Origin of the sequence: Brevundimonas sp. NPDC046655, from assembly GCF_044901625.1 — a bacterium.
GTDB lineage: Bacteria > Pseudomonadota > Alphaproteobacteria > Caulobacterales > Caulobacteraceae > Brevundimonas.
Map to the genome: position 1 here is coordinate 1 of NZ_JBJDPV010000009.1, position 55613 is coordinate 55613.

Annotated in this window: 51 protein-coding genes (1 of these 51 running past the window's edge); 27 read left to right on the forward strand and 24 right to left on the reverse strand. The window is 67.0% G+C overall.

From position 1 onward, the window contains the following. Window positions 1-34: 34 nt before the first annotated feature. Genes ACI2KI_RS16785 through ACI2KI_RS16795 form a run of 3 tightly spaced genes read right to left on the reverse strand, consistent with a single transcriptional unit; the run spans window position 35 to window position 3150 of the window. On the reverse strand, window positions 35-1099 hold the full coding sequence (locus ACI2KI_RS16785; protein WP_313105529.1) for a phosphotransferase family protein: 1065 nt from the start codon (window positions 1097-1099) through the stop codon (window positions 35-37). Beyond that, on the reverse strand, window positions 1096-2394 hold the full coding sequence (locus ACI2KI_RS16790) for an acyl-CoA dehydrogenase family protein (RefSeq protein ID WP_313105526.1): 1299 nt from the start codon (window positions 2392-2394) through the stop codon (window positions 1096-1098). Before ACI2KI_RS16790 ends, ACI2KI_RS16785 begins: the two co-directional genes overlap by 4 nt. Before the next feature lie 24 nt (window positions 2395-2418). Continuing rightward, the gene (locus ACI2KI_RS16795; protein WP_313105523.1) at window positions 2419-3150 is read right to left on the reverse strand and encodes an SDR family NAD(P)-dependent oxidoreductase; all 732 of its coding nucleotides are present in this window, start codon (window positions 3148-3150) and stop codon (window positions 2419-2421) included. On the opposite strand from ACI2KI_RS16795, the gene ACI2KI_RS16800 reads away from it, so the two are divergent. The 7 genes from ACI2KI_RS16800 to ACI2KI_RS16830 all read left to right on the forward strand — a co-directional run bounded on the left by ACI2KI_RS16800 (window position 3134) and on the right by ACI2KI_RS16830 (window position 11211). Beyond that, window positions 3134-3856 (forward strand): TetR family transcriptional regulator, encoded by a 723-nt coding sequence (locus ACI2KI_RS16800; RefSeq protein ID WP_313412979.1) that lies wholly within the window; start codon window positions 3134-3136, stop codon window positions 3854-3856. The two genes, ACI2KI_RS16795 and ACI2KI_RS16800, sit on opposite strands and share 17 nt — an antisense overlap. Window positions 3857-4047: 191 nt before the next feature. Further along, the gene (locus ACI2KI_RS16805) at window positions 4048-6489 is read left to right on the forward strand and encodes a TonB-dependent receptor domain-containing protein (protein ID WP_313412978.1); all 2442 of its coding nucleotides are present in this window, start codon (window positions 4048-4050) and stop codon (window positions 6487-6489) included. A gap of 27 nt (window positions 6490-6516) precedes the next feature. Beyond that, window positions 6517-7500, forward strand: coding sequence for a fumarylacetoacetate hydrolase family protein (locus ACI2KI_RS16810; protein WP_404621928.1), 984 nt, complete (start codon window positions 6517-6519; stop codon window positions 7498-7500). A gap of 299 nt (window positions 7501-7799) precedes the next feature. Beyond that, on the forward strand, window positions 7800-8690 hold the full coding sequence (locus ACI2KI_RS16815; RefSeq protein ID WP_312785069.1) for a 3-hydroxyacyl-CoA dehydrogenase: 891 nt from the start codon (window positions 7800-7802) through the stop codon (window positions 8688-8690). Further along, window positions 8687-9874 carry a thiolase family protein gene (locus ACI2KI_RS16820; protein ID WP_313104069.1) on the forward strand — a complete coding sequence of 396 codons (1188 nt, stop codon included), beginning with the start codon at window positions 8687-8689 and terminating at the stop codon, window positions 9872-9874. The genes ACI2KI_RS16815 and ACI2KI_RS16820 overlap by 4 nt, the downstream gene beginning before the upstream one ends. Before the next feature lie 17 nt (window positions 9875-9891). Next, the gene (locus ACI2KI_RS16825) at window positions 9892-10527 is read left to right on the forward strand and encodes a glutathione S-transferase N-terminal domain-containing protein (RefSeq protein WP_313104067.1); all 636 of its coding nucleotides are present in this window, start codon (window positions 9892-9894) and stop codon (window positions 10525-10527) included. Window positions 10528-10542: 15 nt separating this feature from the next. Next, window positions 10543-11211: an SDR family NAD(P)-dependent oxidoreductase gene (locus ACI2KI_RS16830; RefSeq protein ID WP_313104066.1), complete on the forward strand. Its 669-nt coding sequence runs from the start codon at window positions 10543-10545 to the stop codon at window positions 11209-11211. Between the two features lie 61 nt (window positions 11212-11272). On the opposite strand, the gene ACI2KI_RS16835 is transcribed toward ACI2KI_RS16830, so the two are convergent. Genes ACI2KI_RS16835 through ACI2KI_RS16865 form a run of 7 tightly spaced genes read right to left on the reverse strand, consistent with a single transcriptional unit; the run spans window position 11273 to window position 17487 of the window. Then, window positions 11273-12202: a DMT family transporter gene (locus ACI2KI_RS16835; RefSeq protein WP_313104064.1), complete on the reverse strand. Its 930-nt coding sequence runs from the start codon at window positions 12200-12202 to the stop codon at window positions 11273-11275. Then, window positions 12199-12720, reverse strand: a complete 522-nt coding sequence (locus ACI2KI_RS16840) for a carboxymuconolactone decarboxylase family protein (RefSeq protein ID WP_312785060.1) — start codon at window positions 12718-12720, stop codon at window positions 12199-12201. Before ACI2KI_RS16840 ends, ACI2KI_RS16835 begins: the two co-directional genes overlap by 4 nt. A gap of 3 nt (window positions 12721-12723) precedes the next feature. Further along, window positions 12724-13692 carry a lactoylglutathione lyase gene (locus tag ACI2KI_RS16845; RefSeq protein ID WP_312785059.1) on the reverse strand — a complete coding sequence of 323 codons (969 nt, stop codon included), beginning with the start codon at window positions 13690-13692 and terminating at the stop codon, window positions 12724-12726. A gap of 49 nt (window positions 13693-13741) precedes the next feature. Continuing rightward, window positions 13742-14935: a thiolase family protein gene (locus ACI2KI_RS16850; protein ID WP_312785058.1), complete on the reverse strand. Its 1194-nt coding sequence runs from the start codon at window positions 14933-14935 to the stop codon at window positions 13742-13744. After that, the gene (locus ACI2KI_RS16855) at window positions 14932-15330 is read right to left on the reverse strand and encodes an OB-fold domain-containing protein (protein ID WP_312785056.1); all 399 of its coding nucleotides are present in this window, start codon (window positions 15328-15330) and stop codon (window positions 14932-14934) included. Before ACI2KI_RS16855 ends, ACI2KI_RS16850 begins: the two co-directional genes overlap by 4 nt. Window positions 15331-15365: 35 nt before the next feature. Then, window positions 15366-16169, reverse strand: a complete 804-nt coding sequence (locus ACI2KI_RS16860) for an enoyl-CoA hydratase-related protein (RefSeq protein ID WP_313105973.1) — start codon at window positions 16167-16169, stop codon at window positions 15366-15368. 37 nt (window positions 16170-16206) lie between these two features. After that, the gene (locus tag ACI2KI_RS16865; RefSeq protein ID WP_312785052.1) at window positions 16207-17487 is read right to left on the reverse strand and encodes an MFS transporter; all 1281 of its coding nucleotides are present in this window, start codon (window positions 17485-17487) and stop codon (window positions 16207-16209) included. Between the two features lie 241 nt (window positions 17488-17728). Here ACI2KI_RS16865 and ACI2KI_RS16870 point away from each other — a divergent pair, with 241 nt between their 5' ends. The 3 genes from ACI2KI_RS16870 (at window position 17729) to ACI2KI_RS16880 (ending at window position 21574) form a co-directional block, all read left to right on the forward strand. Beyond that, window positions 17729-18748, forward strand: coding sequence for an NADPH:quinone oxidoreductase family protein (locus ACI2KI_RS16870; protein WP_312785050.1), 1020 nt, complete (start codon window positions 17729-17731; stop codon window positions 18746-18748). A gap of 176 nt (window positions 18749-18924) precedes the next feature. Then, window positions 18925-20556, forward strand: a complete 1632-nt coding sequence (locus ACI2KI_RS16875) for an AMP-binding protein (protein ID WP_312785048.1) — start codon at window positions 18925-18927, stop codon at window positions 20554-20556. Between the two features lie 121 nt (window positions 20557-20677). Then, on the forward strand, window positions 20678-21574 hold the full coding sequence (locus ACI2KI_RS16880) for a fumarylacetoacetate hydrolase family protein (RefSeq protein WP_312785046.1): 897 nt from the start codon (window positions 20678-20680) through the stop codon (window positions 21572-21574). Here ACI2KI_RS16880 and ACI2KI_RS16885 read toward each other — a convergent pair. After that, the gene (locus tag ACI2KI_RS16885) at window positions 21571-22344 is read right to left on the reverse strand and encodes an SDR family oxidoreductase (RefSeq protein ID WP_312785044.1); all 774 of its coding nucleotides are present in this window, start codon (window positions 22342-22344) and stop codon (window positions 21571-21573) included. The two genes, ACI2KI_RS16880 and ACI2KI_RS16885, sit on opposite strands and share 4 nt — an antisense overlap. A 249-nt stretch (window positions 22345-22593) precedes the next feature. Here ACI2KI_RS16885 and ACI2KI_RS16890 point away from each other — a divergent pair, with 249 nt between their 5' ends. Next, window positions 22594-25053: a TonB-dependent receptor domain-containing protein gene (locus tag ACI2KI_RS16890; RefSeq protein WP_312785042.1), complete on the forward strand. Its 2460-nt coding sequence runs from the start codon at window positions 22594-22596 to the stop codon at window positions 25051-25053. A 253-nt stretch (window positions 25054-25306) separates the two neighbouring features. On the opposite strand, the gene ACI2KI_RS16895 is transcribed toward ACI2KI_RS16890, so the two are convergent. Together ACI2KI_RS16895 and ACI2KI_RS16900 are read right to left on the reverse strand one after the other, a co-directional pair. Further along, window positions 25307-26584 (reverse strand): cytochrome P450, encoded by a 1278-nt coding sequence (locus tag ACI2KI_RS16895; RefSeq protein WP_312785040.1) that lies wholly within the window; start codon window positions 26582-26584, stop codon window positions 25307-25309. 88 nt (window positions 26585-26672) lie between these two features. Then, window positions 26673-27104: a limonene-1,2-epoxide hydrolase family protein gene (locus ACI2KI_RS16900; protein ID WP_312785038.1), complete on the reverse strand. Its 432-nt coding sequence runs from the start codon at window positions 27102-27104 to the stop codon at window positions 26673-26675. A 119-nt stretch (window positions 27105-27223) separates the two neighbouring features. On the opposite strand from ACI2KI_RS16900, the gene ACI2KI_RS16905 reads away from it, so the two are divergent. Beyond that, on the forward strand, window positions 27224-27772 hold the full coding sequence (locus ACI2KI_RS16905) for a glutathione peroxidase (RefSeq protein WP_312785036.1): 549 nt from the start codon (window positions 27224-27226) through the stop codon (window positions 27770-27772). Between the two features lie 53 nt (window positions 27773-27825). Here the strand turns inward: ACI2KI_RS16905 and ACI2KI_RS16910 are convergent, their stop codons facing one another. From ACI2KI_RS16910 to ACI2KI_RS16920, 3 genes are all read right to left on the reverse strand, one after another. Next, a complete protein-coding gene (locus ACI2KI_RS16910) occupies window positions 27826-28752 on the reverse strand; it encodes a zinc-binding alcohol dehydrogenase family protein (RefSeq protein ID WP_312785034.1) in 927 nt (308 codons plus the stop codon). Window positions 28753-28832: 80 nt separating this feature from the next. Beyond that, window positions 28833-29414, reverse strand: a complete 582-nt coding sequence (locus ACI2KI_RS16915) for a 3-phenylpropionate/cinnamic acid dioxygenase subunit beta (protein WP_312785032.1) — start codon at window positions 29412-29414, stop codon at window positions 28833-28835. Between the two features lie 37 nt (window positions 29415-29451). Then, window positions 29452-30828 carry an aromatic ring-hydroxylating dioxygenase subunit alpha gene (locus ACI2KI_RS16920; RefSeq protein ID WP_404621933.1) on the reverse strand — a complete coding sequence of 459 codons (1377 nt, stop codon included), beginning with the start codon at window positions 30826-30828 and terminating at the stop codon, window positions 29452-29454. 148 nt (window positions 30829-30976) lie between these two features. Here ACI2KI_RS16920 and ACI2KI_RS16925 point away from each other — a divergent pair, with 148 nt between their 5' ends. Genes ACI2KI_RS16925 through ACI2KI_RS16955 form a run of 7 tightly spaced genes read left to right on the forward strand, consistent with a single transcriptional unit; the run spans window position 30977 to window position 36654 of the window. Continuing rightward, window positions 30977-31195, forward strand: coding sequence for a ferredoxin (locus tag ACI2KI_RS16925; RefSeq protein WP_312785028.1), 219 nt, complete (start codon window positions 30977-30979; stop codon window positions 31193-31195). Further along, complete coding sequence (locus ACI2KI_RS16930; protein WP_312785026.1) at window positions 31192-32586, forward strand: MFS transporter; 1395 nt, start codon at window positions 31192-31194, stop codon at window positions 32584-32586. Before ACI2KI_RS16925 ends, ACI2KI_RS16930 begins: the two co-directional genes overlap by 4 nt. Next, window positions 32583-33341, forward strand: a complete 759-nt coding sequence (locus ACI2KI_RS16935) for an SDR family NAD(P)-dependent oxidoreductase (protein WP_312785024.1) — start codon at window positions 32583-32585, stop codon at window positions 33339-33341. The genes ACI2KI_RS16930 and ACI2KI_RS16935 overlap by 4 nt, the downstream gene beginning before the upstream one ends. Before the next feature lie 27 nt (window positions 33342-33368). Continuing rightward, the gene (locus ACI2KI_RS16940) at window positions 33369-34283 is read left to right on the forward strand and encodes a VOC family protein (RefSeq protein ID WP_312785022.1); all 915 of its coding nucleotides are present in this window, start codon (window positions 33369-33371) and stop codon (window positions 34281-34283) included. Continuing rightward, window positions 34283-35095, forward strand: coding sequence for an SDR family oxidoreductase (locus ACI2KI_RS16945; RefSeq protein ID WP_312785020.1), 813 nt, complete (start codon window positions 34283-34285; stop codon window positions 35093-35095). The genes ACI2KI_RS16940 and ACI2KI_RS16945 overlap by 1 nt, the downstream gene beginning before the upstream one ends. 27 nt (window positions 35096-35122) lie before the next feature. Continuing rightward, entirely contained in the window at window positions 35123-35950 is an 828-nt protein-coding gene (locus ACI2KI_RS16950; RefSeq protein ID WP_312785018.1) for an SDR family NAD(P)-dependent oxidoreductase, read from the forward strand. Then, window positions 35941-36654 (forward strand): SDR family oxidoreductase, encoded by a 714-nt coding sequence (locus tag ACI2KI_RS16955; protein ID WP_312785017.1) that lies wholly within the window; start codon window positions 35941-35943, stop codon window positions 36652-36654. The genes ACI2KI_RS16950 and ACI2KI_RS16955 overlap by 10 nt, the downstream gene beginning before the upstream one ends. A 1-nt stretch (window position 36655) precedes the next feature. Here ACI2KI_RS16955 and ACI2KI_RS16960 read toward each other — a convergent pair whose 3' ends face one another. Then, on the reverse strand, window positions 36656-37510 hold the full coding sequence (locus tag ACI2KI_RS16960; RefSeq protein WP_312785016.1) for an SDR family oxidoreductase: 855 nt from the start codon (window positions 37508-37510) through the stop codon (window positions 36656-36658). 162 nt (window positions 37511-37672) lie between these two features. On the opposite strand from ACI2KI_RS16960, the gene ACI2KI_RS16965 reads away from it, so the two are divergent. Further along, entirely contained in the window at window positions 37673-38344 is a 672-nt protein-coding gene (locus ACI2KI_RS16965) for a TetR/AcrR family transcriptional regulator (RefSeq protein WP_312785015.1), read from the forward strand. A 37-nt stretch (window positions 38345-38381) separates the two neighbouring features. Here the strand turns inward: ACI2KI_RS16965 and ACI2KI_RS16970 are convergent, their stop codons facing one another. The 4 genes from ACI2KI_RS16970 to ACI2KI_RS16985 all read right to left on the reverse strand — a co-directional run bounded on the left by ACI2KI_RS16970 (window position 38382) and on the right by ACI2KI_RS16985 (window position 42036). Beyond that, complete coding sequence (locus tag ACI2KI_RS16970; protein WP_313103671.1) at window positions 38382-39230, reverse strand: fumarylacetoacetate hydrolase family protein; 849 nt, start codon at window positions 39228-39230, stop codon at window positions 38382-38384. Continuing rightward, the gene (locus ACI2KI_RS16975; RefSeq protein ID WP_312785013.1) at window positions 39227-39658 is read right to left on the reverse strand and encodes a hypothetical protein; all 432 of its coding nucleotides are present in this window, start codon (window positions 39656-39658) and stop codon (window positions 39227-39229) included. The genes ACI2KI_RS16970 and ACI2KI_RS16975 overlap by 4 nt, the downstream gene beginning before the upstream one ends. An 84-nt stretch (window positions 39659-39742) precedes the next feature. Further along, window positions 39743-40819, reverse strand: a complete 1077-nt coding sequence (locus ACI2KI_RS16980; RefSeq protein ID WP_312785012.1) for an amidohydrolase family protein — start codon at window positions 40817-40819, stop codon at window positions 39743-39745. A gap of 188 nt (window positions 40820-41007) precedes the next feature. Next, complete coding sequence (locus tag ACI2KI_RS16985; protein ID WP_312785011.1) at window positions 41008-42036, reverse strand: amidohydrolase family protein; 1029 nt, start codon at window positions 42034-42036, stop codon at window positions 41008-41010. Window positions 42037-42143: 107 nt separating this feature from the next. On the opposite strand from ACI2KI_RS16985, the gene ACI2KI_RS16990 reads away from it, so the two are divergent. The 3 genes from ACI2KI_RS16990 (at window position 42144) to ACI2KI_RS17000 (ending at window position 44536) form a co-directional block, all read left to right on the forward strand. Then, a complete protein-coding gene (locus ACI2KI_RS16990; RefSeq protein ID WP_312785010.1) occupies window positions 42144-43349 on the forward strand; it encodes an MFS transporter in 1206 nt (401 codons plus the stop codon). Between the two features lie 13 nt (window positions 43350-43362). Beyond that, window positions 43363-44163 carry an SDR family NAD(P)-dependent oxidoreductase gene (locus ACI2KI_RS16995; protein ID WP_312785008.1) on the forward strand — a complete coding sequence of 267 codons (801 nt, stop codon included), beginning with the start codon at window positions 43363-43365 and terminating at the stop codon, window positions 44161-44163. A 184-nt stretch (window positions 44164-44347) separates the two neighbouring features. Next, entirely contained in the window at window positions 44348-44536 is a 189-nt protein-coding gene (locus ACI2KI_RS17000) for a hypothetical protein (protein ID WP_312785006.1), read from the forward strand. 64 nt (window positions 44537-44600) lie between these two features. Here ACI2KI_RS17000 and ACI2KI_RS17005 read toward each other — a convergent pair whose 3' ends face one another. Both ACI2KI_RS17005 and ACI2KI_RS17010 read right to left on the reverse strand, forming a co-directional pair. After that, window positions 44601-46256, reverse strand: coding sequence for a tannase/feruloyl esterase family alpha/beta hydrolase (locus tag ACI2KI_RS17005; protein ID WP_312785004.1), 1656 nt, complete (start codon window positions 46254-46256; stop codon window positions 44601-44603). Window positions 46257-46343: 87 nt separating this feature from the next. Then, window positions 46344-48437, reverse strand: coding sequence for a hypothetical protein (locus tag ACI2KI_RS17010; RefSeq protein ID WP_313412977.1), 2094 nt, complete (start codon window positions 48435-48437; stop codon window positions 46344-46346). Window positions 48438-48803: 366 nt separating this feature from the next. On the opposite strand from ACI2KI_RS17010, the gene ACI2KI_RS17015 reads away from it, so the two are divergent. From ACI2KI_RS17015 to ACI2KI_RS17025, 3 genes are all read left to right on the forward strand, one after another. After that, window positions 48804-51041 carry a TonB-dependent receptor gene (locus ACI2KI_RS17015; protein WP_404621936.1) on the forward strand — a complete coding sequence of 746 codons (2238 nt, stop codon included), beginning with the start codon at window positions 48804-48806 and terminating at the stop codon, window positions 51039-51041. Between the two features lie 183 nt (window positions 51042-51224). Next, window positions 51225-52559, forward strand: coding sequence for a GntR family transcriptional regulator (locus tag ACI2KI_RS17020; RefSeq protein WP_404621938.1), 1335 nt, complete (start codon window positions 51225-51227; stop codon window positions 52557-52559). After that, complete coding sequence (locus ACI2KI_RS17025; protein ID WP_404621940.1) at window positions 52556-54214, forward strand: MFS transporter; 1659 nt, start codon at window positions 52556-52558, stop codon at window positions 54212-54214. Before ACI2KI_RS17020 ends, ACI2KI_RS17025 begins: the two co-directional genes overlap by 4 nt. A gap of 69 nt (window positions 54215-54283) precedes the next feature. Here the strand turns inward: ACI2KI_RS17025 and ACI2KI_RS17030 are convergent, their stop codons facing one another. Then, window positions 54284-54754, reverse strand: a complete 471-nt coding sequence (locus tag ACI2KI_RS17030; RefSeq protein ID WP_312784994.1) for an Lrp/AsnC family transcriptional regulator — start codon at window positions 54752-54754, stop codon at window positions 54284-54286. Window positions 54755-54874: 120 nt separating this feature from the next. Between ACI2KI_RS17030 and ACI2KI_RS17035 the strand changes: the two genes are divergently transcribed. After that, window positions 54875-55613: the 5' portion of a thiamine pyrophosphate-dependent enzyme gene (locus ACI2KI_RS17035; RefSeq protein ID WP_312784992.1), read on the forward strand. It continues 527 nt past the right edge of the window; 739 of the gene's 1266 nt are visible here — the first part of the coding sequence; it begins with the start codon at window positions 54875-54877; its stop codon lies off the right edge, out of view.

A 55613-nucleotide genomic window follows, 5' to 3' on the forward strand; every position in this document is an offset into this window, starting at 1 on the left:
GAAACGCCCGCCGGAACCCTCCGGCGGGCGTTTTTCATGACCGGGCCTCATCGAGCCAGCGTCCGGCGCGGCCCAGCAGCCGCACCGCATTGGCGTGCAGGCGCTCGCCGATCTCCATCGGCGCCTTGCCGGCGCAAGCCCGCGCGTAACTGCCTTCGAGAATGAGGGCGAGCTTGTAGCAGGCGAAGACCTTGTACCATTGCAGGTTCGACAGGTCGGCGCCGGTCAGCCGAGCGTAGACCTCGACCAATTCCTCCGCCTCGGGGAAACCCGCCCAGGGCTCGACGACGATCGTGGTCTGGCTCATGTCCCCACCCGGGCCGGGCCAGGTCGCCAGCAGCCAGCCGAGGTCGACCAGGGGATCGCCTATGGTCGACAGCTCCCAGTCGATCACGGCCTCAAGCACCGGGGCGTCCTGGCGGAACAGGACGTTCTTGAGATGAAAGTCGCCGTGCATCAGCCCGGGGCGGAAGGTCTCCGGCCGACGCTCGTCCAGCCAGGCGCCGATGGCGTGAACGTCAGGCAGGCCGTCGGGGCCGGGCCAGCCCGCAAATTCGTCGTAGCTTTCCAGCTGCTTCATCCAGCGGCGCGACTGGCGTTCGAGAAAGCCTTCCGGCTTGCCGAAGTCGCCGAGCCCGACCGATTCGTAATCGACGAGAGCGATGCGCGAGAGGCCCTCGATCACGGACAGGCCCATGGCGCGACGGGCCGTGGGAGATTGCGCATGGAGGGCCGGCATGCCGACGGCGGCGTTGAACCCGTCCAGCGGCTCCATCAGATAGAAGGCGGCGCCGAGCACCGAGGCGTCAGGGCAGTCGGCGATCAGGCCTGCGTGGGGCACGTCTGATCCCTTCAGGGCCCGCAGGAGCCGCGCCTCGCGCCGCATGGTGTCGCTGCCGTCGCGCCGCGGATTGAGCGGCGGGCGCCTCAGCACATATTCGCGTCCGTCGCGCCGGAAGCGCAGCAGGACGTTCTGGGAGCCGCCCGTCAGCTGGACGACCTCCGTGATCGGGCCCGCGCCGAGGCCCTGATCGGCCATCCATCGGGCCAGGGCCTCAAGGTCGACGAGCTCCAGTCCGTGCGGACGGTCTATGGTCATGCGATCGCCGCCTTCAGGCCCGCCTCGTCGCCGGACAGGCCGTATCGGGCCAGGGCGTCGGCGCGTCGCGTCGGCACGTGATAGTCGGGGAAGAGGCCCTGGGAATGCTTGCGGCCGCGCAGCAACTGCTTGGCCAGGGTCACCTTGTGGACGTCGGTCGGACCGTCTGCGAGACCGACCTGGAAGGAGTCGAGCACCATGGCCGCAAGAGGGGTCTCGTTGGACAGGCCCAGGCAGCCGTGGATGTAGACGGCCCGCGCGGCGATGTCATGCAGCACCTTGGGCATGGCGGCCTTCACGGCCGAGATGTCGCCCCGGACGCGGTTGTAGTCCTTCTCGCGGTCGATCTTCCAGGCGGTGCGCAGGACCAGGAGGCGGAACTGCTCCAGTTCTATCCAGCTGTCTGCGATCTTCTCCTGCACCATCTGCTTGCTGGCGAGCGGTTCACCCCGGCTGATACGCGCCAGGGCGCGGTCGCAGAGCATGTCGAAAGCCTGTCGCGCCTTGCCGATCGTGCGCATGGCGTGATGGATGCGTCCGCCGCCGAGTCGAACCTGGGCCACGACGAAGCCGTCGCCCTGGCCGCCCAGCATGTGATCCAGAGGAACGGCGACCTCGGTGAACCGCAGATAGGCGTGGGCCGGATCGCGATCGCCGTAGCCGACGTTGCGGACGATCTCGAGCCCGGGCGCGTCCTTGGGTATGATGAAGACGGAAAGGCGGCGATGCGGCGGGGCCTCGGGATCAGTGACCGCCATGACCAGGAAGAAGCTGGCGTACCGCGCATTGGTGGCGAACCATTTCTCGCCGCTGAGGACCCAGTGGTCGTCACGACGCTCGGCGCGGGCGGTGAAGGTCGTGGGGTCGGCGCCGCCCTGGGGTTCCGTCATCGAGAAGCAGGACACGATGTCGTTGGCGAGCAGGGGCTGCAGATAGCGATCCTTCTGCGCCTGCGTCCCGTAGACCGCCAGAATCTCGGCGTTGCCCGAGTCCGGCGCCTGGCAGCCGAAGACGGTCGGGGCGAAGACGGAGCGGCCGAGAATCTCGTTCATCAGGGCGAGCTTGACCTGTCCGTAGCCCGGGCCTCCGAGCTCCGGACCCAGGTGGCAGGCCCACAGGCCTCGCGCCTTGACCTGCGCCTGGAGCGGACGGACGAAACGGCGGTTGAGCGGATGGTCGACGTCGAAGGGGCTCTGCAGGATGAGGTCGAGCGGTTCGACCTCATCGCGGACAAAGGCGTCGATCCAGGCGAGCTGTTCGGCGAAGTCGGGGTCGGTCTCGAATTCCCAGGCCATGGGCGGTCTCCAGTCTGTTCGGTGTCAGGACAGGGTTCTGCCGCCGTCGACGACGATGGTCTCCCCGATGATGTAGGTCGCGAGCGGGGAGGCCAGGAAAAGCGCCGCGCCGGCGATCTCCTCGGGTCGTCCCAGCCGCTGCAGCGGAATGCCCCTGAGCCGCTCTTCGAGCCGCTTCGGATCCGCTGTCGTCACTTCGGTCATCTTGGTCGCGATCAGGCCCGGCGCGATCCCGTTCACGCGAATGCCGCGTCCCGCCCAGGCGTCGCCGAGCGCGCGCGTCAGATGGATGGCCCCGGCCTTGGACGCCGAATAGGCGGGATTGCCCCGGGCGGCGCGCAGGCCGCCCACGGAACTGATCAGGATCAGGCTGCCGCGTCGCGCCTCCAGCGCCGGAGCCAGTTTCTCGGCGCAGGCCATAAGGCTGTTGAGGTTCACCTCCACGACCCGACGGAAGGTCTCGGCCTCGAATTCACGGCGCCGGTACTCCACTGCGCCCTGCGACAGGATCACCACGTCGAGGGCCTCGAAGGGCGGTGTCCACGCCTCGACCGCCCCGGCCTTGGCGACGTCCAGCGTCGAGAAGGCGAAGGGGGCGAAGGCTTCGGCGGCGTCGCCGTAGTCCGCCCTGTCGGCGCGGGTGCCTGTGACGGCGACACGGGCGCCCCTGGCGGAGAAGGCCTGGGCGCAGGCCAGGCCGATGCCGCTTGTTCCGCCGATGATCAGGACGGTCTTGTCGGTGAAGTCGAGATCCACGGCGGTCCTAAAGCGAAAGAATGAAACAGTTGTTTTATTTCACATGAGTGCGCTAGGTCGTCAATCCATGAAAGCTGAGAAGGCAGACATCGCCCGCGAGACGATCAAGCGGGCCGCGCAGAGCCTGTTTGCCGCGCGCGGGGTAGACGCTGTGTCCGTTCGCGACATCCTGGCGGCGGCGGGGCAGCGCAACGGCGCGTCGCTGCACTATTATTTCGGCTCGAAGGACGACCTAGTCGCCCAACTGGTGATCGACGGCGCGCGGCTGATCGATGAGCGGCGCAACGCCCGACTGGACGCCTTAGAGGCCGTCGGGGGACCGCGTTCGCTCGACGAGGTGATGGAGGTCCTCATCCTGCCGTCGACCGAGCTCGGCAGGGAAGGCGGAGAGGGGGACTATCTTCGCTTCATCAGCACTTTCAGCCTGCAGAACCGCGCGGACTTCGAACGCATCGTGGGCGACGGCTGGAATCGCGGCTATCAGCGCTGTCTTGACCATATCCGGCGTCTTTCGCAGGCTCCTGTCGAGGTCCTCGAGCGACGGCTGGTCTTCCTCAGCCTCGGATTGCGGGCGGTCATGACCGCCCGGGAAGCCGCCCTGGCCTCAAACGCCGCCCATCCCTTCTGGCAACCCGACGAGACGCTCGCCGATCTCGTGCGGACCCTCGTGGGCATGGTGTCGCCGGCCGGCGCGGAAATCCCCTAGGGTCCCGCGTCCGGGGCTTGCCTGATGTAGTTCGCTATGTAGAACTATATTCCGGTGTCAGATTATGGATTGCGACCGGGGATATCTCTGACTAGCATCGCCCCGCGGTCGCGCCATGACGCGGACCGGGAGTCGGCCTGAGGGCGCCTGCGCGAAGACGCGGGGACCGCAGGCGAGGGAGAGGGAAGACGATGGACGTGAAGACAGGCATTTCATGCGGCGCGCTCGCATGGGCGTTGATTTCCTTTGCGGACCCGGCCGCAGCACAGACAGGACCCGAAACCGAGGTCGTCACCGGCGTTGACGAGGTCGTGGTCACCGCGCGTCGTCGCGACGAGGCCCCGATCTCCGTGCCGGTCTCGGTCACGGTGCTGGGAAGCGAACAGCTTCGCACCCTGGCGGTGGACAGCCTGCAGGATCTTCGCGCCGTCACGCCGGGAATCTCTGTCGGCGAGGTGTCGGGCGGCGTAGGCGGCACCGTATCCCTGCGCGGGGTCGGAACGACAGCCGGCTCCAATCCCACCTTCGAGCAGACTGTCGCCGTCAACATCGACGGCGTTCAGTTGTCTCGCGGCGGCGCGGTGCGCGTCGGCCAGATCGACATGGAGAAGATCGAGGTCCTGCGGGGGCCTCAGGCCCTCTTCTTCGGCAAGAACAGTCCGGCGGGCGTGATCTCTATCACCACGGCGGATCCCGGCCGATCGTTCGAGGTCGAGACTCGCGCCGGCTATGAATTCAGCGCCAAGGAGCGCCAGCTTGAAGCTGTGGTGTCAGGGCCGATCACTGAAACCCTCGGTGGCCGACTGGTCGTCTACGGCGCCGACATGGACGGCTGGCGCGACAATATCGCGGGGCAGGCGGCGGAAGCGGCGAATGCAATCCGTCCCGGATCGGTGATGGGCGCGACCTCAGGCGGCCCCCAGCAAACCTTCTTCTTCACCCGCGGGACGCTGAAGTGGGAGCCGACCGATCGGTTCGACGCCCGCCTGAAGCTGAGCTACGCCAAGAATGAGGGCATCGGATACAATCAGGCCGGCGGCTTCCAGAGAATTTACTGCCCGAACGGCGCGCCCCAGCTGGCGCCGCAGGCGACCGTCCTGAACGGCGGCACGCCCAACGCCGACCTGGCCAAGGCCCTGTCCGTGGACAACTGCCGTCCTGACGCCACCTACGCCAACGGCAATATCAACCCCGCCTTCCTGGTGGGCTCGCCCGAAGGCTTCACCGATCCGTCCGGGGCCGGTGACTATAGTCAGCAGCTTCATTCGCTCGAGCTGAACTATCGTCCGTCCGAGTGGCTGAAACTGACGTCAGTGACCGGCTGGGCGAAGAACGAGGACTTCCGGGTCGACACCTATGCCGTCGCGCCGTCGGACGCCGCGGCTGCCAACGACTTCAGCGGCAATACGGGCTACACCCAGTTCACGCAGGAAGTTCGCGTGTCGTCGGACCTGCCGGGCGCCTTCAACTTCCTGGGCGGCGCCTTCTACGAATCCTCCGAGCTGGAGACCTATACGCGCGCCATTGCGGCCGGCTCGCCGCTGTTCCTGCACAATATCGACGGCGAGACCCAGTCGGTGTTCGGTCAGGTTCTGTGGGATGTCGCCAGCACTGTCGAGCTGGCGGGCGGCCTGCGCTGGAGCAAGGAATCCAAGGACTTCGCCGTCTCGCGTGAGGGCGTGCCCCAGCCGGTTTCGCCAGCCTCGGCTGATTTCGAGAACACCTCGCCCGAAGTGACCCTGACCTGGAGGCCGACGGATCGTCTGACCCTCTACGGCGCCTACAAGGAAGGCTTCAAGTCGGGCGGGTTCGCGGCGGCGACCAATACGGGTCCGGCCTTCGCCAGGCCCCTGAACGCCATGTACCTGCCGGAATCAGCCCAGGGCTTCGAAGGCGGGGTCAAGGCCCTGCTGTTCGACGGGGCGCTCCGCCTCAACCTGGCGGCCTACGACTACGACTACACCAATCTGCAGGTGAATTCCCTCGACAACTCGAGCGGGGTGCCGGTGATCCGGGTCAACAACGCCGGTGCGGCGACGGTCAAGGGGCTGGAGGCCGATTTCACGCTCCGCCTGCCCCAGGTTCAGGGTCTCACGATCCGGGGCGCTGCCAACTACAACGACGCGAAATACACTGACTTCCTCGCCACCTGTTATATCGGGCAGACTATCGCCGACGGCTGCAATCTTCTGCTCAATCCGTCGACCGGCCGATACACCGGTCAGCAGCTGGCCGGCGAGCGGCTGGTCAATGCGCCGGAATGGACGGGATCCCTGGGCGCCGCCTACAGCGGGCCGACGGCGATCGATGGCGTCGACTGGGGCATGAACATTGATACCCTCTACAAGTCCGAGTACAATCCCCACCCGGAACTGCATCCGGGCGCCTTGCAGAACGACGTGGCCTTCCTCAATGCGGGGGTGCGCGTCTTCAGCGCGGACCGGACCTGGGAAGTGGCCCTCATCGGCCGCAATCTCACGGAAGAATTCCGTGTCGATGTCGCCTCCAACGTGCCGCAGACCGGTCTGGCCGCTCGCACAGGGACGGCGCTGACCGGGGGGCTGGCCGACCTCAGCGGCAATGTGAACCGGGGGCGTGAGATCATGCTTCAGGTGACCTTCAGGCCGTTCTGACGGCGCGCGGCGAACGGGAGGCCAGAGATGAGGCTTGTGACATTCGAGGCGGCCGGCCGAAAGCGGGCCGGGGCCTTCGTCGAGGGCGACACGCTCATCGTCGACCTCGCCGCGGCGCACATGCAGAGGGTCGGGGAGCATGCTCCCGAACTGGCCGATATGCTGGCGTTGATCGAGGGGGGCGACAATGCGCTCGACAAGGCGGCCGAGGCGGTGAGAGGCGCTACGGCCGATGCCGTCTTCGCGCGGTCCGCCGTCACTCTGAAAGCGCCGATCCATCCGCCGCCGCAGATGCGCGACTGCAGCTCGTTCGAACTGCACCTGCGCCAATGCTATTCGGCGGCGCGGGCCATGAGGGCCCGCGCCAAGGGGGGCGAGGTGATCGAGGACACGGGGCCGACCGATGCGGAGCAGAGAATCCTCGATCTCTTCGCCCGCCAGCCCATCTACTACAAGGCCAACCGCTTCTCGGTGATCGGGAGCGAGGAGACGGTGATCTGGCCGTCCTATTCCCGGACCATGGACTTTGAGCTTGAATACGGCTGCTACCTCAAGAAGGCGGCCAAGGACGTGCCGGTCGACAAGGCTCGCGACTACATCTTCGGCTACACCATCTATAATGATTTCAGCGCCCGCGACGCCCAGGCGACCGAGATGATCGGCCAACTGGGTCCGGCCAAGGGCAAGGACTTCGACACCGGCAACGCCATGGGGCCCTGCATCGTCACCGCCGACGAGATGCCCGATCCCTATGCGCTGACCATGATCGCGCGTGTCAACGGCGAGGAATGGGGCCGGGGTCATTCAAGCGCCATGCACTGGAAGTTCGAAGACCTGATCGCCTTCATCTCGCGTTCCGAAACCCTCTATCCCGGCGAGTTTCTGGGGTCGGGAACCGTCGGCAACGGCTGCGGTCTGGAGGCGCAGCGCTTCCTGAAGTCCGGCGATGAAGTCGAACTCGAGGTCGAGGGCATCGGCGTGCTGCGCAACCGCATCCTCAAGCCGCTCTAGAACCGACACGACAGGGCGTCCCCCTGCGATCGCGAGGCCGCGCATCAGGGGGAGACGCTCGACGCCGTTCGACAGGACGAATGGCGACGACGATGGGCCTTTGTGTTCTGAAATTTCCAGAATGGCGTTCTCAACAGAGAATTTCATTTGCTGGGGCCGATCCTTTCCCGCTAGAAGAGAAGCATTGAGGCGACGGCTTGTCCGTTGCGCACGGGGCGGCCCAGCCTTGCGGGCCCCGTCCAGGCCAGCTCCCCGGGCGTCTGGACGACGAGCCCGTTCAGAACAGAAGGTAGAGATTGATGGCCAAGGTTGCAGTGGTGGGGGCCGGCCTCATGGGCGTCGGCATCGCCCATGCGTTTGCTTCGGCGGGACACGACGTCCGGCTGGTCGATGTATCGTCCGAACAATTGGCCAAGGCTGAAAAGACCGTCGCCGGCATCCTCGCCGACGGGGTCCGGCTCGGGAAGACGGACGAGGCGACGGCGGCGGCGGCTCTGGCCCGGTTTTCGACGTCGGAGAGCCTGACCGACAGCGCCATGGGGGCCGACCTGTTGGTCGAGACCGTGTCGGAAAACCTGACGATCAAGACGGAGGTGGTTCGCAAGGCCGAGGCCGTCATGGCGCCGACCGGCCTGATCGCCACCAATACCTCCGCCCTGAGCGTGACGGAGATCGCCGCCGCCTGCCAGGACCCGTCGCGGGTCATCGGCATGCACTTCTTCAATCCGGTCCAGAAGATGAAGCTGGTCGAGCTGGTGCGCGGCCTGGCCACCACGGATGAGGCCGTCGCCCGGTGCCGTGACTATGTGACCCAACTCGGCAAGACGGCCATCGTCGTCAATGAGACGCCGGGCCTGACCACGAGTCGCATGTCGGCCATGGCCGGCAATGAGGCCATGTGGATGCTCCAGGAAGGCGCGGCCACCGCAGAAGACATCGATACGGCGCTGCGCCTGGGCTTCAACCACCCGATGGGGCCCCTCGAACTGGGCGACCTTACCGGCTGGGACACGCGCCTGTCGGTCCTGCACTATCTGCACGCCACCCTGGGCGACAAGTTCCGCCCGTGTCCGCTGATCATCAAGATGGTCAAGGCAGGACGCTATGGCCGCAAGGTCGGCTGGGGCGTGTACCGGTATGAAAACGGCCTTCGCGTGCCTGGATCCGGCCTGCGCGGGAGCCAACTGTGAACCCCGTCTATGTGGTCGCAGCGGTCCGCACGCCCATTGGACGGTTTCGCGGCGCGCTGGCGGGCGTGAGGGCGGATCAGCTCGGCGCCCACGCGTTGAACGAACTGGTCGCCCGCGCCGGCGTCGGCCCCGAGGCGATCGACGACGTCATCTTCGGCTGCGTGACCCAGATCGGCGAGCAGTCGGCCAATATCGCCCGCACCTCCCTGTTGGGCGCCGGCTGGCCCGAGACGATCCCGGCCATGACGGTGGATCGTAAATGCGGGTCGTCGGAAGCCGCGATTCATATCGGGGCGGCCCAGATCGCAGCGGGAATGAGCGACCTCGTGGTGGCGGGCGGGGCGGAAGCCATGTCGCGCGTGCCCATGGGCTCCAACCGGGCCATCCACGGCGAAGCCTTCGGCTGGCAGGTCTCGGACCGCTATGAGCTGACGTCCCAGGGCGAGGCGGCCGAGCGCATCGCCGACAAATACGGCTTCGACCGCGACGCCCTCGACGACTTCGCCGCAGAGAGCCACCGACGCGCCGCCGCGGCCAGCGACGCGGGCTATTTCCGCGCCGAGACCGTCGCCGTCCCGGTCGCCGATCTTTGCGAGAAGGACTGGGACGGGCTGCGCGACAGTCTTGAGGCCGACCAGACCATTCGTCGCGACACCAGTCGTGAAAAGCTCTCGACGCTGAAGACCAGCTTTCGCGAGAACGGCCGCATCACCGCCGGAAACGCCTCCCAGATTTCAGACGGAGCGGCTGTGGTCCTGCTCGCGTCCGAAGCGGCGGTGCGGCGCTTCGGCCTGACCCCGTTGGCGCGTATCCGCGCGGCCGCCGTGGTGGGGGCTGATCCGACCCTGATGCTCGAAGGGCCGATCGCCGCCAGCCGCAAGGCGGCCGCCATGGCGGGGCTGTCGTTCGACGATATCGCCCTGTTCGAGGTCAATGAAGCCTTCGCCAGCGTGCCGATGATGTGGATGCAGGCGACCGGGGTGGGGGCCGACCGGCTTAACGTCAACGGCGGCGCCATCGCCCTGGGCCATCCGCTCGGGGCCACGGGCGCCCGTCTCGCGACGAGCCTGATCCATGAACTGGGACGTCGCGGCGAGACCTACGGCCTTCAAGCGATCTGCTGCGCCGGCGGACTGGCGACGGCGACCCTCTACGAAAACCTCATGCCCCGGCCGGCGGCCTGAAACTGGAGGACTCGTCCATGTCCCGGCTCACCTTCTACTATGCCCCCACGAGCTGCTCGCTGGCCTCTCATATCGCGCTCGAGGAGTCCGGTCTGGCTTTCGAGGCGAGCCGCATCCGGCTGCATGACGCGGACTCCGTCGTCGCCTGGCGCCAGACGAACCCTTCGGGTTCCGTGCCGGCCCTGATGTCCGACGGGCGACTGCTGACCGAAAATGTCGCCATCCTGGACTATGTGGCGCGTTCTGCGCCGGCCGCAGGCCTGTCGCCGGACGACGCCTTTGATCAGGCGAGGATGCTGTCCCTGACCGCCTGGTTCGCCAGCACCGTGCACATCACCGGGCGTATGGCGCGCGCCCCCTTCCGGTTCACGCCGGACGAGACGACCTATCAGGCCCTGAAAACCGAAGGCCGGATCCGGTTCGAGGCCAATCTCCACAAGATCGACGCCCTCCTGGCCGATCGTGACTGGCTGATCGGTGACCGGATGTCGGTCGCCGACGCCTACGCCCTGGTCTTCTATGCCTGGGGCGTCGCTGGAGAGCATCCGGTCGCCGGGCTCAAGCACTATTCCGCCCTGGCGCGCCGCATGGCCGCGCGACCGGGCGTTCAGCGCGCCATGGCGCGCGAGAAGACCCCGCCTTTTCCCGCCTGACCCCGGAGACCCGCCATGCGTCGCACCGCCATCGTCACCGGAGCGTCCGGCGCCCTGGGGCGCGCCCTCGTGGCGCGGCTCAAGGCCGCCGACGTCGCTGTCGCCGCCGCGGACGCATCGCCGTCCTTCGAGATCGAGGCGGATCTGGTGCTGCCAGGCGTCGATCTCGCTGATGCGGCCTCGGTGGAGGCGGCCATCGAGGCGGTGGTCGCCGCCTTCGGAGCGGTCGACGGGCTGGCCAATATCGCCGGGGGATTCGTCTGGCAGACCGTGGTCGGCAGCGAGGCGGAGACCTGGGACCGGATGTACCGCACCAACCTGCTCACGGCCGCGCTCGTCAGCCGGGCGACGGTCCCGCATCTGTTGAAGCAGGGCGGCGCGATCGTGAACGTCGGCGCGGCGGCGGCGGCCGATCCGGCGACGGGCATGGCGCCCTATGCGGCCTCCAAGGCAGGCGTGATGGCGTTGACCCGCAGTCTCGCGAATGAACTGCGCGGGCAAGGGGTGCGCGTCAACGCGGTCCTTCCGACCATCCTGGATACGCCGGCGAACCGTCGGGACATGCCCGACGTCGATCCCGCCGGCTGGGTCCGGCCGGAGCACGCCGCCGAGACCATCGCCTTCCTGTTGTCGGACGCCGCCATGGCGGTCAACGGCGCAGGCCTCACGCTCGCAGCCTCCTGAGGCGATTCAGCGCCTCGCCGTCCGGTCGCCTGTCCGCGCCTTCCGCTTTCACCTGCGACGGCTAGGCGGCTTCTGGCGGAGACGCTTCGACGGCGCGCATCCTGGCGCGCCTGATCTGGATCTCCCGGTTCGTGATGTAGAGGGTCGAGGCCACGATCACGCCCGCCCCCAGATAGGTGTAGGCGTCCGGCAGTTCGCCGAACACGACCAATCCCGCGATGATCGACAAGACCAGCCTGGCATAGTCGATGGGGGCCAGGACGGCCGCCTCGCCGACGGCCATGCCCTTGATGAACAAGACCTGGTTGGCGGCGCTGAGCAGGCCTATCAGGAAGAGGGGAATCAGGTCGCCGACACTGGGCCAGCGCCAGTCGGCCAGGGCGAACGGCAGGCATAGGATCTCCCCTATGATGCTCGAGCAGACCAGGATGGAGCTCGCCGACAGATCCTTGGTGAGGGACTTCACGCCTGTGATCGTGCCGGCCAGGCAAAGGGCCGAGACCAGGGCCGCGACGTGCGGCCAGCCGAGCGAGACGCCGGCGCCCCAGGGACGCATGATGATCAGGACGCCGACAAAGCCGATCGCCACCGCCGCGATGCGGCTGGGGCCGATGCTTTCACGAAGGAAGACCGCAGCCAGCAGCACGACCCAGAGCGGGCGCGTGAAGGACAGGGCGTTCGCCTCGGCCATGGGCACGGCCTCGTAGGTGTAGAGCAACAGGATCATGCCGACGGTCGCGAGCAAGGCGCGTACGAACAAGGGCGGCATCGTCGCCAGCGGCACCAGCAGCACCTGCCGCGGGCTGCGCAGCATGAAGGGGATCGCGACGATCAAGGAGCCGGTCTGGCGATAGAAGTTCTGGACGTGGGAGGGATAGTCGCCGGCAAGGTGCTTCACCAGAACGGTCATGGTGACGAAGGTTGCGCCGGACAGCAGCACCCAGATCGCGCCCTGGGCGTTGGGCGGCAGCCGTGAGAACAGGGTCTTCAAGCCGAAGCGTCCTCATAGCCCTTGAGGACATAGGTCATGCGGCCGCCAGCCAGCATCAGGCCGCTGAACAGGTGAAGCTCGACGATCTGTTCTTCGGTGAAATGCGTCCGCAGGTGCTCGTAGACCTCGTCTCCGAGCGAGAAGTAATCCCCGGCGAACAGTTCCGCAAAGCGCAGGGCGGCCTGTTCGGGCGGGCTGAACCGGGGATCCGACCAGTCGCTGCAGGCGACGATGTCAGCCTCGCTGACGTCGTCTGACTTGCGGGCGATCTGACACACGGGGCAGGTGGTGATTGAGGCGATCTTGAGCCGCACCAGTTCGCGCAACCGCTCGGGCAGCACCCCCCGTTCGTGGATTTCAGCCATCACGCCCAACCAGGCGGCGGCCGCCGCCGGTCGTCTCGCCCAGATCTGGACCGGCAGGGTGTTGGACAGCATCCGCGTCGCCGTCCCCTGGGCGATCGCAGCGCGCAAGGGATCGGGCAGGCTGTCGAGCGGCAGAGGGGCGACGCGGGCCATCGGTCAGCCCCGGTCTTCGCAGAACTCGAAGATCGCGCCGTCGAACTCGGCGGGGTCGACGCGAAGCAGGGCGCCGTCGACCGCCTCGCTGTGCTCGATCCTTTCGAACTTCACGCCCAGGGCGCGCAGGCGCTCCGCCTTGGCGTCCAGACCGTTGACCGAGATGCGGATGTAGTGCGGGCCCGGCCCCCAGTTGTGCAGATAGCGTCCTGAAGGGCTGTCCCACTGGGTCGGCTGGATGACGTCCAGCGTCGCGCTGGTCCCCAGGTTGAAGCCGATGCGGGCGACCTTGTAGCCTTCGCCCTTCAGTTGTTCGACGGCGCCGGCGGGCCGGAGGTCCAGGTTGTGGTCGAGACGGCGAAGGACGTCGTCCAGGTCGCGGACGAGGAAGCCGCGGCCGACCACCCGGACCATGTCGCCAGGCTGGGGGTCGCGCGGGCGGGGCGGGGGCGTGGTGAAGGCTTCGGCCGGCATCTGGATCGCGGCCAGGGGAATGACCTCGATGCACAGCCCGCCGTCGACCGAGGGCTCATAGACCGGATTTTCGGGGGTGCAGCCGACCCACAACCGGTCAAACGGCATCTCGGGGGTTAATTGGGCCAGACGGAAGGGCTGACCCTTGCTGAGCAAATGCTCGACGACGCCGCCGATGTTGTCCGACACCAGGACGGTGGCGTGGGTCTTGATGGGGCGGAACGGACCCTGGAAGTCCTCGAGGCTCTTGAGGAAACCCGGGAACATGGGGTCGCCATGGTTGGGGAAGTCCAGGTGGCCCTGGGGCTCGACGCGGGTCGGCGAGACCGCGAGGGATTTGTGCACCCTCAGGAAGTGGGCGACATAGGGGTGGCCCGGAAAGGCCTGGCGCCAGTTGGCGTGGCCGTGGATGTCCAGCTTGCTGACAATCTGTTCGGCGGTGTGGTCAGCGTCGTGGACCATCAGGTCGCCGCTCAGCAGCAGGTCGTACAGGCTCATGTCTTTCTCCTTGCGTCGGCGGCGCGCGGGCGCTCGCGGGTCGTGATCTTCAGTCTTTGACGAGAAGCAGGCTGCCGGCGAGAGGGCCGCCGCCGGAGGCGCAGACCGCGACGCGAGGGTCGCGAATCTGGCGGTCGCCGCCGCGTCCCCACAACTGGCTGCAGGCCTCGTGAACATAGCCCATGCCATGGGTGCGTCCGCCGGACAGCTGGCCGCCGTTGGTGTTGAGCGGCAGTTCGCCGTCCAAGGCGATCCGGCGGCCGCCCTCGACGAAGGCGCCGCTCTCTCCTCTGGGGCAGAGGCCCAGGCCCTCGAGCCACATCATCGTCAGGATGCTGAAGCCGTCGTACAACTGGGCGGTGTCCACATCGGACGGCGTGAAGTCGGTGCGCGCCCACATGGCGTTTCCGGCGTCCGCGGTGGCGTTGGCGGTCAGGTCGATCTGGTCCCACAGATAGGGCTGGTTCATCGCCGCGCCGATGGCTTCGATACGGACCGGCGGATTGCGCAGGTCCCTGGCCCGGTCACGGCGTGTCAGCACGATGGCGGTGGAGGCGTCGCAATGGACGTCGCAGTCGAACATGCGCAGCGGCGTCGAGATCATCTTCGAGTTGAAATAGTCGTCCATCGTCATGGGCTTGCGCATGACGGCCTTGGGATTGAGCAGGGCGTTGCGACGCGCATTGAGCGCGATCTGCGCCAGCTGCTCCGGCGTCGTGCCGTACCTGTCCATGTGGGCCGCGGCGTACATGGCGGTGATGTTGACCACCGACAGGACATTAAACGGGGTGCACCACTGCCACATGAAATTCCCGTCGCGCGGACCGGACTTGGCGGCGAGGCTCTGATCCTTGCTGCCGCTCGTGCGGTTGCTGGATTCCGTGATCGTGCGGAAGACCAGGACATTGTTCGCCATACCCGAGGCGATGGCCATGGCCCCGTTCATCACGCCCGCCAGCGGCCCGGCCGCCTCATAGCCTCCGCTGAACCAGTTGCAGTCGAGGCCGAACATGCTCAGCACCGCCAGGGGACCGACGGGAGAGAAGCTGCTTCCGTTGGAATTGTCCCCCGGCCAGGAGCAGACGCCGTCGATATCCTTGGGCTGAAGGCCGGCGTCGGCGATGGCTTCCAGCGCCGCGTCCACGGTGAGCTGCATCGCCGAGCGGGAGGAGGGGCGGCCGACCTCGGACTGGCCGATGCCGACGATGGCGACGTTCTTTTCGAGGAACCGCGCTCCGGTCATGACGTCGCCCTTTCGAACAGAGGGATCCAGACGTCCTCGACCCTTTCGAAGACCACGCTCACGGGCATGCCGATCGCCACGGCCTCGGCCGGGCAGTTCACGATGTTGGTCAGGAAGCGCAGGCCTTCCTGCTCCTCCAGTTCGACGATCGCGACGACATAGGGATCCGCGAGTTCGGGCGTCCAGGCCTGGCGGTTGATGGTGAAGGTCAGTACGCGGCCGCGTCCGGAAACGGGGACTGGGCCGACTTTCAGGCTGGTGCAGTCGCGGCAGACCGGGGCGGGCGGATGGAAGTAGCGGCGGCAATCGTCGCACCGATGCATGCGAAGCTCGCCGACCTCTCCGCCGGTCCAGAACGGTCGCGTCTCCGCGTTGAGCAGGGGGAGCTTTCTCACAGACAGGCCTCCGCAGCGGGGTGTTGAGAATCCATCTAGCGCCCCGTGAAGGCGGGCGGACGCTTTTCCCGGAAGGCGGCGGCGGCCTCCCGGCGATCCTCGGTCGACATCAGCAGGACGAAAAGGTCCTTTTCGAGCTTGAGGCCTGCGCGCAGATCCATCTCCAACCCGTCACGCGCGGCCTCCTTGACATAGGCGCTGGCCGCGGCCGGCCTGGCGGCGATGCGTTCCGCCAGGGCCTGGGCCTCATCGATCAGGCTGTCGCCCGAAGCGGACATTCGCGACACCAGGCCGATGCGGAAGGCTTCGGCCGCATCGATCCGGTCGCCGGACAGCAGAAGATCCAGCGCCGGGCCCAGGCCGACGATCCGCGGCAGGCGCTGCGTGCCGCCGCCGCCCGGAATGAGCCCCAGTCCGGTCTCGGGCAGGCCGAAGACGGCGTCGGGCGCAGCCATCCGGATATCGCAGGCCATGGCGACCTCGAGGCCGCCGCCGAGGCAATAGCCGTGGATGGCGGCGATCACCGGCTTGCGGACCTGGTCCAGGACCTCGATCCAGCCCGGCGTCAAGTCTGCGCGAAGCGCGGGAAGGGAGGCGGCGTCGTTCTGGGACTTGATGTCGGCGCCGGCGCAGAAGCCGCGCTCGCCAGCCCCGCGGATGACGATGGCGCCGACATCGGGATTCTTGTCCAGGCGCACGAGCGCTTCGGCCGCCTCGCGACGGAGCGCCGGGTTGATCGCGTTGATCTGACCCGGCCGATTGAGGATGATCCAGCCCACACGATTGACGTGTTCGATCTGGACGGCGGGGGCGTAGGCCTCGTCTGCCATGGTCGTCATGCTCCGACGAAAATGTGGGGCGCGCGGGAGCGGCCGATCATGCCGCCGCCTCGCCCGCGAAACGTTGCGAGCGCCGCGCGGCGAACCAGGCGGCGAGGAAGTGAAGGCCGGACCACAGGCTGAAGATCATCACAGCGGCGATGCCGAACTTGAGGGAATGGGGCCCGCCGACCCGGTCGCTGACCACGCCGACGACCAGGGGGCCGACGCCGTAGCCGATGAGATTGGTCACAGCCTGGACCGAGGAGACGACCACGCCGCGCATGCGGGGTTCTACGCCCGTGACAAGAATGGCGTAAGCTGGAGCGGTGAAGGCGCGCGAGACGATTTCGAACACGATGAAGGCCAGAGCCACGACCAGCAGCGAGCCGCTCAGGGCGAAGACCAGGCCGGAGGCGCAAGCGAGGACGCAGGCCGTCATCGGCACCGCCGGCAGGGTCTGGACCCCCCAGCGCCTGACGACGCGGTCGCCGATCGGTCCGCCCAGGAGCGATCCCAGTGCGCCGAACAGGCCGACGCCGAGGCCGGCCATCAGACCCGCCTGCGGCAGGGTGAAGCCCTGGGTCCGCACCAGGAAGGACGCCGCCCAGACCGGGACGCCCGACATGGCCAGTGAGGCCAGGCCGACGCCGATGAAGGCGTGAAACACAGTGGGATTGGCGCAGACGAAGCGCAGCGTCTGCAAGGGGGAGGGGGCGGGCTCATCGGCCCGTCCGCCGAGGTCTCGCTCGCGGGCCGGCTCGCGCACGGTCAAGAAGATCAGCACCGCCAGGATCAGGCCCGGCACGCCGGCGACGAAGAAGGCGGCCCTCCAGCCGTAGTTGGCGGCGATGACGCCGCCGAGCAGGAGACTGGTGGCCGTGCCAAAGGCCGTGCTGGTCCAGAAGATCCCCATGGCGGTCGATCGACGCTCCTTGGGAAACAGGTCGGCGATCATCGACATGGCCGTCGGCGCGGCCGCAGACTCCGAGGCTCCGACCGCCAGGCGCGCCATGACGAGCGCCGGGTAGCTCTGGGCGAAACCGCAGATCGAGGTGCAGACGCTCCAGATCGTCACGACGGCGGCCAGCAGCTTCGTCCGATTGACCCTGTCGATCAGCCAACCCATGGGCAGGCCGGCCAGGGCGTAGGTCAGGCCGAAAGCCAGTCCTGTCAGCACGCCGAGCTGGCTGTCGGAGAGCTGGAACTCGGCCTTGACCGGTTCGATCAGGATCGACATCACCGTGCGGTCGATGGAGTTCGACACATAGACCAGCGTCAGGATGATCAGCGTATACCAGGCGCCCTTGGCGAGCGGCGCGGGCTTGGCGTTCGACATGGTCAGGTCCCGACCTGGCGGGCGGAATGCGATGTCGCCCAAAGGCTGAAGATGACGGACACCAGATATCCTCCGCGCGCCTGAAACGGCGTCTCTTTCGGCGAAGCTAGATCAGCGTTTGTAATTCGGCAAGCGGAACAGATTTCTCGTATCAGAATTTATTCATTGTCAGCCACGTGGGGGTTGCTTAGGGGGGAATGGCGGGCCGGCCGGCGCCCGCGGATTTTTCCCGGAGCGTGTCGTGCGAACCCTTCAGAGCCTCAAGCCGGGCGGTCCGGACACGCTGGAGATTTGCGACGTCGACGCCCCGGTTCCGGGGCCGGGCCAGGTCGCGGTCGCCGTCCACACCTGCGGCGTCAACTTCCCCGACAGCCTGGTGATCGAGGACCGCTACCAGCTGCGGCCGACGCGGCCCTTTTCGCCCGGCAGCGAACTGGCGGGCGTGGTGAGCGCGACGGGGGAGGGGGTGACCTCTCCGGCGATCGGCCAGAGGGTCTCGGCCTCCCTGCCGTTCGGCGCCATGGCCGAGACAGTGGTGGTGTCGGCGGATCGTTGCATCGTCATTCCCGATTCCATGCCGTTTGACGAGGCGGCCGCGCTCCAGGTCACCTACGGCACCGTCTATTACGCCCTGCGCGGTCGCGCGGCCCTGCGTCCCGGGGAGACCCTGCTCGTTCTCGGCGCGGGCGGCGGCATTGGCCTTGCGGCGGTCGAACTGGGCAAGGCCCTGGGCGCGCGGGTCGTCGCGGCGGCGTCCTCGGCGGAAAAGCTTGAGGCGGCGACCGCCCTGGGGGCGGACGTCGGCCTGGTCTATCCGCGCGAGATGGGCGCGACGGACTCCCGGGCCTTCGCCGAGGCGATCCGGGCGGCTTGCGGCGGGACCGGTCCTGACGTCGTCGTTGATCCGGTCGGCGGCGCCTACGCCGAGCCGGCCTTCCGCTCCATCGCATGGGAGGGCCGCTATCTGGTGGTCGGCTTTGCGGCCGGCATACCCTCCATGCCCTTGAACCTGACCCTGCTGAAGGGTGCGCAGATCATCGGCGTCTTCTGGGGGGCCTATATGGCGCGCGATCCCCAGGCCGGAGCGGCCGACATGCGCGCATTGATGGATCTGTACGTCGCTGGCAGGATCAGGCCGCAGGTCTGGGAGCGCTTTCCCCTCGAAGAGGGTGGTCGGGCGATTTCGCGCCTGGCGTCGCGTCAGGCGCGCGGGAAGATCGTGGTTGAGGTGGTTTGTTCTGGAAATAGAATGAAGGCCTGATATCAGAATTCTTCTGGACCGAGCCGAACGGCGCGGCTAGTTTCCGCCCTGGTCCGGCGATGCCCGGTCAGGGCCTCTGCGAGGCGCCGCGGCTGCTGGAACGGAACAGGCGGACTGTCGTCGAGAGGCAGGCTCCGCAGGCGGCGGCCAAGCGCGTCTGCATCGAGGATGAACGGATGAATGCGATGATCGGCACGATGGAACAGGGATGGCGAACCGGCCTCCGCGACACCCCGATCGCGGCCCTGAGGCGGGCGGTCGCCGCGCACCCCGACAAGGTCTTCCTGGACTTCAGCGGCGAGACCCATACCTATGCGGCGTTCGACCGGACGAGCAACCGCTTCGCTCACGTGCTCGAGGATCTGGGCCTGACGGCGGGGATGCCGATCGTGTCCATGCTCGACAACAATGTCGATGCGGTCACGACCTGGATCGCCGCCAACAAGATCTCCCTGATCAGCGTGCCGCTGAACACCGCCCTGATCGGCCAGTTCCTGCGTCACCAGATCGAGGACGCCGGGGCCAGTCTGATGGTGTGCGAAGCCCGCTATCTGCCCCGCCTCCTCGAGATCGAAAGCCAGCTCACGACCTTGAAGACGGTGCTGGTCCGCGGGACCTGGGAGGCTGCGCCGGATTCAGGCCTGAACATCCAGCCTCTGGACGCCTATCGTGGAACCGACGACAGCGCCTTCGAGGTCCTGCCTGACCCCGGCGCCCTGAACGCCCTGATCTACACCTCGGGCACGACGGGTCCGTCCAAGGGCTGCATGATCACCGGCAACCAGATGTGCCATTTCGCGCGGATGCTGACGCGGTCTGCGCCCTTCGGTCCGGACGATATCTACTGGACGCCTCTGCCGCTCTTTCACATGAACGCCATCGCCACAGGCGTCGTCTCGGTGATGCTGGTCGGCGCGACCATCTCCTTTGCGCCCAAGTTCTCCGTGTCCGGCTTCTGGCCGGCGATTGAAAAATCCGGGGCTACGGTGGTGTCGATCCTGGGCTCGCTGGGCACGCTGCTGGCGCGCGCTGACGATCATGAAGCCATGGCGCGCTGCTTCGGGCAGGTCCACACGGTCAAGGGCAATCCCTTCCCTGAGGAGATCAAGGCGATCTGGCGCACCCGTTTCGGCGCCCGAAAGATCGGTTCGAACGTCTATGGGCTCACCGAAGGCCTGCTGACCTCCATGCCCGCTGACGGCGCCTATGCCGAGGGCTCCTCGGGCAAGGCGGCGCCCGAGCTCGACGTCCGCATCTTCGACGACCAGGACAATGAGGTGCCCATCGGCGTCGCCGGAGAAGTCGTGTGCCGGCCGTTGATGCCGGACATCATTTTCAAGGGCTACTGGCGGCGCCCCGAAGACACCCTGAAGGTCATGGGGAACCTGTGGTTCCACACGGGCGATATCGGCAAGTTCGACGAGAACGGCTTCTTCTACTTCGTCGACCGCAAGAAGGACTACCTGCGCCGGCGGGGCGAGAACATCTCCAGCTTCGAGATGGAGAGCTCGATCCTGACCCATCCGGCGATCGAACAGGTCGCGGTTCACGCGGTGCCGTCGAATCTGCAGGAGGACGACCTCAAGGTGACGGCCAAGCTGAAGCCGGGCGCCGCGCTCTCCGAAGCGGAGCTGTGTCGCTGGTTGATCGAGCGGGTGCCCTATTATGCCGTTCCTCGCTACATCGAGTTCCGACCGGAACTACCGGTCAACCCGCAAGGGCGGGTGCTCAAGTTCCAGCTCCGCGACGAGGGCGCGACCGCGACGACCTGGGATATCGAAACGACGGACATCAAGCCGGCCCGCTAGCGGCCGGCGAATGGCCACGCGCCATGCGGCGCGCGACCGGAGAGATGCTGCGGGCGCTCCGCGGGCATGCGTTCCAAATCCCCGGCGCGTCCTGGCGGCGGCCGGTCCTCAGGAGGCTGAGATGCGGCTCTTGTCGTTTGAACTGAATGGTGAAGCGACCGTGGGCGTGCGGGTCGGCGAAGAGGTGGTGGACCTGTCGATCGCCGCGCCGCAACTTCCGCGGGACATCCGTTCTCTGCTGGCCGCCGGGCCGGAGGCGCTCGCCGTCGCCGAGGCGGCGGCCGCGTCGGCGAATGCGACGGCGCGCCGCCCTCTCGAGGGTCTGCGCCATCTGACGCCGATCCCTCGCCCGGACAAGATCATCGGCCTGGGCAAGAACTACATGAAGCATGTCGAGGAGATGGGGGCGGAGGTCCCATCCTTCCCCGGGATGTTTCTTCGCACGCCGGATTCACTGGTCGCCCACAACCAGGCTCTCTGGCGGCCCGAGGCGTCCGACACCCTCGACTACGAGGGAGAGCTGATGGTCGTCATCGGCCGGGGAGGGCGGATGATCTCGCGCGAGGAGGCCCTCTCCCATGTCGCCGGCTACGCCTGCCACAACGACGGCAGCGTCCGGGCCTACAACTACATTCCCTCCGCCGTAACCGCCGGCAAGAACTTCCTCAGGACCGGAGGGTTCGGACCCGAGATCGTCACGGCGGATGAACTGCCGCCGGGCTGCAAGGGGCTGCGGCTGTCAACTTCCGTCAACGGCGAACTGCGCCAGAGCGCCGACATCGCCGAGATGCGCTGGGATGTAGCCCATCTCGTCCATCTGATGTCGACGATCTTCACTCTTTATCCCGGCGACCTGATCGCCACCGGGACGCCGTCGGGCTGCGCCGCCGGCTCGCCGGATCCGCAGTGGCTGACGCCCGGCGATGTCGTCAGGGTCGAGATCGAGGGGGTCGGCGCCCTGATCAATCCCATCGAGGACGCCCCCAGGGTCAGGACCGACCTCGACGTGCGGCTCTAGCGCACCATCATCAGGCCGCCGTCCACCGCCAGGGTCTGGCCGGTGATGAAGCGCGAGGCGTCGCTGGCGAGGAAGACCAGGACGGGCGCCATGTCTGCGTCAGGATCGCCGAGCCGCCCGCCGAGGGGGATCATCATCGCCATGCCCCGGTCGTGCGCCTCCAGCTGTTCGGGCGTCATTCCCGCCCGGGTGGCGTCGTACATGGGGGTCCACATGCCGGGGGCGATCGCATTGACAGAGATTCCGTAGGGGCCCCACTCCTGGGCGATCGTGCGGGTCCAGGCCAGGACAGCGCCCTTCGAGGCGGCGTAGTGGGCGCAGCCACGAAGGCCGAGCGCGCCGGCGGCCGAGGCGAAGTTGAGGATGCGGCCGCCCCGGTCCTTCAGGTGAGGAAAGACCGCCTGGTTGGCGATCATGGTGCCCCGGGCGTTGACCCCGACGACCAGCTCCCATTCCTCGTCGGTGATCGCCTCTGCGGGGGTGTAGCGCTGCACGCCCGCCGCGTGGATCAGGACGTCCAGCCCCCCCATGGCCGCGACCGCACGGTCGACCGCCGCGCGCGTCGACACGCGTGAGGACACGTCGCAGGTCTCGTAGGCGAAGACGCTTGAGGGCGGGCTTTGGGCGGTATCCGCCGGCGGCCCCGAGAGGTCGAGGCCCGTGACCATGGCGCCGGCCGCCGCCAGGGCGCGGGTTGCACTGGCGCCTATGCCGCGTGCAGCGCCGGTGACGATGATTTTCTTGTTCGCCAGGGTGGAGGTCTCGTCCATGGTTCTCTTCCTGCGGGCGGCGCCCGATAAGTATTTAAAGTCAGATAGCTGAGGCGGTTACTTCCGCCGGTTCAGGCTTCGAGGCTCTGCGCTCGGCCCTCCGGTCCGTTCTGGATTGTGAAGGCGCCATTCTTATCTGAGACATTTATTCTTGCGACAGATTTTAAATTCTGTTTAGTTTTTCCTCAACGCGACGCCTTCAGGCAGTCGTGAAACACGGGGCGATAGACCCCACCGGGGAGGTTAAAGATGTCGATCACCAACGGCCGACGTGTGTCCAGATCTCTACACCGCAGCGCTCTGGGGCTGCTGGCCTGTACGGCCCTTACCGCGCCTGCCTATGCGCAAGACGCCGCGCCCCAATCCGGCGCCACCCAGCTTGACGAAATCGTGGTCACGGCGCGCCGCACGGAAGAGAATCTGCAATCCACCCCCGTGGCGGTCACCGCCGTCGGCGCGGAAGCGCTGGAGCGGAACCAGGTGGCAGACGTCACCGACCTGCAGCGCACCGCGCCAAGCCTGAGCGTGGCGACCGGCGCTCCAAGCGCCTCCGGGTTCGCCTTTGTCGCCGTGCGCGGGCAGGGCAACCTGCAGGCCCTCGTCTCCAACGATCCGGCCGTGGCCATCTATGTGGACGGGGTCTATATCCCCCGCCCTTCGCAGGGACTGACCGATCTGCTCGACCTGCAGCGCGTTGAAGTCCTGCGCGGACCCCAGGGCACGCTTTTCGGCCGGAACACCGTCGGCGGAGCGCTGAACATCATCAGCGCCGATCCGACCGGCGAGCTCGGCGGAATGATCCGCATCGAAGCCGGAAGCTATGACCAGATGGGCGCGAGCCTGGTGCTCAACGCTCCCATCACCGAGCGCCTGTCGGGACGGTTCGTGGCCAGCACCAGGGAGCGCGACGGATACGGCAAGAGCATCCCCCTCGGCCGGGACGTCTGGGATCAGAGCAGCAGCTTCTTCAGGGGCAAGCTCAAGTATGAGGATGATCGCGCCCGGGTGGTGTTGTCGGGCGACTACAACAAGATCGAGGACAATGGCCAGTTCACGGCCCTTCTCGCCTATGCGCCCCAGGTCTTCGGGCCGACCGGATCCTTTGGTCCGTTCGGACTGGCGCCGCTCCTTGACGCCTCTCTTCACCGCGACGGCAGCTTCTACACCAGCTACGCCACCGGCTATTTCAAGCCTGTGAACAACCCGAACTTCGCAACCCTGCCTGCTGAGGTGCGAGCCCTGTACGACAAGCCGCTGGGCAACCAGGTCGAGGCCTACGGGTTCGGGCTGGATGCGTCGATCGACATCGGCCCGGTGACGCTGAAATCGATCACCGGCTACAGGTTCAGCGACTCGGACGGGGTCATCGACACCGACGGAACGCCGGCTCCGATCCTGACCACCTGGGCCGGCTATTCCTCGGAGCAGTGGTCGCAGGAATTCCAGATCAGCGGCGCGCTGGGCGAACGCTTCAACTATATCGCGGGCGTCTACTATTCCGACGAGACGGGCGCCGAATTCAGCCGGTCGCAGAACTTCGGCTTCCTGCCCTACAACGCCGCGACGCGTCCCTATGCCGGACTGGCCGGCCAGAACTACGCAGATGTCACCAACACCTCCCTCGGGGTCTTCGGCCAGGGCTACTACCAACTGACCGATACCCTGCGCATGGCCGCCGGCCTGCGCTGGACCTGGGACAGCCGCGACACCGTCCTCCACAACTACAGCACCTGGGGCGTGCCGGGCACCTGCAGCGTGGCCAAGCCCGACGTCGCCGGCGTCTGCGCCCAGACCCAGGAAGTCGAGTTCGACTATCCCGCCTGGACCCTGGGTCTCGACTGGCAGATGACCCCCGATGTCTTCGCCTATATCCAGACGCGCGGCGCCTCGAAGTCGGGAGGATGGAACACCCGGGCCGGCAGTCTGCCGGCGTTCGAGCCCGAAAACGTGCGCGACGTGGAAGGGGGACTCAAGGCGACCTGGTTTGATCGACGCCTTCGCACCAACCTGGCCGTCTTCCATGCATGGCAGTCGGATGTGCAACGCCAGGCTGCGGCCCTGACTCCGGCGGGGGCGAGCACCCAGTATGTCGTCAACGCGGGCGACGCGCGCGTCTACGGGGTGGAGCTGGAAGGCGCCTATCGTCCCTGGGCGGGCATGGAGCTGGCCGGCAATATCAGCCTGATGGACGGCGAGTACGAAAGCGGCACCTTTGTGGAGCAGCAGTCCGTGCCTGGCGCCAACCAGCCGGGCTGCGTCACGGCGCCGAGCGGCGCCTCGTCGATCTGCCCTGTTGATCGGAGCGGCGAAGAACTGCCGCAGTTGCCGAAGCTTCAGTTCAGCGTGGGGGCCACCCAGGTCCTTCCCACGACGTTCGGCAGCGTGACCCTGCACATGGGCTACGCCTACCTCGGCGAGCAATACTACGGGCCGGTCACCGCCTCGCCGCTGCAGCCTGCGGCGACGCAGGCCCTCTACGCCGAGACGAACAAGCTGAATCGCACGCCTGGATACGGACTGTTGAACGCCCGCTTCTCCATGCAGTTCGACGCGCAGGACGTCGAGTTCGCGATCTACGGGAAGAACATCCTGGGCGAGCAGTACAACGTGCGCCAGCTGTCTGACCTCTACTCGTCCGGCCTCGGCTTCGCCACAAGCTTCATCGGCGAGCCGACCACCTACGGCGCCTCCCTGACCAAGCGCTTCTAGCTCTCTCTCTCTCTCTCGAAACTGTCGCCGCCGACCGGAAGCCCGGTCGGCGGTTTTTTCATGAACGGGCTGAGGGAGGGGCTCTTTGCACCGGCCGGGCAGGGATCGGGCGGGGACCGCGGCGGGCTGGGGCCCGCGCCGCGCCCGTGCCCGGAGGCGGCCCTGTCGGCGAACCCCAGCGCAAGAAAAGGGGCCTTCACCCTGAGGTGAAGGCCCCTGCGGAGCGGTTCGCGGTGTCGCGGGTCTGGAGGCCCTAGGGGGCGTCCCAGACCACATGGACCGCGTCGGGTCCGCGCAGCGATACGCCGCGGACGACCGGACGGGGGAAGGCGGGGTCCAGCCTCAGGTTCGGCAGCAGGTCGAGCAGGAGGCCCACGGCCTCCTCGATCTCCACCTTGGCCAGCCACATGCCCACGCACATATGGGCGCCGAAGCCGAAGCCGAAGGCCGCCATCTGCTTGCGGTCGATGTCGAAGACGTCGGGGTTTTCGAACACCGTCTCGTCCCGATTGGCCGAGCCGACGCAGGCGGAGATGATGGAGCCCTTGGGAATGACTACGTCCTGCAGCGTCACGTCGGCCTGGCATTCACGCACCTTGAAGGTGGCGACGGCGTCGTGGCGGACGCTCTCGTCCAACACCTTGCGCATCAGGGTCCGGTCGGCGCGAAGACGTTCGAGCACCTCGGGATGGTCGAAGAGGTGGGTCATCATGATCGCGAAGGTGCGCGAGGTGGTCTCGGAGGCTGCGGGCAGCATCATGCGGACGAAGTTGGTGATCTGATGATCGTCGAGCGTGCGGCCCTCGAATTCAGCCCGGATCAGGCGGCTGATGAGATCCGGACCTTCGGCGCCCGAGGCCCGCCGCGCCTGGACGGCCAGGAGGGTGGGGTCGTACAATTCCTGGAAGGCTTGGAAGGCTGCGCGCTTCGCTTCGGGATCATTGGCCATGCCGCCCAGCACCTTGAGGGCCTTGGTGGCGAAGGTCTCGAGGGCGGCCGGGTCGTTGTCCGGGAAGCCCAGGACGGCGTAGACGACGTGAATCGGGAACATGACGCCGACCGTGCTCACGAGCTCGGCCTTGCCGAGCGGGATGAGCGGCTCGATGAAGGAGCGCTGGATCAGGGGGCGGATATAGGTTTCGCGCCACTCCTCCATCACCGCGGGGGTGAAGGAGGGCTGCAGAATGCCGCGCAGCTGGCGGTGCTCGTCGCCGTCCAGGCCCGTGATCATCAGGCCGTCGAGGAAGGGGCCGAGGCCTGTTTCCATCAGGATGCCGCTGGTGAAGGTCTTGGTGTCGCGCAGCACCTTCATGACGTCGGCGTGCTTGAAGATGGTGTAGATCGGCCGGCCCGTATGGCCCGCGAAGGAGGCGGACCCGAGTTCGGCGCAGATGTCGCCTTGCATGACGGGCTTGTTGGCGCGGTGGTCGCGATAGATTTTGTCGAGATCGCCGTCGTCTCCGGCGAACAGGGCGCCGACCTGGGCGAAGCCTTCGGCGAGGGAGGCGTTGGGTGCAGGCTGGGTGTTCATCGATAGTCCTTCCCGGGGTTCGGCCCGCCTCGCGAATGCGAGCGCGCTCTGTTTTGGATAGAGAATAATATTCTGAGGGACTTGTCCATCAGGCGATCGGCGTTCTTCGGTCCTTGTCGGGCTCGTGGCCGTGAATGGCGGCGATCGCGGATGGGTCCGTGTAGTCGCGCCAGCGAACAAGCTTGCCGTCGTCGTCCAGTTCAAAGACGCCCGCGATGGAAAAGGCGGCGATCTCCCGACCGTCCGCGGCGACGAGGCGGTCGATCCGCTCGGTCAGGACGATGTTGCCGCAGGCGGCGATATGGACGGTGTCGACCAGGATCTTCGCATAGCCCATGGCCGCTTCGAAGCGCGCGCCCAGGGCGAGGGCCTCTTCGACGCCTATGGTTTCGGACAGACCCATATTGGTCCATCGCGTGTCGGGCCGGAACAGGGCGCGCAAGGCCTTTTCGAGGGGCTCCGGACCTTCGGACCAGGCGTCGAGGAAGGCGCTGACGATATCGACGGGCGTGCGGTTCACGGGGCGGTCGCTCCTTGTTTTCGGCCAGTGGAACGGCGTTTGCGGCAGCGGCGTCCGGAGGAATGGGCTAGGCTTGCCGGTGCGAGCCATGATCCTCGCGCGACAAGGATTGCCCCCCGATGAGCCCTGCGATCTCCGCCATTCCCCTGACCCGCATCGATGGACAGACCGACAGCCTGGCGGACCACGCCGGCCGGGTCCTGCTGATCGTCAACGTCGCCTCGAAGTGCGGCCTGACGCCTCAATATGAAGGCCTGGAAGACCTCTACCGCGTCCATCAGGCGGCCGGTTTCGAGGTGCTGGCCTTTCCCGCCAACAACTTCAACGGCCAGGAGCCGGGCGCTGACGACGAGATCGCCGGCTTCTGCCGGACCAGCTACGACGTCACCTTTCCCCTCTATTCCAAGATCAGCGTGAAGGGCGACGACATCCATCCGCTCTACGCCGCGCTGACGGCGCTGCGACCCGAGACGGTGGGCGACGGCCCGATGCGCGAACGCCTGGCCGGATATGGCGTCCCCGTCGGCGGACCGGGCGAGGTCGTGTGGAATTTCGAAAAATTCCTGATCGGCCGCGACGGTCAGGTCCTCGCGCGGTTCGCGCCGGACGTCGAGGCCGCCGATCCGCGGCTGACCGCGGCTGTCGAGGGCGCGCTGGCGGCCGGCTGAGGCCGCAGGGGCTTGCGGGTCGCGGAGGCGTTCACTGTCCTCCGCGACCCGCATCAACCCACCCGGGCCGTGATCTTGGCGTGCGGGCCGCGGACCTGGGCGGCCCAGGCCTCGGCGAGGTCGGCGAACTCATGATCGGCGTAGTCGACCTCGATCGCCTGCGCCTTCTGCATCGCCAGCAGCCTGCGCCATATGGCTTCGCGGTCGGCGGGCGGCCGCTGGCCCGTGCCGATGCAGGTGAGGGTGCGAAACAGGAGGTCGCCGATGTTCAGTTCGACGACACGTCCCGCCCCGGTGCCTATGGTGATCAGACGCGCCCCCCATTTCGTCGCCTTGACGGCGGACAGGAAGGGCTGGCCGAAGACCAGATCCAGCACGACGTCGAACCCTTCGCCGCCGGAAGCGGTCTTCAGTTTTTCGACGTCGTCGCTTCCGCCCATGGCGACGGCGGCGTCGGCCAGGCCGCGTTCCATCAGCCTGTCGAGGCCGGCCTGGCTGCGCGCAGCGGCTACGACACGGCCGGCGCCGAGATTTCGGGCCAGCTGGAGGCCGATCTGGCCCAGAACCCCGGTGGCGCCGAGGATCAGCACGCGCTCGCCGGGCTGGATGTTCGCCGCTTCCAGAGGCACAAGGACGCCGGTGCCGGCTATGCCCATGGTGATGGCGGTGCGGTCGTCGACGTCGTCGGGAACATCCCAGACCTCGGCGGCCGGAACGAGCGTCTTTTCGGCCCAGGCGCCCCAGGGCGCGACGGACCGCTCGCCGAAATAGACCCGTCGTCCGTCTTCGGCGCGGCCGACGCCTTCCCCGCGGATCACGCAGGGATACTGGACCCCGAGGCGATAGGCCCCGAGGACGTCCCAGCCGCCGAGGCCGGCGGTGTCCACGGTGATCAGGACGCAGCCGTCCTGCGGGGCGGGTTCGGGAAAGTCCTGGAGGACCGGGGCGGCTCCGTCGCCGGATATGACGCCTGCGCGCATGGAAGAGCTCCTGGTTCGGCGGGGGAGGCGCGCGCCGGCCGGCGCCGAGGGATCGACGCCGGCGGCCCGTCGCTGTCGGTTCAGAGGAAGATGGCGAGGTTGGGGAAGCCCAGCACCGTCTGGTCGACGATGATCTCGCGGCGGGCCAGCTTGATGCCGTCGTCGTAGCGGCGCAGCAGATCGTGGCGGACGCAGCTGAGGAACAGCAGGTTGGTTTCCTCGAACCGGCTGCGGCTGCAGAGCAGATAGCTCTTCACCTCGAACTCGTCGGGATCGTCGGTGGCGTCCACGAGGATGTTGGTCACCAGCCTGCGGGTGCGCGACGGGGGGTCTTCGGCCCAGGCGCTGCGGGTGTCGGTGATGCGGCCGACGCGGCCCCGGATCGAGGCGTAGGTTTCGTCGAAATGCATCACCGTGCGCACGATTGACTGGGCCTGCTGGTGCAGGGGGCGGGTCTGGCGCACCGGGCAGGTGTAGCGCAGGTCGACATCGAGCCGGGCCACCCATTCGGCCAGGCGGATCTCGTCCAGGAGCCAGGCTTCCTCATAGAGGAACTCGGTGATCTCATTATAGGCGGGCGAGCCTACCGGCACGCGCTTGGGGCGGAAGGGGGCGTCCGAGGCGACGCTTACGTCGGTCGGGATGACGGCGTTCATGGTCATGGTGTTGTGATCCTGATGATGGCGGCGATGATGATGATCAAGCGGGGGCGTTCATCAGTTCGCGATAGGCCAGCCACCAGTTCCACTGGGTGTCGTCCTTGGTGAAGCCTTCGTAGACCAGGGCCGGGCCGGGCCAGTCGGGCCGTGGCGGCGTGGTGCAGACGGCCTGGTATTTCATGGTAACGTGGCGCGCGGCGGCGCCCTTGGCGGTCTGGGTGATGTGCGGCCAGGTGTCGGAATCGTCCTGTTCGACCATGCCGGAGGTGCCCAGCATGCGCACAGCGAACTGCAGCGCCTTCTGCTTGTGTTCTTCGGGCGCGTCCTTTTCGGCCAGGATGTAGTTGCAGAACTCCAACTCGTCCGGACCCTTGGGAATATAGGTGTGCAGCGAGGTCAGGCCGATGATCTCGCCGTCGGGTTGCGGCACGTAGATGAAGGCGATCAGGACGTTGGGGAACATGCCTCCGACCTGGGGCGGGCTGTCGACCAGAAGGCCCAGCTGTTCCGGAGACAGGTTCCGGATCAGCTCGGGAAGCATCTCCTTGGTGATGCCGGGCGGCGGCACGATGGCCAGCTTCTCCTCCAGCGTCAGATTGCCGTCGCGGAAGCCCGCCGCCTGCTTGAACTTGTTGGCCACGGGCATGCAACGCAGGGAGTGGCCCTGGAGCGAACTGACTTCCGTGCCGTACATGGAGGTGGTCAGGTCGCCGTCGCCGAACTTGGCGAACTCGCCGAGCCAGCGGTGCAGGGTCAGGGTGTGGAAGCCGTCGGAGGCGGACTGCTCGCAGGCCGTCTTCCAATTGGCCTTGATCGTGAAGCGCTGCGGCGGGCCGAGGGCCTCCAGGCCCTTGTCCGTCCGGCAGAACAGCATGTCGTAATACCACTTCATCTCGCCGAGGAACTCGTCGAACGAAGGGCCTTCCAGGTTCCAGGTGGCGAAGATCAGGCCGCCGTAGAGATGGCTCCGCGCCTGGGTCAGGCCGAGCTTTTCCTTGGGCAGGATGTCGCCGTGCATCTTCTCGCCGGCCACGGGGGCGCCGATGAAGTCGCCGTCATTCTTGAAGGCCCAGCCGTGATAGATGCAGGTGTGGACCTTGGCGTTGCCGGCGTCGGCCGTGCAGACGCGCATGCCGCGGTGGGGGCAGACGTTCAGCATCACCCGGATCGAGCCGTCCTTCTGGCGCGTGATCAGAACCGGATCAGACCCCATCAGGCGAGTGATGAAGTCGCCGGGATTGGGAATCTCGCTTTCGTGGCCCAGCAGCAGCCAGGTCTTGCCGAAGACCTTGCGCATCTCGATGTCGTAGAGCTCGGGGTCCGAGATCGCCCTGAGCTCAACTTCCCGCGTCTCGATGTTGATCAGGTCGTCGATGGTCGTCCCATCTGAAAGGGTCGCCCGTGTCCGGTCCAGCATGTCTTTCCTCCTGGGCGCTGAGCACCACATAATTTTGAACAGAGGTGGCATTTCTGTATAGAAAATGCAACTCATCGATTTGTTGAGGAACGACGGGCCGCTGGCCCCCGGAGAAGTCCCAAAGGGACGCCCGGCACGGAGGAATAAGATGAGTGCAAATGCGATCGCGCATCGCGTCGTCGCCGACCGTAGCGCCTGCTGCGGCTACGGGACGTGCGTGGAAATCTGCCCCGAGATCTATCAGCTCGAGGGCGGGCTGGTGGTTCTGACCACCGGACTGGTGCCGCCCGAGCTGCTCGAGCGGGCCATTGAAGGCGCCGAATCCTGTCCGCAGGCGGCCATTGTCGTGGAACCTGTCGAAGGATGACCGCCCCGTCAGTCGCGGCGAGCCCGACGGCGCGCGCCCGCAGTGATCGCAGGCCGCCAGGCCTGCTGTCGCTGTCGCTGATGGGCATTCCTCTGACCGCCCTGTCCCTGCCGCTGGTGGTGATGATTCCTGAGCATTACGCCACGGTTCTGGGGCTGCCCCTGGCCGTCATCGGCGTCATTTTCACCTGCGTGCGCGTCTTCGACATCGTGGTCGATCCCCTGCTGGGGGCGGCGATGGACCGTACGCGAAGCCGCTGGGGCCGCTACCGGCCCTGGCTCATCTTTGGCGCGCCAGCGCTGATGCTGGCGGTCTATCTGCTCTTCATGGCCCAGCCGGGCGTGGGGCCGCTGTATCTTCTCGCGACCCTGACGGCCGCCTTCCTCGGCTGGTCGATCCTGTCGCTGGCCCAGCTGGCTTTGGCCTCCGGCCTTGCGACGAGCTATGATGAGCGGTCGCGGGTCTACGCCTGGCTGCAGTTTGCTTCATTGCTGGGCATCCTGACGGTCATGGGCTTTCCCATCCTCCTGTCGAAGCTAGGCGAAACCGGCCTGGAGCCGACGCGGCTCATGGGCTGGATCATCATCCTGTTGATGGCGCCCGCCGTGGCCCTGGCCGCATGGCGGGTGCCCGAGGCGGCGGCCGTCACCCAGCGTCACATCGTCGGCCTCAAGGATTATCTGGCCGTGGTGGGCCGCAAGGCGGTGTTTCGCATCGCCGCCATCGACCTGTTGTTCGGCCTGGGTTTCGGCACGGCCTCGGCGATGCTGGTCTTCTTCATCACGGCGGCCAAGGGGCTGGATCGAAGCGCGGTCGGCGTCGTCCTCATCGCCCAGGTCGTCACCGCCATGATCACCGTGCCGGCCGTCGCCTGGCTGGCGCGTCGGCTCGACAAGCATTTCGTACTCGGGATTTCGGGCGTCCTCGCCGCAGTCGTCAGCGTGGTCTTTGTCTTTCTGCCTGACGGAAACCTCCTGGCCGCCTCCCTGGGCATGATGGGCTGGGGGCTGTCGTTCGGCGCCTTCAACCTCCTGCCGCGGGCGATGATGGCGGACGCAGGCGACGAGCTTCGTCTGGACTCGGGCTCGGACCAGACCGGCGTCCTCTATGCGCTTCTGATCAGCAGCTGGAAGCTGGGCGGGGCGCTGGCCGTCGGCCTGTCCTTCGCGGCCCTCGCCCTGGTCGGTTACAAGCCCGCGCTGATGGCGGCCAATACGCCGGAGGCCATATCCGGTCTGGAGATGGTGTTCGCCGGTCCGTCGGCGGTCCTGTTCCTGCTCGGCGCCTGGCTGGCCTTCACCTATCCCCTGACCCGCGACAAGCACGCCGCCATCCGCACGGCGCTGGACGCCCGAGACGCGCGGGCGGCTCAGGAAGGGGCCCCCCTGTGACGCGCCGGCTGGAGGGGCGGGTCGCCCTGATTTCCGGCACAGGCGGCGGCCAGGGGCGGGCGGCGGCCTTGAGGTTCGCCGCCGACGGCGCCGTCATCGTCGGATGCGACGTCAACGCCGAGGCCGACGCCGAGACCCTGCGGCTGGTCGCCGAGGCCGGCGGCCTCATGACGACCATGGTCTGCGATCTCGGCCAGCCCGAGGGCGCGGCGGCCTGGATCGCCAAGGCCGTCGCCGAGCACGACCGTATCGACATCCTCTACAATAACGCCTCGGCGGCGCGGTTCGGCTCTATCGCCGAACTCTCCGTCGAGGACTGGCGCTTCACCATCCGCAACGAACTGGACCTGGTCTTCCTGAGCATGAAGTTCGCCTGGCCCCATCTGGCCAGGCAGGGTGGAGCGATCATCAATGTCGCCTCGACCGCCGGATGGCAGGGGTCGCGCGGCAACGGCACCGCGGCCCACAACGCCACCAAGGGCGGGATCATCGCCCTGACGCGCCAGGCGGCGCTGGAGGGGGCTGTCCACGGCGTGCGCGCCAACAGCATCAGCCCGGGCTTCATCATCACCCCCGGCACGCGCGCCTTTGTCGAGAATCCGGCGGTGCGCGCCCAGCTGACCAGCGGAATTCCGCTCGGCCGGCCCGGTGAACCGGAAGACGTCGTCGGCATGGCCGCCTTCCTGGCCAGCGACGAGGCCGCCTTCATCACCGGCGCCGACTTCATCATCGACGGCGGCACCACCGCCTGCTGAAAAACCTGCAAGACAAGGATCAGGACAATGGATATCCGCGGCATCGGCTATCTCGGCTTTGAAAGCCCCAATATCAGCGCCTGGCGCACCTATGGCCCCGAGGTGCTCGGCCTCGCTGTCGCCCCGTCGCCCGAGGACGAGCCGGAGTCCCTCTATCTGCGTATGGACGACCGCCGCTATCGGTTCGCCTTCCAGCCGGGCCCCATCGACAAGTTGGCCTATATCGGCTGGGAATGCGTCAACCGGATCGCCTTCGAGAAGGCCGTCAAGAAGCTCGAGGACGCCGGCATAGCTGTGGAGTACGGGACGGACGATCTTCGGACGCGCCGTGCTGTGCGCGACGTGGTCCGGTTCAAGGACCCCGTGGGCTACCAGTACGAACTCTTCTACGGCCAGAAGGGCGAGCCCGACTCCTTCATTCCCGGACGCCGCCACGGCGGCTTCAACACCCATGGCCGCGGCTTCGGCCATGTCGTGGTGATCACCCCGGAATACGGACCGGAGCTGGATGATTTCCTGATCAACATCATGGGCTTCCAGTGGTACGGCTCGGGCGCGGGCAAGGGCAAGACGGGCTTCTACCGCGCCGGGCTCAACAACCTGACCAGTCATGACATCGGCTACGGACATGCGCCGGGTCGGATGGGGGTCCAGCACATGGGCCTGCTGACGGGCGATCTGCGCGATGTCGGCGAGACCTGGGACATCGTCAACAAGCGCGGCATCCCGGTGCAGATGACCCTCGGTCAGCACACCCAGGATCCCCATTTCTCCTTCTATCACTTCTCGCCGTCCGGCTTCGCCGTCGAGGTGATCGCCGAAACCCATCCCTGGCCCGGCGATCCGTTCGAACTCAACGCCGAGCGTCTCAGCTACTGGGGGCATGAACTGGTCGGTCCGATTCTCGGAACCACGGTCCGCACCCCCGAGGAACTGCTCTGATGGGATTGCTTGACGGCAAGGTCGCCCTGGTCACCGGCGGGGGCGGCGGCATCGGCAGAGGCATTGCTCGCAAATTCATCCGCGAGGGCGCCTCGGTCATGGTGGCGGAGTACAATGACGACTACTGCGCGACGATTCGCCAGGAGCTGGTCGAGGAGCTGGGCGGTCAGGCCGAGGTGCTCAAGGCCGATGTCAGGGTGAAGGAACAGATCCAGGGCGCGGTCGAGGCGACCGTCGAACGGTTCGGCGGCATCGACATCCTGATCAACAACGCCTTCACCCTGAGCCCCAAGGTCCTTCTCGAGCACAAGACAGACGAAATGCTCGACGCGACCCTGCACTCCGGCCTGTGGGCCGGCTGGTGGGCGATGCAGGCTGCACGGCCGCACATGATCGCCAGGGGCGGCGGCTCGATCGTCAACTTCTACTCGATCGACGTCGAAACCGGGGCGTGGCTGAACTCGGACTACAGCATCACCAAGTCCGCCCTTCGCGGCCTGACCCGCAGCGCGGCGCACGAGTGGGGCCGGTTCAACATCCGGGTCAACCTGCTGTCGCCGGCGGCCATGGGGACGGTGTTCCAGAAGATGGCGGCGGATTCGCCGGGGTTCGCCGAGCGGGTCGCAGCGATGAAGCCGCTTCAGCGCAACGGGGATCCCGAAGAAGATATCGCGCCGGTGGCGGTCTTCCTGGCGTCGGACATGTCCCGCTTCGTCACAGGCGAACTGATCAATGTCGACGGCGGCCTGCATATGCCGGGATATCAGTCGCGGCCTGCGAACGTGGCTGAAATGGAACAACAGGGCGGCTGAAGCCGACGACGAGAGGGAGGCGAGGGTATGGCGTTATTGGATGGGAAGGTCGCGCTGGTCACCGGCGCGGCGGGGTCTATAGGGTCGGAGACGGCCCTGGCCCTGGCCGAACAGGGGGCGCGGGTCCTGCTGACCGATCTGCGGGCGGCCGAACTTGAAGCGGTGACCGAGCGGCTGAAGGGGCAGGGACACGACGTCGCCTGCAAGGCCGGGGACATCACTCGCGAGGATGACATCCGTGGGGCGGTCGAGGCGTGCGTCGCCGCGTTCGGCGGCGTCGATATTCTCGACAACAACGCGGGGGCGACGGGTTTCTCCTCGCGCGACCTCGACATACCGGACATGCCGGTCGAGCTGTGGGACCAGGTCCAGTCGATCAACGCCCGCGCCCCGATGCTTTTCTGTAAATACGCCATTCCCTCCATGCTGGAGCGGGGCGGCGGATCGATCGTCAACATCTCGTCCGGCCAGTCCCTGTCCGGCGACGTGAGCAACTTCGCCTACGCCGCCAGCAAGGCGGCGATCAACGCCCTGACCCGGCACATGGCCACGGCCTATAGTCCGAGGGGGGTGAGGGTGAACGCCATAGCCGCGGGGCTGATCATCCAGCCCGGTATGGAGCAGCGGCTGCCGGCCCATATCCAGGACATCTTCCTCAGCCATTGCCTGGTGCCGCGACTGGGCGTGCCGCGCGACATCGCCAATATGGTGGTCTTCCTGGCCTCCGACCTGAGCAGCTATGTCACCGGCCAGATCCTCTCGGTCGATGGCGGCTTCACCGCCCATCTGCCCAGTGTCGCCGACATGCGTCCCACCATCGAGAGCATGAAGAAGGCGCCGGGCCAATGGACCTGAAGGGAAAGACGGTCGTCCTTACCGGCGCCTCGACCGGCATCGGCGCGGCGACGGCGCTGGAACTCAGCCGGGCCGGTTGCAATCTGGTCCTGACCAGCCGCCGCCTGGAGAAGCTTGAGGCCCTGGCGGCGACCTTGCCGGGGCCCAGCGTCCTGCTGGCCGCCGACATCGCTGAGGCCGGGACGCCGGAGCAGTTGCTGGGCCTGGCCAAGGAAGGGTTCGGACGCGCCGATGTGGTCGTCAACAATGCCGGCGTCATGGCGGTCGGGACGATGGACTCCATCGACCTGGACGCGGTCAGTTACATGATCCGTGTGAACTTCGAGGCGGTGGTGCGCAGTTCCTACGTCTTCGCCCGCGAATTCCGCAGCCAGTCGTCGGGTGCGATCATCAATGTCTCCAGCATCAGCGCCTATCTCATCTCGCGGGCGGGCGGGGTCTACGGCGGGCTCAAGCACGGGCTGGAGGCCTTCACGCAGTCGCTTCGCATCGAACTGGCGGGAACCGGCGTCAAGGTCGGCACCATCGCGCCGGGTTCGACCTCGAGCGAAATGTTCGACAAGATGATGGCCGCAGCCAAGGTCGAGAACCCGGTTGCGCTCGACCCCGAAGACATCGCTCGCGCCATCCGCTTCATGCTGGAGCAGCCGGACCGGGCGAACATCGCCCGGCTGGCGCTCTATCCCCAGGGCGAGGCCTACTAGGTCACTCGGCGGCGAGCGTGGCCTCGCGCGCTCGCCCCAGATCCTGCATCTCGCGTTTCAGCGTGGGGTAGTAGGCGATCGCGCCCTGGAGCCCGCCCGACACGTCGATCGACGCCGCGCTGAGGAAGCTGGCCAGGTCGCTGGCCAGGAAGAGGCAGACATGGGCCACCTCTTCTGGCCGGCCGAAGCGCCCCAGCGGCACGATCTTGACCACCATCTCGAGGAATTCCTCGCGGCTGATGGTCGAGGGCATCTCCTTGTAGTGCCGGTCCCACTGTCCGGTGTCGATCCAGCCCATGTTCAGGCTGTTCACGAGAATATTGTCCTTGGCCAGCTGCTGTCCCAGCAGCTTGGACAGGGCGATGCCGGCCGCGCGGTTGGTCACCGAGGGAATGCCGTCGGGCGTCGGCAGGGCCCCGGCCAGGGCGTTGATGTTGATGATGCGGCCCCACTTCTGCTTGCGCATGTGCGGAACCACCGCCTGCGCGAAGCGGAAATGGGCGACCTGGATATTGTCGGCGTGGTCGAGGATGTCCTCGGGCTCCAGGGTTTCCAGGCTTCCACCCTTGCCCTGGCCGGCGTTGTTGACCAGCACGTCGACCCCGCCCCAGGCCTCGGCGACCTGAGCCGTAAAGGCACGCACTGCAGCGGTGTCGCGCACGTCCAGGGGAACCGCGATCACGTCGGCGGCGCCGAGGGCCCGCAGGTCCGCGGCGACAGCCTCCAGGGTGTCGGCGCTGCGCGAACAGATCGCCAGGCGCACGCCTTCCTGGGCGAAGGCCGTTGCGACCGCCCGACCGATTCCGCGGCTGGCGCCGGTTACGATCACCCGTTTGGCGCTAAGATCGATATGCATGTGCGACGGTCCTCCAAGGCGTGAAACAGGCGGATTTTCCTGTAATTTTCTATACAGAAATGACTATTATGTATCGAAATATCGTCCAGACAGGCGGGCGCGGTTTGCGTGATCGGTCCCGACCGGATACGGTCCCGCCTGAACTCCCGGAGCAAGATACGTATGACCGTCAACGCCAGAAGGGCTCGCCCGGAGGCTCCGGTCGAGCGTTCGGCCCTCACAGACGCCGCGCCGCCGGATGCGCCTGCCCGCAAGCGCCGTGCGGATCCCCGCGCCGCCAGAACGATCGAGAACATCATCACGGCAGCCCAGAACGTGATGATGAATCACGGAACGCCGCGGATCACCGCCCAGGAGGTCTGTGACGCCGCCGAGATTTCCCGCGGGACCCTCTATCGCTACTTCCCCTCGATGGAGGCGGTGCTCGAAGCCGTGGTCCTGCGTCTTCGCACCGAGACCGACGAAGAGCTCAGCCACGCCATGGCGGGCTGCAAGACGCCGGCGGAGCGGTTCGCCGCCTTTCTGAAGTACAGCGTCTCCAACAATGAAACCCACCGCGGGGCCCAGTTCCTGCATGTCGAGCCAGCCTTCGTGCTGCAGTATTTCGAGTCGAACTTCGACCATTTCATTGCGCGGGTTCTGACGGCGCTGGAATCGGTGTTCGACGCTTGGGAGCGCGACATCGGCGTGGTGGTGGACCGGAACGCCATTGCCGAAATGATGGTGCGGCTGGCGCTGAGCGAGACCATTGTGTCGGCGCGCGACGGCAAGCCCCTGGCGCTGCGCCTTCAGGCGACGATCGACGCCGTCCTCAGGGCCCTCAAGCCGGCCTAGGCCCGCCTCGGCGCCTTCGTCGGCCCCGGTCCGTCGTTCAGGCCAGGGTCTTGGGGCCGACGACATTGCGCAGGGCGCCGACGCCCTCCAGCACGACCTCGACGAGGTCGCCCGGGTTCAGATATCGCCCGGAGCCCTGACCGACGCCTTCGGGCGTGCCGGTGAACAAGAGGTCGCCGACGCCGAAGCTCACCCGGGCCTGGACGAAGCGGATCAGCGCTGAAACATCCCAGGTCATGTCTGCTGTGGTTCCATCCTGACGGACTTCGCCGTTGATCGTGGTGGACAGGCGCAGGGCGGGGCTGCCGACCGGGAACTCATCGCGCGTGACGATCCAGGGGCCGACCGGGGTGGCCCGGTCCTGGCTCTTGGCGGCGTAGAGATCCATGCCTATGCCCGGCGGGCCGCTGCGTTGCAGGTCGCGGGCGCTGACGTCATTGCCGGCGGTGTAGCCGAGGACGCAGGCGAGGGGGTCGTCCAGGTCGATCTCGTCCGTGCCGATCACCACGACCAGTTCGCACTCATAGTCGAGCTGTTCGGTGAGGGGCGGGTACCGGATGGGATCGTTCGCGCCGATCAGGGCGCCGAAGGCCTTGAGAAAGGCGATCGGCTGGGTCGGCGCAGCGACGCCGAATTCGACAAGATGCTTGCTGTAGTTAGCCCCGGCGATGACGACCTTGCTGGTCCGCTCGCACGGCGCGAGCAGCCTCAGCGTCGACAGGGCGCGGGCAGGGCCCTCGAACCTCAGGGCGGCTTCGCCCTCGCCGCGTGTGACGCGGGGACCCCAGTCGGCGATCCCGCCGGAGATCGGACGGGCGGCGTCAGCCTCGGGGTCGACGACGGCCCAGAAGGGGGCGCCGCCGTCGCTGCATAGGGCGAGTTTCATGCGGTCAGTCCTGAGTTCTTGAGCCCGTCGCGCAGGCGCCCGGCGACGGCGCGGGCGCGCTCGCCCTCCTTGCAGGCGAGACGGGCCATCAGCGGCGTATTGTCGAAGATGGGCGCGTCCGCCGGCTTGCGGCCCACGAGCATGAAGTGGGTATGGACGGCGTTGTCGCCGAGCGAGATGACCGAGGTCTTTTCAAATCCGGAGGCGGAGAGGCCGGCCGAAAGGGTCTTGATCAGCGGCCCGAAGCTGGCGGCGGCGGCGTCCGAGATCGAGCCGACGCCCTGGTCGTGGTCGCGGGTGAAGACCATCAGCACGCCGGCCGCCTCGCGCATGGCGACCACGCCCCAGTGTTCGCCGTCGAGCACCAGGTTCTCGGGCGGAGCCGTCTCCAGCATCGTGCAGATCTTGCAATCGCCATGGCGAGGCATCGGGGGTCCTGTTGTTTGCAGGCAGCGGCGAAGGGGGCGGGGGCGGCTGACGACGGCGCGGGCGCCGCCGTCAGCCTGACGGGGTCAGGCGGCGACGAGCGTCTTGGCGCGTCCCATCTTGTCGAGGTCGATGTGGAGCAGGTCGACGGCGTTCTTCCAGCGCACCTTCTCGAGGTCTTCGGCCGACATCCGAAGGCCGGTCGTCAGGTCGCCGCGGATCGCGTCGGAGCCTCCGAAATTGGTGCCGTATACCAGACGGTCTGCGCCAATCACCTCCACCAGGGCCTGGCGCATCGGCAGTTCATGCAGTTCGGGGTCGAACCAGAAGTTCGGCAGGTATTCCTCGAGATCCTTCTTGTTGTGGACCACGTCGAGGTTCTTGATGGTCTGCGCCAGACGGCCCAGCTGATAGGGCACGAAGCCGCCAGCGTGGGTGATATAGACCTTCAGGTTGGGGAAGCGGTCCAGGACCCCGCCGCAGATCAGGTACCAGAAGCACTTGGTCTCATCGTAGTTCATGCCGACGATGGCCGTGGTCTCGTACTTGTCGGTGTTGGCCTTGGCCCCCCAGGTCACGGACTGGTTGTAGCCGTGCACGAACATCGGCAGGTCCAGGTCGCACAGAACCTCCCAGATCGGGTCCATGCGCGGGTCGTCGAACTCCATGCCGCCAAAGTTGGAGCCGCCGGCGCTGAGGCCCTTGGCGCCCAGTTCCGTGCAGGCGCGACGGATCTCCTTGGCGGCGTTGACCGGGTCTTGCAGGGCGGCGGTGGCCCACATCATCAGCCGGCCGTCCGAACGGTCGCAGTAGTCGGCGAGGGTGTCGTTGACCTTGGTCGAGAAGCGGTTGGCGAAGGCGGGATCAGCCCAATACATGTAGCAGTGCGAGGGCACCGACAGGACCTGTGCGTCCTGGCCGAGGGCGTCCATCCCGGCCAGGCGGTGCTTCGGATCATTCCACTTGGACATGAACTCGGCGACTTCCATCGTCTCGCCGCGATTGACGGCGGCGCGTCGTTCCGGAGAGCCGAGGGACAGAATCCATTCCCCCACGCGCAGGCGGATATGGCCGTCGTCGTGTTTCTCGAAGAAGGGGCCCCAGTGGGGATCCTGATTGTAATAGCCGGGCAGCGGGGCGTGGGCGTGAAGATCGATCAGCATGTGATTTCCTCCTGTCGAGGTCCTCTGGGGCCTCGTTGAACCATTGTGCGCGTCGCAGGCGGCGCGGTATTTTTTGAACGGATCTATAGAAGTTGTTCAGTTATTCTCTATCGCGAATGGCGTTTGGCCGTCAAAGCAAACCCTGAGCGCCGTCGGGCGCGAAAATTCGGGCCGTGAGCTTTTGAAAATCATGGACTTGAAGGCGGTAGGCTCATGTCGAGCTTGAGAAGGCGGATGGCGTTGCCGCTGCGAATTTTCTCTCTATCGCTGTCGGACAGATCGATCCCCTCGGTCAGGTCGCCATAGTCGTAGGCTCCGCCGAAATTGGTCCCGTAGACCAATTGGTCGGCCCCGACGACCTCGGCGACCGCGCGACGCAGGGCCGGGTGGTGGAGGTCCAGGTCGAAGTAGAAATTCTTCATGTAGTCCATCAACGGACGCTGGTTGCGGGCGTCCGGCGCCATGACGCCGTTCAGCTCCGAAAGGCGGCCCAGCTGGAACACGGCCATGCCTCCCGCATGGGTGATGTAGGTCTTCAGGCTCGGGAAGGCGTCCAGCGCTCCGCCGCAGATCAGGTACCAGAAGAACAGGGTCTCATCGACGCAGTCGCCGACGATGGAGGTGGTTTCGAACCGATCCTCGTGATGGCGCTCGCCCAGATAGATCGACTGATTGAAGCCGTGGACCATGATGGGCACGTCGAGTTCGACCAGCTTGGCCCAGACCGGAAACAGTCTTTCATCATAGGTCTGGATACCGTCGAAATTGGTGCCGCCCACGCACAACCCCTTGGCCCCCAGCACCCGAACGGCGCGGTCGATCTCTTCCACCGCGGCTTCCGGATCGGCCAGGTTGGCATGGGCCCAGAAATCAAACTTGTCCGGCATGACGCGGCAGAAGGCGGAGAGTTCGTCGTTGCAGATCCGGGCGTATTCGGTCCCGAATTCCCCGGCCCAGTACATGAAGGCGTGGGAGGGGGTGGACAGGACCAGCTTGTCGACGCCGCGCTGCTCCATCACGGCCAGACGCGCCTCGTGGGTCATCCGCGCCAGGAGGTTGGCCTCGGCCTCCGCATCGGTCGTCGCCTTGGCGGGCTGCTTGGTGCCGAGGGAGAAATGCCCGACCGTCAGGCCTTGCGGCTTCATGAAGGGGCCCCAGAACGGATGCCGGTTCAGCATGCCGGGGGTGAAGAGGTGCGCATGGACGTCGATCAGCATGGCCTGCCTTGCGTGTCTGTCATTGAAATCATATTCTCACTGTCGAATGATAACTTGCAAGTCACGAGGTGAAGTTCTTTCGCGTCGTTGGAGGGGGCGGAGCCTGAATGATGTCCCTGCGCCTGGCCGGAGGGCCCGATCGACGCCTCCTGGCGGTTGGAATCGTCGGATCCGCATTCTGTCTGAGGCTGGTGTTCGCCAGTCTTTCCGTGCGCCTGCCCGAGGTCGCCCTCGCGACAGGTCTGGCGCCTTGGCAGGTCGGCCTGCTCACGACCCTGCCGGTTCTGTGTCTTGGCGTTTTCGCCCCCCTGGCGCCGCAGCTGGCGCGGCTCTGGGGTGCGGAGCGCAGCCTGTTGGGCGCCCTCGTGCTGATCGCGTTGGGAACGGCGTGTCGCGCGTTAGGGCCGGTCTGGGCCCTGTTCTCGTTTTCGATCCTGACTGGCGCCGCCATAGCCACGGCCAATGTGCTGTTGCCGGCGCTCGTGAAGCGCGATTTTCAGGCCCGTTCCGCCTGGCTGACGGGCGCCTATGTCACGGCCATCTCCGGCGGCGCGGCCCTGGCGGCTGCGGTCACCATTCCGGTCGAGACCGCGCTTGGCGGCGGTTGGCGCCTGGGCTTGGCGATATGGGCCGCGCCAGTCGTCGTCATCTGCCTGATCTGGCTGCCTCTGGCGGGGAGCGGCGCGCAGGGGGCTAGGGCGGGCGCCGCGCCGGTTCCGGGGCTTTGGCGTCACCCCCTGGCCTGGAGCGTGGCGCTCTTCATGGGGTTTCAGTCGGCCCTGGCCTTCTGTGTCCTGGGGTGGTTGCCGCCCATCCTGCGCGAGCGGGGCCTCGACGCCGAGACCGCCGGCCTGGTCCTGTCCGTTCTGATCCTGGTCCAGCTGGCCACCTCCCTGACCATACCGGCGGCGGCGGCGCGGCGGCCGGACCAGCGGGGCCTGGCCCTGCTCCTGTCGCTGGCTGCGACGGGAGGGCTATTGGGCTTGTTGCTGGCGCCCCTGTCGGGCGTCTGGGTCTGGGCGGTCGTCCAGGGACTGGCCCAGGGCGGCCTGTTCTCTCTCGCCCTGACCCTGGTGCTCCTGCGCTCGGCCGACAGCCAGACGGCGTCGCAGTTGTCCGGCATGGCCCAGGGCGTAGGCTATGTCCCGGCGGCCTTGTCGCCGCTCGGCGTCGGCCTGCTGCACCAGTGGACCGGCGGGTTCGAGGCCGTGGCCGGATTGGCGGCCGTGATCGGCCTCGGTCTTGTCTTGTCCGGCCTGATCGCGGGCCAGGATCGGGTCGTCGCGCCCGCCGCCATGAAATCACCTCGCTAGACACGGAGCTTGCATGACCCCGTCGCTTTCACCGGACCCGGCGTCCGACAGGTTCAAGGGCAGGGTGGCTGTCGTCACCGGCGCGGGCGGGGGGATAGGCCGGGCCGCGGCCTTCCTGCTGGCGCGACAGGGCGCGTTCGTGGCGCTCAACGATCTGAACCCGGAACTGGCGGCGGCGGCCGTCTCCGGGATCGAGGCCGCAGGCGGCCGGGCTCTGGCTTTGCCGGGCGACGCCGCCGACGAGACCTTCGCCGCCGAGGCGGTCGCCGAGGTCATGCGGGGCTGCGGTCGCATCGATGTCCTGGTGAACAATGTCGGGATTTCGGTCGTGGCTCCCGCGGAGGACTTCATCGCCTGGGACCGGGTGGTGCGCACCAACCTCTATTCCCAGTTCTACTGGTCTCGGGAAGTCGCCAAGGCGGCGATGATCCCGGCCGGACGCGGGGCGATCGTCAACGTGGCCTCCATCGCCGGCCTGGCGGCCGTGCCGAACCAGATCGGCTATGTCGTGTCCAAGCATGGCGTGGTCGGCCTGACCCGGTCGCTGGCCGTCGAGTGGGGGCGTCACGGGATCCGCGTCAACTGCGTCTGTCCCGGCATCACGGCCACGGATTTGACGACCGGGGCGAACGGCATGGACCCTGAAAGGCTCAGGGCCCGTATCGCGCGCGTGCCCCTGGGACGGATGGGCGAAGCCGAGGAGCAGGCCCAGGCCATCGCCTACCTGGCGTCGGACGACGCCGCCTATGTCTCGGGCTTGATCATGAATGCGGACGGGGGGCAGCTGGCGCTGCATTCCGGGGTGATGACCTGACCGCGCCCCCGCGAGCGAGGTAGTCGAGGACCCGCCGGGAGACCAGTCGGCCCGGACCGCCCGAAACGCCTCCGCCGGGATGAATGCCGGCGCCGCCCAGAAAGAACCCGGGGGCCAGGGGCTCAGGGCCGCCGAGACCGAAAGCAGGACGTTTGACGCCCGCGCGCTGGGCGCCGAAATCGACATGGGTGACGCAGCCGCGGGTCAGGCCGGTGCGGGCCGCACGGTCCGGGCAGGTCTCGAACCAGCGGCCCAGTTCTGCGTCGAAGCCATCGTAATAGTCGGCGGCGCGCGCGACGACGGCCTGGGCGGCGGGAGCCTGTCCCCGCCGAGGCGGGGCCAAGGCCCTGCGGGGCTCGTCGGCGACGCCTGAAGAGAACGGAAAACGCCGCCTCGCCGGAGCGAAGCGGCGTTTTCGCCTCAGAGGCCGGTCGCGGTCAGGTCTGCGGGGCCGCCTTGCAGCGCCAGTTCGCTGCGTCGTAGACGGCGCCCGGCGCGCCCGCCTTGGCGGAATCGAACACCGCGACCTCGGGGTAACGGCAGAGCAGGAAGTCGCGCGAGGATCCGGTCGGCGGCGGCACGAGTACGCCCGACACCGTCTTGGTCGCCGGATCGGCGAACAGAAGCTGCAGGCGCTCGGCGCCACGGTGCGCGACGACCGGACCGGGGGCTTCGCCCTTTTCCACCCAGTTGATCAGTTCGGTCATCAGGACGTCCGGCGCATCGCCAGGGCCGGTGCCCGAACCGCAGTGGCCCATGCCGGGGATGCGGTAGAAGCTGGCGAACTGGCGCAGATCATCCATGCCGCCGACCGATCGGGCGGCGTCGGCGTAGTACTGCTCCATCTCGGTGTCGATGCAGCAGGGATCGCTGACCCCGTTCCACATCAGCACCTTGCCGCCGCGGTCGCGGTAGGGGGCGAGGTTGGCGCTGTAGGGGGCGCCGAAGTCCAGCTTGCGGGTCGCTTCCCACCAGGCGTCGATGGTCGCCTGGTCGTTCAGGTCCATGGTCATCACGTCGAAGTCGGGGCCGAAGAGCACCTTGGCCAGGGAACTGCCGATCACATAGCCAGGCGAAGAGCGGGCCATGTTCTCCACCGTGGCCGCGTCGGACCAGGGCGGGGGGACCTGACCCATGAAGCCGGCCCAGACGCTCATGTTGGAGATCGGGAAGCCGACCTTGATGAGGCCGGAGGGGCTGCGCGGACCGGCGACGATGGCCTTGATGCTCTTGAGCTCAGGCTGGGTCAGGCAGTCGGGACGATCACCGTCCTTGCAGGCCAGGGCGTCGAAGTCGAAGCTGCACTTGGTGTGGTCCTGGATGATGTCGTCCTTGGCGCCGTCGATTTCGTCGCAGGCGGCGGTGACCTTGGCGTCGAGCATGACGAACTTGGCGGGGGAGACCCAGGAGCCCGGCTCGCGCGCCATCTGCTGCGCGGCGTTGATGAAGGCGAGCATGGTCGCCGAGCTGCGGCCGCCAGGGGCGCCGAGCAGGACGCCGTCATAGTCTTCGGGGTGGCGTTCGATGGCTTCGGTGGACATGCGCCCGCCGCCGGAGCAGCCCGAGGTGTAGCGATAGAACAGCGCGCCGCCGTAGTAGGCGCGCGTGATCTGCTGGGTCGCCACCGCAGTGACGTGGGCGCCCCGGTCGATATGGTCGCGCGCCTGGGCGGGATCGGACAGGAAGCTCCAGTCGAGGATGTGGCCGGTATGGCCGGTGTCGGTCCCGGCGACGGCGAAGCCCTGCACGAGCGGATTGCCGGCGGGAATCTGGGAGTCCGACGGGACGTAGCCCGCCGCGCCGCCCATGCCGATGAAGTAGTAGCGGTTGCGCCAGTTCTCATCCGGCAGCTGGAGCCGGAAATTGACCTTGTTGGGGCCCGGGTTGGTGGTGACGACATAGCCCTCGACGCGGCAGTGCGGCACGGGGGCCGCTGTCGGGGTCGCCGAGGTGATCACAGTATCGGCCGGCGCTGCGGCCTGGATGGCCGCGGTTTCGCAGGTCCCCGCCGAGGCGGCGGAGCCATGAAACAGGATGGCGGCTCCCGCGGCGGCGCCGCAGACGAGAAGCCTGGATTTCACAGATAAGGTCACGCTAGTCCTCCCTTGGGTGTTGTGGTTCGGGCCGTCCCGGCGGTTGGGGCGGATGCGGCGGCGGGTCGATGACGCGCCGGCCTGGGATCAGGCGACGACGACCCGGGCCGACGCCAGATTCTCAAGCTGACGCCGCGCCGTCGGATCGCCCTCCCGGTTCAGGCGCACGCGGCAGGTGACGAAATAGACGCCCGGCCGGTCGAAGCGGGTCGTGGTCCTGAGGATCAGTTCGGTCTGTCCGGGCGGGACCTCCGCCTCGACGGCGAAGGCGCCTGAGGCGTCCAGGTCCCATTGAGCCTGGGTGAAGGTTCCGGCGCCTTCAGGCGCTTCGGCCTGTGCGGTGAAGGTCACCGGCTGGCCGACCTTGGCGTCGAAGCGGACGGCGCCGTCGACGGTGACCGCAACGACCGGTTGGACGCCGCCGCGCGCCTTGGCCGACGACGGCAGGCTGACCTTGCCGTCGGCGAACTCATAGGCGGTCTCGGCCGGCGGGACGCCTTGTTCGACCCAGGCTGCGAGATCGACCAGGCCCTGTTCGATGATCGGCATGTAGTTGATCAGCCAGGTCGAGGTGGCGCGTTCGGCGCAGCTGGGCAGGAGCATGGGCGGGACATGTTCGGCGTTCTGCGTCCATTGCAGGCGGAACTTCTCCCGGGCCGCCTCCGGTCCCTGGGCGTCCTCGACCGCGCGCTTGTAGATCACGCCCTGGGGCGGCCACAGCGAGGCGTCGTGGGTGTGGTGGATCCAGAGCAGCCTGCCCGAATACTGGCCGGAGTAGGGCACGCCCATGAGAGGCGACTGGGCCGGCACGCCGTGTTGCGGATAGACGGGACGGCCGTCGACGCGAAGGAAGTCGTTCAGCGGGTCGTCCGAAATATGGTGCCGGTAGGCATAGCAGAAGGCCAGGAAGGCGTGGTTGTCGAGGCGGACCCTGTCGCCGACCTCGACCCCGCGAAAGCGCAGGATATTGGCGTCGGCGCGGCCGTCGCAGAACCAGATGTCGCCGACGGCGCGGGTGCAGAACAGTTGCCGGCCCGCCGCGTCTCCGCTCTGGATCAGGACGCCGCTGCCGGTGCTGTAGCCGCCCTCGAGACCCTTGACCTCGATCGCCACCGGCAGGTCCCAGGCCCCTGAACTCGACGCCATCAGCAGGATCATTGCCTTTGCATCGGCGTACTCGGGCGCACTGAATTCCTCGCCCATCAGGTCCTGGGCGGTGATGATCCGGCTGATCGGCAATTCGATGTCGATGAGGTCGTCCGCCACCACCTCTGGGCGGTCGTGCCCCACATAGCCGGGCGTGTCCCAGAAGCGCGCGAAATAGTCGGCGTCCTCTTCCAGGAGCATGCCGGCGATCGAGCACCAGAGCCAGATCTGGCCCATGGGCTTGGCGATCATGAACTCGTCGCCGCGCGGGTAGCCGAGGCGGTACAGGTTGGCCAGTTCCTCGCGCTCGTGCTGGGAGAGGCCGACAAAGGGGTCGCCGCCTCCGCCGGGCGCCATGGCGTCGATGACCCGGTCCAGCTTGTCGCCGCGCAAGAGGCGCTGGACGTTGAACATGCTGCCGAACGAGAAGGGCTGTTCACTGCGGACGCGCGCATTGGTGCCGTGCGGCTCCACATTGCCGCCGCCCATGAAGGGCAGGGCGCCGTCGTAGACGCCGTCGCCGTACTCGAGGCAGAGGGGCGAGCGCCGCCCTCCGCCGCTGCCGCCCCAGACATAGCTGTAGTCGGGCTCGCGGCCGAAAACCTGGCGGCAGACGAATTTGGAAAAGCGCGCGCTCTCGACGCTGGCGCGATAGCCGTAGAGCCCGGGATCGATCCCGGCGCGCGGATCGACGTCGTCGCCGATATGGCCCGAGTTGGATTCGACCATGTAGCCGCCGAGCTTGACCATCATGTCGAGGCCGCCGAGCAGGGCGCCCATCGCGCCGGCGAAGGCTTCTTCATGGCCGGCGTGGGCGCCTTCGAGCGGATGATACATCCGGCCGCCCCATTCCTCCTCGGCGGGGAAGTAGAAGGTGAAACGGGTGTCTGTGTTCTCGAAGCCGCCGTGGATGTTGCGATGGGGGTAGGGGGCCTCGCGCCATTCGTCGCGGTCGATGTAGGGCGCGCCGAAATAGGGGTCCCGGACGGCGTAGCCGCGGGTGTCCAGGGCGGGGGTTTCAGCCGGGTCCGACATGGGCGCTCATCCTAATGTGTGACTGGTTTTGGGTTCTGGCTCTCCGGCCGATCGCCTCATCTATCCGCGTGTTCTGAAATCAGTCAATCATTCTCTAATCCGAATTCGCGTCAATGCGTGACCTCAAGGTGAAGGCAGCGGCTTTCGCGGAGAAACGAGAATTCTGACCTCAGACGAATGTTCTTGCCGATATTCTGCACATGTGAGACTGATTTGTTCAATGCACGGCAGGGGGACCTTCTCACCAGCGCCCAAAAATGGGCGCGGCCGGCATTGGAGGGAACGATGACGCACCACGCTTCTGGCGCTAATTCCGCGCGCCCAATTCGCAGGATCGGCCTGTCCGGCCTGCTGTTCGCCACCTGTATGACCGCGCCTACTTTCGGATTCGCGCAGTCGCCGACGCCTTCAACCAGTGACCCTAATCAGGTTTCCGCCATCGACGACGTCGTCGTCACGGCGCGTCGACGCCAGGAGCGGCTGCAGGAGGTGCCTCTCGCCGTGACCGCGCTGAGCCAGGAGGTCCTGGAGGAGAAGGGGGTTCGCGACGCCAACGATCTCGGCCAGGTCGCGCCCGGTCTCAGCGTTCAGAACACCACCGCCAACCGCAACAACATCACCTATTCGATCCGGGGGCAGGGCCAGGCGTTCGGCCAGAATTCTCCGGGCGTCGTTCCCTATTTCGCGGAGGTGCCGTCCTTCGGCGACGCAATTTTCGATCTTCAGGGCATCCAGGTCCTGAAGGGGCCGCAAGGGACCCTGTTCGGACGCAACACCACCGGCGGCGCCGTCCTCTTCGCGCCTCGCGCGCCCAGCGAGGCGTTCAACGGCTATGTCCTGGGCCGCTTCGGAGACTATGAGCGTCGCGACCTCGAGTTCGGTCTCGGCGGCCCGATCCTGGGCGACAAGCTGATGTTCCGCGTGGCCGGCCAGGTGCTGCGCCGCGAGGGCTATACCGACAATGTCACGAACGGCGACAAGCTGGACGACGAGCATCGTGAGGCCTGGAGGATCAGCCTGACCGCGCGTCCGTTCGAGGGTTTCGAGAACACCCTCCTGTATCAGGACGTCAATGTGGACGAGGCCGGGTCCGGCCTCTCTCTGGCGGTCATCGCGCCCTCCTATTCGAACCAGCCCATCTACGGCCAGCTCCAGGCCGCGCTTGCGGCCCAGAAGGCGCGCGGCCCTCGTGCGATCGCCACCAACTACGAGCCCGACTACATGAAGCTGGACAGTCAGGGATGGATCAACACCACGACCTGGGCCCTGAATGACCATCTGACGTTCAAGAACATCTACAGCCAGCGACGCTCCACCGCAGGCCAGTCCTACGACCTCGACGGCAGCCCGGTGACGGTCCTGCATGTGACCAATCCCCTCGGCAACAAGTCCAAATACACCAGCGAGGAGTTCCAGGCCCAGTTCAACGTCTGGAACATCGACGGGGTGGTCGGCTACTTCACCGAGGACGCAAAAACGCCTCTCAACTACGGCTTCGACACGCGCCAGTTCGTTCGCATTCCAGGGCTGTTGCCGAACGGCGGCGTCATCCAGGCCGTCAATATCGCCCAGTCCTCGTCGGGCAGCGAAGCCGTCTACGGCCAGATCGACTGGGCCGTCACCGACAGGCTGACCCTGACCGGCGGGCTGCGCAAGACGACGGATGAGAGGTCCAGCGGACCGTCCCAGACCTTTGTCCTCTTCTCGCCGCTCCAACCCTATCCGACCGAGCTGGGCGCGGGCGCGGGCGCCAGGATGTACGTTTCCTTTGACGCCACGACCTGGAACCTGGCCGCCAACTATCAGTTTAGCCGCGACCTCAATGTCTATGCGACTGTTCGCAAGGGCTTCAAGAGCGGGGGGTTCAACGGCACCGCGATCAATCCCGCCGACCGGTTCTTCCAGCCCGAGGAGGTGACCGACTACGAGGCCGGAGTGAAGGGGCTGTCCACCCTGGGCGGCTGGCAGGTGCGCTACGCCGTCGACGTCTTCTACGACGACTACACCAATATCCAGAGGTTTGTGAATCTGGCCACGGTGCCGGCCTCGACGGTGACCCGCAACGCCGCCGCCGGCTCCATCGCCGGGCTGGACCTTGATCTCACCGTCGCACCGTCCGACTGGTTCAGCGCCTCGCTCCAGTACACCTATCTGGACGCCAAGTACGACAGCTACACGGACGCCCTGCTCGGCGATCTGTCGAATAGCAAATTCCCCAATACCCCTGAACACCAGCTGAACTTCACGCCGCGGATCGAGATCCCGCTGCCGCAGGGCATGGGCGAGCTTTCGGCCCTGGCCAGCATCTACCACCAGAGCGGCATCGCCACCGATCCCGCCAATGTGCCCAACGGCAATCCTCTGGTCGCGCTGTCCAGCCTGGGCACCAATCTGGAGGGTTATACCCGCATCGACCTGCGGGCGGACTGGCGCAACATCAGGGGGACGGGCGTCAGCGCGGCCGCCTATATCCGCAACGCCACCGACGAGACCTACGTCACGGGCACCAATAATCAGCTCACAAGCGAGTTCGGCGTCGCCACCTATCTGTACGGGCAGCCCCGCTTCTTCGGGGTGGAGCTGAGGTACGCCTTCGGCTCCTGACCGCCGGCCGGTCGCCCGGCCGAGCGTCGCCGATCGACATTCCCTTCCCGCTGGCCCAGGGATCGGATATCGGTCGGCGGCGCTTGCGTCGTTTCGATCGCCCGGGGGCTCCGAAGGGACGGCGTCGTCTCCCACATGTCCGCCGACCGAGACGCCGGAACGGCGGACGGAAGTAGAGCAGGAATGGCCACCGATCCCGTCGCAGTTCAGCTTGCGGACACCCTTGCGGACATGATCCGGGGCGCCGGATTGAGGTCCGGCGCCCTGGTCGCGTCCGAGCAGGACCTGCGCGCCCGCCACGAGGTCGGGCGTTCGGTGCTGCGTCAGGCCGCCCGCATCCTCGAGGCGCGCGGCGTGGCCTTCATGAAGCGGGGAATCGGCGGAGGGCTCATCGTCGCCCCGCCGGATCCGGAGCCCGCCGGGCGGGCCCTCGCCATCCTGCTGGAAAGCCGGATGCAGGGGCCCTATGCCGCCGACCGGCTCCTGAAGGCCGTCGACACCCATGTCTTTCTGACCTCGACGCCCCGTCTCGACCCTGACGAGTGCGAACAGGTGCGCCAGCTCGCCTGGCGACTGAAGCGCGACTCGGAAACCAACCTGCCGCGCATGGGCGAGATCCGCCAGTTGCTGAGCGCCATTCGCGGCCTCGTGAAGGACCCGCTGGCCGGCCTCGCCTACCAGACAATCGCCGAGTACGGGCAGGACATGGCGCCCTATAGCGTCCTGGCGGGCGGCCTGGCCTACCGCGGCGCCTGGTGGGACTCCCTTCTCGAGATGATCGAGGCGCAGATCGCCGGCGACGTCGGAGCCCTGTTCGAACTCCGGGAACGCCAGTTGGCGCTGGTTCGTGACAGCCAGGCGGCCTGGAGCGCCATCGACCGCGACCAACGGCAGGTGCCCGTGATCGAGGGCGAACTGCCGGACGGGAGCGGCCATCCGGCCGAGCGCCTGGCGAGGGAGCTGCTGCGCGACGTGCGACTTCAGGGCTGGTCGGCCGGAGCCCGGATCGGCGGCGCCGGAGATCTTGTGGCGCGATACGGCGTCACGGTGAGCACCCTGCGCCAGGCCGTCCGCATGCTGGAGCAGCATTCCGTTGTCCGCATGGAGCGCGGTCGCGCCGGCGGCCTGGTCGTGGCCGTCCCCGAGCCCGCCGCAGCGATGGGACGCGCTCTCGACTATCTGGGCCGGACGGAGATCGATCCCCAGGATGCGACCTCCCTGCGGCGCCAGCTGGGCCTCAAGGCGCTCAGCGCCATCGCCGAAATGCCGAGGGAGCGTCGCGCCCTGGCGCTGGCAGGGGATGGGCCCGGCCTGTCGCTCGCCCGGTTCGGCGCGCTTTCGGGCGACGCCGCCATCGAGATCTTCAGCGCTGTCGTCGATGCGATTGCGCCGGTCGCCGACCACGACCGCCACGGTCTCGGCCCGTTGATCGCCGGAGCCCTCGCCGCCGGTGATGCGGCGCGCGCGCGGCGTCTCTTCCTGTCCCACGAGCAGCGCGTCTCGCGGAGGCGACCATGACCGCCGCCGTCCGCGAAGAGGGCCTGCTCGCGCCCCTGCGCGTCCCTGTGTTCCGACGCATCTGGTCGGCGAGCCTGCTGTCCAACTTCGGCATCCTGATACAGGGGGTCGGCGCGGCCTGGAGCATGAGTCGGCTGACCGACGACGCCATGATGGTGGCCCTGGTCCAGACCGCCCTGATGGCGCCCATCATGCTCTTCGCCCTGCCGGCCGGAGCAATCTCGGACATGTTCGACCGACGCCTGGCCTGCATCGGGGCGCTGAGCTTCGCGCTCGCCGGGGCGGTCGGTCTGTGCGTGGTGACGCTTCTGGGGCTCCTGACGCCGCCGATCCTGCTGGCCTTCTGTTTCGTCGTCGGCAGCGGGATGGCCGTCTTCGGCCCGGCCTGGCAGGCCTCGGTCTCCGAACAGGTGCCGGGCCAGGCCCTGCCGTCGGCCATCGCGCTCAACGGGATCAGCTATAATGTCGCTCGAAGCTTCGGGCCCGCCATCGGCGGCGTCATCGTCGCAGCGGTGGGGGCGATCGGCGCCTTCGCCGCAAACGCCGTCTTCTATCTGCCGCTGCTGACGGTTCTGCTGTTGTGGAAGCGCAAGCAGGAGCCGGCGCGACTGGCCCCTGAGACCTTCTGGCGCGCCCTCGTGTCTGGCGTTCGCTTCATCCGCTACGCCCCGTCCCATCGGGCCTTCATTGTCCGAACCCTCCTGTTCGGCCTGATCGGCGGCGTCGTTCCCGCCCTGATGCCGCTGATCGCCCGCGAGCTCCTGCAGGGCGATGCCCCGGTCTATGGTCTGCTTCTGGGCGCCTTCGGACTGGGGGCGGTGATCGGCGCCGTCATCCTGCCGTCGATCCGCCGCCGTCTTACGACTGAAACCTCTAGCCGCCTTTCAGCCGTCGTCATGGGGGCGGCGATCCTCGTCGTCGCCGCGAGCCGTCATGAGGCCGCGACCCTGATAGCGCTCCTGGTCGCCGGCGTGGCCTGGACCAGCGTGCTGACGCTCTACAGCATCTCCATCCAGGTCTCGGCTCCGCGTTGGGTCGCCGGGCGGGCCCTGGCCATCTTCCAGGCGACGATCGCTGGAGGCGTGGCCCTGGGCGCCTGGGGATGGGGCCGCTGCGCCGACCAGATCGGCGTGGGCGACACGCTGCTTGTCGCGGGACTGCTGATGGCGACGTCGGCCCTGGCGGGCCTGTGGCTGCGGCTGCCGAACATGTCCCTGCCGCCCGAGGAACGGCAGCTCGACCGGGCCGGACCCGCCGTCGGACTCGACATCACGCCCCGTAGCGGTCCGATCGTCATCGAGATCGACTATGTCGTGCCGGCGCGCAATGCGCGCGCCTTCTACGCCGTGATGCAGAAGGTGCGCCGCTATCGCCTGCGCACCGGCGGCTACGGATGGTCCATCGCCCGGGATATCTCCGACGCCACGCGTTGGACCGAGCGGTTCCACGCCCCGACCTGGAACGACTACCAGCATCTGGTCCATCGGGGCGAGGGCTCGGGACGGGAGGGGCTGGACGAGAGCCGGGCGCTTCTGGATCCCGAGGCGCCGGTCCAGGTTCGTCGGCTGCTGGAGCGACCGGCCGGTTCGGTGCGGTGGCGGGACGAAACCCCGGATCTCGACGTCGGGCCGGAGCCCGCCGGGACGACGCCCTGACCCTGGCCAGACCAGGCGAAGGCGGCCGCCGGGCTAACGCCGGGGCCCGGCGAAGGGGGCAGGCGAGCGTCAACGCAAGGGCAGGGCGGTCGTCATCTTGGCGGCGCCCAGGGACATGGTCGAGTTGATCTCCTGCACGGTGGGCAGGGTGAGCAGGCGGCCGAAGGCGAGCTCGCGATAATCCTCAACCGTGCCGGTGATGATCCGGAGCAGGAAGTCGAACGGTCCCATGGTGGGGTGGATCTCGATGACCTCCGGCAGCCGGGAGACGGCGTCGATGAATTCCGTGAGATTGGTCCGTCCGTGGGCCGAAAGCTTGACGTTGGCGAAGATCGTGGTGTGGAGGCCGAGCTTTTCAGCGACCAGGCGCGGTCTGGCGTCCACGACATAGCCCTCGGCTTTCAATCGGTTGAGGCGACGCCAGCATGGAGATTGAGACAGTCCGACGCGGTCGGCGAGTTCAGCTGTCGTCAGGGGGAAGACGCGCTGGACCACGTCGAGGATGCGGCGGTCGATTTCGTCAGGTTCAAAGGTCGACATGGGGCGCGCTCTCGAAAACAGCCAGCGAGGATTTCTAATCCAGAAACTATTTCAGTAATAGATTTTCATTTCGATCTTAGAACTTTTTGGCGTGATTTCGAGAACGGGGCGCCCGACGGGATGGGCCAGTATCGTGGCTCAACCTCGGTCGAGATCATGCAAAACCGTCCTCCTCTGCGCCTTCACATTCCCGAGCCGGTCGCCCGTCCCGGCGACGCGCCCGCCTTTGACCGCTCGCTCATTCCCGAGCCGGGCGACACCCGTCGCCCCGAGACGACCTCGGCGGAGGCGGACATGCGCGACCTGCCGTTCGGCCTCGTGCGGGTGCTCGATGACAACGGGGAGGCGTCGGGCCCCTGGAATCCCAAGCTTCCGACGGAGACGCTTCTGGCGGGCCTTCGCGCCATGCTGCTGACCCGCGCCTTCGACGAGCGCCTGTTCAGGGCGCACCGCCAGGGCAAGACCAGCTTCTACATGAAGTCGACGGGGGAGGAGGCGATCGGCGCCGCCCAATCCCTCTTCCTCGACCGCGACGACATGTGCTTCCCCACCTATCGGGTGCTGAGCTGGCTGATGGCGCGGAATTATCCGCTGATTGACCTGTGCAACCAGATATTCTCCAACGAGAAGGACCCTCTCAAGGGGCGCCAGCTCCCCATTCTCTATTCGGCGCGGGACTACGGCTTCTATTCGCTTTCGGGCAATGTCGGCAGCCGGTTCGGCCACGCCGTCGGCTGGGCCATGGCCTCGGCCTTCAAGGGCGGGCAATCCATCGCCCTGGCCTATATCGGCGAAGGCACGACCGCGGAGGGCGACTTCCACGAGGCCCTGACCTTCGCCAGCGTCTACCGGGCGCCGG

Excerpts from the sequence above, each read along its gene's own strand:
- ACI2KI_RS16785 (WP_313105529.1), bottom strand. The coding sequence starts at position 1,099 with ATGACCATAGACCGTCCGCACGGACTGGAGCTCGTCGACCTTGAGGCC.
- ACI2KI_RS16790 (WP_313105526.1), bottom strand. The coding sequence starts at position 2,394 with ATGGCCTGGGAATTCGAGACCGACCCCGACTTCGCCGAACAGCTCGCC.
- ACI2KI_RS16805 (WP_313412978.1), top strand. The coding sequence starts at position 4,048 with ATGGACGTGAAGACAGGCATTTCATGCGGCGCGCTCGCATGGGCGTTG.
- ACI2KI_RS16810 (WP_404621928.1), top strand. The coding sequence starts at position 6,517 with ATGAGGCTTGTGACATTCGAGGCGGCCGGCCGAAAGCGGGCCGGGGCC.
- ACI2KI_RS16815 (WP_312785069.1), top strand. The coding sequence starts at position 7,800 with ATGGCCAAGGTTGCAGTGGTGGGGGCCGGCCTCATGGGCGTCGGCATC.
- ACI2KI_RS16825 (WP_313104067.1), top strand. The coding sequence starts at position 9,892 with ATGTCCCGGCTCACCTTCTACTATGCCCCCACGAGCTGCTCGCTGGCC.
- ACI2KI_RS16830 (WP_313104066.1), top strand. The coding sequence starts at position 10,543 with ATGCGTCGCACCGCCATCGTCACCGGAGCGTCCGGCGCCCTGGGGCGC.
- ACI2KI_RS16840 (WP_312785060.1), bottom strand. The coding sequence starts at position 12,720 with ATGGCCCGCGTCGCCCCTCTGCCGCTCGACAGCCTGCCCGATCCCTTG.
- ACI2KI_RS16845 (WP_312785059.1), bottom strand. The coding sequence starts at position 13,692 with ATGAGCCTGTACGACCTGCTGCTGAGCGGCGACCTGATGGTCCACGAC.
- ACI2KI_RS16850 (WP_312785058.1), bottom strand. The coding sequence starts at position 14,935 with ATGACCGGAGCGCGGTTCCTCGAAAAGAACGTCGCCATCGTCGGCATC.
- ACI2KI_RS16860 (WP_313105973.1), bottom strand. The coding sequence starts at position 16,169 with ATGACGACCATGGCAGACGAGGCCTACGCCCCCGCCGTCCAGATCGAA.
- ACI2KI_RS16865 (WP_312785052.1), bottom strand. The coding sequence starts at position 17,487 with ATGTCGAACGCCAAGCCCGCGCCGCTCGCCAAGGGCGCCTGGTATACG.
- ACI2KI_RS16875 (WP_312785048.1), top strand. The coding sequence starts at position 18,925 with ATGAATGCGATGATCGGCACGATGGAACAGGGATGGCGAACCGGCCTC.
- ACI2KI_RS16880 (WP_312785046.1), top strand. The coding sequence starts at position 20,678 with ATGCGGCTCTTGTCGTTTGAACTGAATGGTGAAGCGACCGTGGGCGTG.
- ACI2KI_RS16885 (WP_312785044.1), bottom strand. The coding sequence starts at position 22,344 with ATGGACGAGACCTCCACCCTGGCGAACAAGAAAATCATCGTCACCGGC.
- ACI2KI_RS16890 (WP_312785042.1), top strand. The coding sequence starts at position 22,594 with ATGTCGATCACCAACGGCCGACGTGTGTCCAGATCTCTACACCGCAGC.
- ACI2KI_RS16895 (WP_312785040.1), bottom strand. The coding sequence starts at position 26,584 with ATGAACACCCAGCCTGCACCCAACGCCTCCCTCGCCGAAGGCTTCGCC.
- ACI2KI_RS16905 (WP_312785036.1), top strand. The coding sequence starts at position 27,224 with ATGAGCCCTGCGATCTCCGCCATTCCCCTGACCCGCATCGATGGACAG.
- ACI2KI_RS16910 (WP_312785034.1), bottom strand. The coding sequence starts at position 28,752 with ATGCGCGCAGGCGTCATATCCGGCGACGGAGCCGCCCCGGTCCTCCAG.
- ACI2KI_RS16915 (WP_312785032.1), bottom strand. The coding sequence starts at position 29,414 with ATGACCATGAACGCCGTCATCCCGACCGACGTAAGCGTCGCCTCGGAC.
- ACI2KI_RS16920 (WP_404621933.1), bottom strand. The coding sequence starts at position 30,828 with ATGCTGGACCGGACACGGGCGACCCTTTCAGATGGGACGACCATCGAC.
- ACI2KI_RS16925 (WP_312785028.1), top strand. The coding sequence starts at position 30,977 with ATGAGTGCAAATGCGATCGCGCATCGCGTCGTCGCCGACCGTAGCGCC.
- ACI2KI_RS16930 (WP_312785026.1), top strand. The coding sequence starts at position 31,192 with ATGACCGCCCCGTCAGTCGCGGCGAGCCCGACGGCGCGCGCCCGCAGT.
- ACI2KI_RS16940 (WP_312785022.1), top strand. The coding sequence starts at position 33,369 with ATGGATATCCGCGGCATCGGCTATCTCGGCTTTGAAAGCCCCAATATC.
- ACI2KI_RS16945 (WP_312785020.1), top strand. The coding sequence starts at position 34,283 with ATGGGATTGCTTGACGGCAAGGTCGCCCTGGTCACCGGCGGGGGCGGC.
- ACI2KI_RS16950 (WP_312785018.1), top strand. The coding sequence starts at position 35,123 with ATGGCGTTATTGGATGGGAAGGTCGCGCTGGTCACCGGCGCGGCGGGG.
- ACI2KI_RS16955 (WP_312785017.1), top strand. The coding sequence starts at position 35,941 with ATGGACCTGAAGGGAAAGACGGTCGTCCTTACCGGCGCCTCGACCGGC.
- ACI2KI_RS16960 (WP_312785016.1), bottom strand. The coding sequence starts at position 37,510 with ATGCATATCGATCTTAGCGCCAAACGGGTGATCGTAACCGGCGCCAGC.
- ACI2KI_RS16965 (WP_312785015.1), top strand. The coding sequence starts at position 37,673 with ATGACCGTCAACGCCAGAAGGGCTCGCCCGGAGGCTCCGGTCGAGCGT.
- ACI2KI_RS16970 (WP_313103671.1), bottom strand. The coding sequence starts at position 39,230 with ATGAAACTCGCCCTATGCAGCGACGGCGGCGCCCCCTTCTGGGCCGTC.
- ACI2KI_RS16975 (WP_312785013.1), bottom strand. The coding sequence starts at position 39,658 with ATGCCTCGCCATGGCGATTGCAAGATCTGCACGATGCTGGAGACGGCT.
- ACI2KI_RS16980 (WP_312785012.1), bottom strand. The coding sequence starts at position 40,819 with ATGCTGATCGATCTTCACGCCCACGCCCCGCTGCCCGGCTATTACAAT.
- ACI2KI_RS16985 (WP_312785011.1), bottom strand. The coding sequence starts at position 42,036 with ATGCTGATCGACGTCCATGCGCACCTCTTCACCCCCGGCATGCTGAAC.
- ACI2KI_RS16990 (WP_312785010.1), top strand. The coding sequence starts at position 42,144 with ATGATGTCCCTGCGCCTGGCCGGAGGGCCCGATCGACGCCTCCTGGCG.
- ACI2KI_RS16995 (WP_312785008.1), top strand. The coding sequence starts at position 43,363 with ATGACCCCGTCGCTTTCACCGGACCCGGCGTCCGACAGGTTCAAGGGC.
- ACI2KI_RS17000 (WP_312785006.1), top strand. The coding sequence starts at position 44,348 with ATGGGTGACGCAGCCGCGGGTCAGGCCGGTGCGGGCCGCACGGTCCGG.
- ACI2KI_RS17010 (WP_313412977.1), bottom strand. The coding sequence starts at position 48,437 with ATGTCGGACCCGGCTGAAACCCCCGCCCTGGACACCCGCGGCTACGCC.
- ACI2KI_RS17015 (WP_404621936.1), top strand. The coding sequence starts at position 48,804 with ATGACCGCGCCTACTTTCGGATTCGCGCAGTCGCCGACGCCTTCAACC.
- ACI2KI_RS17020 (WP_404621938.1), top strand. The coding sequence starts at position 51,225 with ATGGCCACCGATCCCGTCGCAGTTCAGCTTGCGGACACCCTTGCGGAC.
- ACI2KI_RS17025 (WP_404621940.1), top strand. The coding sequence starts at position 52,556 with ATGACCGCCGCCGTCCGCGAAGAGGGCCTGCTCGCGCCCCTGCGCGTC.
- ACI2KI_RS17030 (WP_312784994.1), bottom strand. The coding sequence starts at position 54,754 with ATGTCGACCTTTGAACCTGACGAAATCGACCGCCGCATCCTCGACGTG.